56 protein-coding genes and 2 tRNA genes (2 of these 58 cut by a window edge) are annotated in these 55,396 nt (G+C 62.8%); 25 read left to right on the forward strand and 33 right to left on the reverse strand.

The genetic code is table 11. The features are described from left to right. The 4 genes from NKI69_RS03060 to NKI69_RS03075 form a co-directional block, all read right to left on the reverse strand. A protein-coding gene (locus tag NKI69_RS03060) for a PopZ family protein (protein ID WP_128304003.1) crosses the window boundary here: on the reverse strand, window positions 1-746 show its 5' portion. Its footprint begins 73 nt before the window's first position; only the first 746 of its 819 coding nucleotides appear in the window; its start codon is at window positions 744-746; the stop codon falls past the left edge of the window. Window positions 747-960: 214 nt separating this feature from the next. Then, a complete protein-coding gene (locus NKI69_RS03065) occupies window positions 961-2,352 on the reverse strand; it encodes a TolC family outer membrane protein (RefSeq protein ID WP_023812204.1) in 1,392 nt (463 codons plus the stop codon). 181 nt (window positions 2,353-2,533) lie between these two features. Continuing rightward, window positions 2,534-3,202 carry a protein-L-isoaspartate O-methyltransferase family protein gene (locus NKI69_RS03070; protein ID WP_023812205.1) on the reverse strand — a complete coding sequence of 223 codons (669 nt, stop codon included), beginning with the start codon at window positions 3,200-3,202 and terminating at the stop codon, window positions 2,534-2,536. Window positions 3,203-3,292: 90 nt separating this feature from the next. Next, window positions 3,293-3,366: transfer RNA gene (locus tag NKI69_RS03075), tRNA-Cys, on the reverse strand. A gap of 289 nt (window positions 3,367-3,655) precedes the next feature. On the opposite strand from NKI69_RS03075, the gene NKI69_RS03080 reads away from it, so the two are divergent. Continuing rightward, on the forward strand, window positions 3,656-3,790 hold the full coding sequence (locus NKI69_RS03080; protein WP_023812206.1) for a hypothetical protein: 135 nt from the start codon (window positions 3,656-3,658) through the stop codon (window positions 3,788-3,790). Between the two features lie 24 nt (window positions 3,791-3,814). On the opposite strand, the gene NKI69_RS03085 is transcribed toward NKI69_RS03080, so the two are convergent. After that, window positions 3,815-4,072, reverse strand: a complete 258-nt coding sequence (locus NKI69_RS03085) for a hypothetical protein (protein WP_023812207.1) — start codon at window positions 4,070-4,072, stop codon at window positions 3,815-3,817. Window positions 4,073-4,295: 223 nt separating this feature from the next. Here NKI69_RS03085 and NKI69_RS03090 point away from each other — a divergent pair. Continuing rightward, a tRNA-Asn gene (locus NKI69_RS03090) sits at window positions 4,296-4,370 on the forward strand. Between the two features lie 443 nt (window positions 4,371-4,813). Further along, on the forward strand, window positions 4,814-5,062 hold the full coding sequence (locus NKI69_RS03095) for a hypothetical protein (protein ID WP_023812208.1): 249 nt from the start codon (window positions 4,814-4,816) through the stop codon (window positions 5,060-5,062). Between the two features lie 381 nt (window positions 5,063-5,443). On the opposite strand, the gene NKI69_RS03100 is transcribed toward NKI69_RS03095, so the two are convergent. The 4 genes from NKI69_RS03100 to NKI69_RS03115 form a co-directional block, all read right to left on the reverse strand. Further along, window positions 5,444-5,689 carry a hypothetical protein gene (locus NKI69_RS03100; RefSeq protein WP_023812209.1) on the reverse strand — a complete coding sequence of 82 codons (246 nt, stop codon included), beginning with the start codon at window positions 5,687-5,689 and terminating at the stop codon, window positions 5,444-5,446. A gap of 212 nt (window positions 5,690-5,901) precedes the next feature. Next, on the reverse strand, window positions 5,902-6,198 hold the full coding sequence (locus tag NKI69_RS03105; RefSeq protein WP_023812210.1) for a DUF982 domain-containing protein: 297 nt from the start codon (window positions 6,196-6,198) through the stop codon (window positions 5,902-5,904). A 44-nt stretch (window positions 6,199-6,242) separates the two neighbouring features. Continuing rightward, on the reverse strand, window positions 6,243-6,698 hold the full coding sequence (locus NKI69_RS03110) for a hypothetical protein (protein ID WP_023812211.1): 456 nt from the start codon (window positions 6,696-6,698) through the stop codon (window positions 6,243-6,245). Window positions 6,699-6,767: 69 nt separating this feature from the next. Beyond that, window positions 6,768-7,256 (reverse strand): Hsp20 family protein, encoded by a 489-nt coding sequence (locus tag NKI69_RS03115; RefSeq protein WP_023812212.1) that lies wholly within the window; start codon window positions 7,254-7,256, stop codon window positions 6,768-6,770. A gap of 284 nt (window positions 7,257-7,540) precedes the next feature. Between NKI69_RS03115 and NKI69_RS03120 the strand changes: the two genes are divergently transcribed. From NKI69_RS03120 to NKI69_RS03130, 3 genes are all read left to right on the forward strand, one after another. After that, window positions 7,541-7,972, forward strand: a complete 432-nt coding sequence (locus NKI69_RS03120) for a cupin domain-containing protein (protein ID WP_023812214.1) — start codon at window positions 7,541-7,543, stop codon at window positions 7,970-7,972. A gap of 98 nt (window positions 7,973-8,070) precedes the next feature. After that, a complete protein-coding gene (locus NKI69_RS03125) occupies window positions 8,071-8,829 on the forward strand; it encodes a copper homeostasis protein CutC (protein WP_023812215.1) in 759 nt (252 codons plus the stop codon). After that, window positions 8,826-9,323 (forward strand): GNAT family N-acetyltransferase, encoded by a 498-nt coding sequence (locus tag NKI69_RS03130; protein WP_023812216.1) that lies wholly within the window; start codon window positions 8,826-8,828, stop codon window positions 9,321-9,323. Before NKI69_RS03125 ends, NKI69_RS03130 begins: the two co-directional genes overlap by 4 nt. A 28-nt stretch (window positions 9,324-9,351) precedes the next feature. On the opposite strand, the gene NKI69_RS33515 is transcribed toward NKI69_RS03130, so the two are convergent. From NKI69_RS33515 to NKI69_RS03155, 6 genes are all read right to left on the reverse strand, one after another. After that, complete coding sequence (locus NKI69_RS33515) at window positions 9,352-9,468, reverse strand: MFS transporter small subunit (RefSeq protein ID WP_023812217.1); 117 nt, start codon at window positions 9,466-9,468, stop codon at window positions 9,352-9,354. A 109-nt stretch (window positions 9,469-9,577) separates the two neighbouring features. After that, complete coding sequence (locus NKI69_RS03135; protein WP_023812218.1) at window positions 9,578-10,957, reverse strand: L-lactate MFS transporter; 1,380 nt, start codon at window positions 10,955-10,957, stop codon at window positions 9,578-9,580. A gap of 247 nt (window positions 10,958-11,204) precedes the next feature. After that, the gene (locus NKI69_RS03140) at window positions 11,205-12,227 is read right to left on the reverse strand and encodes an acyltransferase family protein (protein WP_023812219.1); all 1,023 of its coding nucleotides are present in this window, start codon (window positions 12,225-12,227) and stop codon (window positions 11,205-11,207) included. Between the two features lie 273 nt (window positions 12,228-12,500). Further along, window positions 12,501-13,298: an FAD binding domain-containing protein gene (locus tag NKI69_RS03145; RefSeq protein ID WP_023812220.1), complete on the reverse strand. Its 798-nt coding sequence runs from the start codon at window positions 13,296-13,298 to the stop codon at window positions 12,501-12,503. 90 nt (window positions 13,299-13,388) lie between these two features. Next, entirely contained in the window at window positions 13,389-15,737 is a 2,349-nt protein-coding gene (locus NKI69_RS03150) for a xanthine dehydrogenase family protein molybdopterin-binding subunit (protein ID WP_023812221.1), read from the reverse strand. Window positions 15,738-15,862: 125 nt separating this feature from the next. Beyond that, window positions 15,863-16,360 (reverse strand): (2Fe-2S)-binding protein, encoded by a 498-nt coding sequence (locus tag NKI69_RS03155; protein WP_023812222.1) that lies wholly within the window; start codon window positions 16,358-16,360, stop codon window positions 15,863-15,865. A gap of 264 nt (window positions 16,361-16,624) precedes the next feature. Here NKI69_RS03155 and NKI69_RS03160 point away from each other — a divergent pair, with 264 nt between their 5' ends. The 3 genes from NKI69_RS03160 to NKI69_RS03170 all read left to right on the forward strand — a co-directional run bounded on the left by NKI69_RS03160 (window position 16,625) and on the right by NKI69_RS03170 (window position 20,150). Further along, a complete protein-coding gene (locus NKI69_RS03160) occupies window positions 16,625-17,809 on the forward strand; it encodes an FIST signal transduction protein (RefSeq protein ID WP_050592709.1) in 1,185 nt (394 codons plus the stop codon). 14 nt (window positions 17,810-17,823) lie between these two features. Then, entirely contained in the window at window positions 17,824-19,164 is a 1,341-nt protein-coding gene (locus NKI69_RS03165; RefSeq protein ID WP_023812224.1) for a hybrid sensor histidine kinase/response regulator, read from the forward strand. Between the two features lie 431 nt (window positions 19,165-19,595). Further along, entirely contained in the window at window positions 19,596-20,150 is a 555-nt protein-coding gene (locus NKI69_RS03170) for a tetratricopeptide repeat protein (protein WP_352720028.1), read from the forward strand. A 120-nt stretch (window positions 20,151-20,270) separates the two neighbouring features. Here NKI69_RS03170 and NKI69_RS03175 read toward each other — a convergent pair whose 3' ends face one another. Continuing rightward, window positions 20,271-20,954, reverse strand: coding sequence for a response regulator (locus tag NKI69_RS03175; RefSeq protein ID WP_023812226.1), 684 nt, complete (start codon window positions 20,952-20,954; stop codon window positions 20,271-20,273). Between the two features lie 174 nt (window positions 20,955-21,128). Here NKI69_RS03175 and NKI69_RS03180 point away from each other — a divergent pair, with 174 nt between their 5' ends. From NKI69_RS03180 to NKI69_RS03190, 3 genes are read left to right on the forward strand one after another with little or no spacing between them, the layout of a single operon-like run. After that, the gene (locus NKI69_RS03180; protein WP_023812228.1) at window positions 21,129-21,824 is read left to right on the forward strand and encodes a fumarylacetoacetate hydrolase family protein; all 696 of its coding nucleotides are present in this window, start codon (window positions 21,129-21,131) and stop codon (window positions 21,822-21,824) included. Between the two features lie 4 nt (window positions 21,825-21,828). Then, entirely contained in the window at window positions 21,829-22,479 is a 651-nt protein-coding gene (maiA, locus tag NKI69_RS03185) for a maleylacetoacetate isomerase (RefSeq protein ID WP_352720031.1), read from the forward strand. Then, a complete protein-coding gene (locus NKI69_RS03190; RefSeq protein WP_023812230.1) occupies window positions 22,469-22,942 on the forward strand; it encodes a DUF4262 domain-containing protein in 474 nt (157 codons plus the stop codon). The genes maiA and NKI69_RS03190 overlap by 11 nt, the downstream gene beginning before the upstream one ends. Window positions 22,943-22,944: 2 nt before the next feature. Here the strand turns inward: NKI69_RS03190 and NKI69_RS03195 are convergent, their stop codons facing one another. Next, a complete protein-coding gene (locus NKI69_RS03195) occupies window positions 22,945-24,183 on the reverse strand; it encodes an MFS transporter (RefSeq protein ID WP_352720033.1) in 1,239 nt (412 codons plus the stop codon). A 99-nt stretch (window positions 24,184-24,282) separates the two neighbouring features. Between NKI69_RS03195 and NKI69_RS03200 the strand changes: the two genes are divergently transcribed. Beyond that, complete coding sequence (locus NKI69_RS03200; protein ID WP_023812232.1) at window positions 24,283-24,744, forward strand: winged helix-turn-helix transcriptional regulator; 462 nt, start codon at window positions 24,283-24,285, stop codon at window positions 24,742-24,744. 98 nt (window positions 24,745-24,842) lie between these two features. Beyond that, a complete protein-coding gene (locus NKI69_RS03205; RefSeq protein ID WP_023812233.1) occupies window positions 24,843-25,883 on the forward strand; it encodes a zinc-dependent alcohol dehydrogenase family protein in 1,041 nt (346 codons plus the stop codon). 18 nt (window positions 25,884-25,901) lie between these two features. Here the strand turns inward: NKI69_RS03205 and NKI69_RS03210 are convergent, their stop codons facing one another. Continuing rightward, window positions 25,902-26,792 (reverse strand): DMT family transporter, encoded by an 891-nt coding sequence (locus NKI69_RS03210; protein ID WP_352720037.1) that lies wholly within the window; start codon window positions 26,790-26,792, stop codon window positions 25,902-25,904. Window positions 26,793-26,896: 104 nt separating this feature from the next. Here NKI69_RS03210 and NKI69_RS03215 point away from each other — a divergent pair, with 104 nt between their 5' ends. Both NKI69_RS03215 and cml read left to right on the forward strand, forming a co-directional pair. Continuing rightward, complete coding sequence (locus NKI69_RS03215; protein WP_023812235.1) at window positions 26,897-28,300, forward strand: aminotransferase-like domain-containing protein; 1,404 nt, start codon at window positions 26,897-26,899, stop codon at window positions 28,298-28,300. 232 nt (window positions 28,301-28,532) lie between these two features. Continuing rightward, window positions 28,533-29,729: a CmlA/FloR family chloramphenicol efflux MFS transporter gene (gene cml, locus NKI69_RS03220; protein ID WP_023812236.1), complete on the forward strand. Its 1,197-nt coding sequence runs from the start codon at window positions 28,533-28,535 to the stop codon at window positions 29,727-29,729. Between the two features lie 49 nt (window positions 29,730-29,778). Here the strand turns inward: cml and NKI69_RS03225 are convergent, their stop codons facing one another. After that, a complete protein-coding gene (locus NKI69_RS03225; protein ID WP_352720039.1) occupies window positions 29,779-30,672 on the reverse strand; it encodes a LysR family transcriptional regulator in 894 nt (297 codons plus the stop codon). Between the two features lie 127 nt (window positions 30,673-30,799). Between NKI69_RS03225 and NKI69_RS03230 the strand changes: the two genes are divergently transcribed. Then, window positions 30,800-32,272 carry an MFS transporter gene (locus NKI69_RS03230; RefSeq protein WP_023812238.1) on the forward strand — a complete coding sequence of 491 codons (1,473 nt, stop codon included), beginning with the start codon at window positions 30,800-30,802 and terminating at the stop codon, window positions 32,270-32,272. 25 nt (window positions 32,273-32,297) lie between these two features. Here the strand turns inward: NKI69_RS03230 and NKI69_RS03235 are convergent, their stop codons facing one another. The 3 genes from NKI69_RS03235 to NKI69_RS03245 form a co-directional block, all read right to left on the reverse strand. Further along, a complete protein-coding gene (locus NKI69_RS03235; protein WP_023812239.1) occupies window positions 32,298-32,795 on the reverse strand; it encodes a MaoC family dehydratase in 498 nt (165 codons plus the stop codon). Window positions 32,796-32,987: 192 nt separating this feature from the next. Then, window positions 32,988-33,416, reverse strand: coding sequence for a phasin family protein (locus NKI69_RS03240; RefSeq protein ID WP_128303992.1), 429 nt, complete (start codon window positions 33,414-33,416; stop codon window positions 32,988-32,990). A 110-nt stretch (window positions 33,417-33,526) separates the two neighbouring features. Further along, window positions 33,527-34,807: a DUF445 domain-containing protein gene (locus NKI69_RS03245; protein WP_352720042.1), complete on the reverse strand. Its 1,281-nt coding sequence runs from the start codon at window positions 34,805-34,807 to the stop codon at window positions 33,527-33,529. 276 nt (window positions 34,808-35,083) lie between these two features. On the opposite strand from NKI69_RS03245, the gene rirA reads away from it, so the two are divergent. Next, on the forward strand, window positions 35,084-35,545 hold the full coding sequence (rirA, locus tag NKI69_RS03250) for an iron-responsive transcriptional regulator RirA (RefSeq protein ID WP_023812242.1): 462 nt from the start codon (window positions 35,084-35,086) through the stop codon (window positions 35,543-35,545). 34 nt (window positions 35,546-35,579) lie between these two features. Here the strand turns inward: rirA and NKI69_RS03255 are convergent, their stop codons facing one another. Genes NKI69_RS03255 through hemP form a run of 5 tightly spaced genes read right to left on the reverse strand, consistent with a single transcriptional unit; the run spans window position 35,580 to window position 39,694 of the window. Beyond that, window positions 35,580-36,368 (reverse strand): heme ABC transporter ATP-binding protein, encoded by a 789-nt coding sequence (locus NKI69_RS03255; protein ID WP_023812243.1) that lies wholly within the window; start codon window positions 36,366-36,368, stop codon window positions 35,580-35,582. Window positions 36,369-36,374: 6 nt separating this feature from the next. After that, the gene (locus tag NKI69_RS03260; protein ID WP_023812244.1) at window positions 36,375-37,472 is read right to left on the reverse strand and encodes a FecCD family ABC transporter permease; all 1,098 of its coding nucleotides are present in this window, start codon (window positions 37,470-37,472) and stop codon (window positions 36,375-36,377) included. Between the two features lie 11 nt (window positions 37,473-37,483). Next, window positions 37,484-38,392, reverse strand: coding sequence for a heme/hemin ABC transporter substrate-binding protein (locus NKI69_RS03265; protein WP_023812245.1), 909 nt, complete (start codon window positions 38,390-38,392; stop codon window positions 37,484-37,486). 10 nt (window positions 38,393-38,402) lie between these two features. After that, window positions 38,403-39,464, reverse strand: coding sequence for a hemin-degrading factor (locus tag NKI69_RS03270; protein ID WP_023812246.1), 1,062 nt, complete (start codon window positions 39,462-39,464; stop codon window positions 38,403-38,405). Window positions 39,465-39,487: 23 nt separating this feature from the next. Then, window positions 39,488-39,694: a hemin uptake protein HemP gene (gene hemP, locus NKI69_RS03275; RefSeq protein WP_023757683.1), complete on the reverse strand. Its 207-nt coding sequence runs from the start codon at window positions 39,692-39,694 to the stop codon at window positions 39,488-39,490. A 198-nt stretch (window positions 39,695-39,892) separates the two neighbouring features. Between hemP and NKI69_RS03280 the strand changes: the two genes are divergently transcribed. From NKI69_RS03280 to hmuQ, 4 genes are all read left to right on the forward strand, one after another. Then, a complete protein-coding gene (locus tag NKI69_RS03280) occupies window positions 39,893-42,103 on the forward strand; it encodes a TonB-dependent hemoglobin/transferrin/lactoferrin family receptor (RefSeq protein WP_352609578.1) in 2,211 nt (736 codons plus the stop codon). Between the two features lie 5 nt (window positions 42,104-42,108). Continuing rightward, window positions 42,109-42,552, forward strand: a complete 444-nt coding sequence (locus tag NKI69_RS03285; protein WP_023812248.1) for a hypothetical protein — start codon at window positions 42,109-42,111, stop codon at window positions 42,550-42,552. Window positions 42,553-42,643: 91 nt separating this feature from the next. Next, a complete protein-coding gene (locus NKI69_RS03290) occupies window positions 42,644-43,657 on the forward strand; it encodes a TonB family protein (protein WP_348625595.1) in 1,014 nt (337 codons plus the stop codon). A 60-nt stretch (window positions 43,658-43,717) separates the two neighbouring features. After that, on the forward strand, window positions 43,718-44,032 hold the full coding sequence (gene hmuQ / locus NKI69_RS03295; protein WP_023812250.1) for a heme-degrading protein HmuQ: 315 nt from the start codon (window positions 43,718-43,720) through the stop codon (window positions 44,030-44,032). 13 nt (window positions 44,033-44,045) lie between these two features. Here the strand turns inward: hmuQ and putA are convergent, their stop codons facing one another. Next, entirely contained in the window at window positions 44,046-47,657 is a 3,612-nt protein-coding gene (putA, locus tag NKI69_RS03300) for a bifunctional proline dehydrogenase/L-glutamate gamma-semialdehyde dehydrogenase PutA (RefSeq protein ID WP_023812251.1), read from the reverse strand. A 162-nt stretch (window positions 47,658-47,819) separates the two neighbouring features. Between putA and NKI69_RS03305 the strand changes: the two genes are divergently transcribed. After that, the gene (locus NKI69_RS03305) at window positions 47,820-48,272 is read left to right on the forward strand and encodes an Lrp/AsnC family transcriptional regulator (protein ID WP_023812252.1); all 453 of its coding nucleotides are present in this window, start codon (window positions 47,820-47,822) and stop codon (window positions 48,270-48,272) included. Window positions 48,273-48,366: 94 nt separating this feature from the next. Here the strand turns inward: NKI69_RS03305 and NKI69_RS03310 are convergent, their stop codons facing one another. After that, window positions 48,367-49,566 carry a cytochrome-c peroxidase gene (locus NKI69_RS03310; RefSeq protein ID WP_352720046.1) on the reverse strand — a complete coding sequence of 400 codons (1,200 nt, stop codon included), beginning with the start codon at window positions 49,564-49,566 and terminating at the stop codon, window positions 48,367-48,369. A gap of 7 nt (window positions 49,567-49,573) precedes the next feature. Next, on the reverse strand, window positions 49,574-50,023 hold the full coding sequence (locus NKI69_RS03315) for a FixH family protein (protein ID WP_023812254.1): 450 nt from the start codon (window positions 50,021-50,023) through the stop codon (window positions 49,574-49,576). A 151-nt stretch (window positions 50,024-50,174) separates the two neighbouring features. On the opposite strand from NKI69_RS03315, the gene NKI69_RS03320 reads away from it, so the two are divergent. Continuing rightward, window positions 50,175-51,095: a sugar kinase gene (locus tag NKI69_RS03320; RefSeq protein WP_352720120.1), complete on the forward strand. Its 921-nt coding sequence runs from the start codon at window positions 50,175-50,177 to the stop codon at window positions 51,093-51,095. 50 nt (window positions 51,096-51,145) lie between these two features. Here the strand turns inward: NKI69_RS03320 and NKI69_RS03325 are convergent, their stop codons facing one another. The 3 genes from NKI69_RS03325 to NKI69_RS03335 form a co-directional block, all read right to left on the reverse strand. Further along, the gene (locus NKI69_RS03325) at window positions 51,146-52,168 is read right to left on the reverse strand and encodes an aldose epimerase family protein (RefSeq protein WP_352720048.1); all 1,023 of its coding nucleotides are present in this window, start codon (window positions 52,166-52,168) and stop codon (window positions 51,146-51,148) included. Window positions 52,169-52,260: 92 nt separating this feature from the next. After that, window positions 52,261-53,718, reverse strand: coding sequence for an NAD-dependent succinate-semialdehyde dehydrogenase (locus tag NKI69_RS03330; protein WP_352720050.1), 1,458 nt, complete (start codon window positions 53,716-53,718; stop codon window positions 52,261-52,263). A 223-nt stretch (window positions 53,719-53,941) separates the two neighbouring features. Further along, window positions 53,942-54,892, reverse strand: coding sequence for an AEC family transporter (locus tag NKI69_RS03335; RefSeq protein ID WP_128303984.1), 951 nt, complete (start codon window positions 54,890-54,892; stop codon window positions 53,942-53,944). Window positions 54,893-55,035: 143 nt separating this feature from the next. Here NKI69_RS03335 and NKI69_RS03340 point away from each other — a divergent pair, with 143 nt between their 5' ends. Next, a protein-coding gene (locus NKI69_RS03340; protein WP_352720053.1) for a caspase family protein crosses the window boundary here: on the forward strand, window positions 55,036-55,396 show its beginning. 2,660 nt of this gene lie beyond the right edge of the window; the window shows 361 of its 3,021 coding nt (coding positions 1-361); it begins with the start codon at window positions 55,036-55,038; the stop codon falls past the right edge of the window.

Consider the following 55,396-nt stretch of genomic DNA (forward strand, 5'->3'; position numbering starts at 1 on the left):
TCGAGCCAATCCTGCAGCATCGGCCGCAGCATCTCTTCGGCCATTTCGTCGAATGTCTTCTTGCTGCGGCTGGCAAACGCGTCGGAAAGCTCGCCAAAGGCAGCCGCGACCTGCCGGCCGGTGTGCTCGGAAACGATCGCCGGACGCGGCGCGTCGCTGGCCGCCACCGGTCGCACCACGCTTGCATCCGGACGAGACGGCTCGACGGCTGCTTTCGCGGTCGGTTCGTCACTTGGAGTCTCCACGGACGGCTGGGCAGCGGTCTTGGGGGCTTCGCTCCGGTCCGACACCGCCCTCGCCTGCTCACCGACCGCGGCGATCTCGCGACGCCAATCGGCGATGGAAGCGTCGGCGACAGGACGCGATCCCGGCGCTTCAACCGTGATTGGCTCGGCGGCGACGCGGGCGCTGACCTCGGCAAGTGTCATCGATGGCTTTGCCGGGCCGGGATCGGGGCGCACCGGCGTTTCCATGCGTGCGGCCACCGGCTCGGCCGCCGGCAACTGTGCCTGGACTTCCGCCAGCGTGACCGGCTTCCTGCCGTCGGGGGCGGCATGCAGGTCGGCACGGAATGCTTCCACGTCGGGGGCTGCATAGGCGCTCGACGCGCGCTCCAGATCCTGGCTCAACTCATCGGCGTCGCCCGGCTGCTTGCGGCCGCCGTCGCTGTCCTCGATGATCCGCCTGATGGAAGCCAGTATCTCTTCCATGGAAGGTTCGCGCTGTGCGCTGCTTGCCGTTGCCATCGTCACATCCGCCGCCCTTGTGACCCCTGTTGGGTTTTCCGATCCGGCAGAGCCGGATCGAATCATGGCGACAGCGTAACCGACGGATCGCCGCACGAGAATCCCCAATCTGGGGACTTGTGGGATTTCAACAGATTAGCGCGATCTGAACCCGAGAGCGCAGTACGAAAGATCCTGCTCAAACGAGGAGCACGGCCAGTCCTGGCCGAACGCTTCAGCGGCCGTCCGGCGTGCGCAGGCCGTACCACTTGTCCTTGACCGCGTTGTAATGCTCTTCAGGCTTGTATTTCGCTACCTGCAAGCCAAGGCGGTCGACGGACAGACGGCCGGTCGCCTGCAGGATGGCGTAGCTCGCCACCACCACATCATGTTCGTAACCGGCCTGGTTGATCTGGGCGGTGATGACCGTCGCCTGCGCGTTGAGGACGTCGAGCGTGGTGCGCTGGCCGACATTGCGCTCTTCGATGACACCGTTCAGTGCCAGCTTCGCGGCCTCGATCACCTGCCTGTTGGCCGTCAGCTGCTGCTGCGCGGCGGTGTACTCGGTCCAGGCGGCGGTGACGGCCTGGCGCACCTGGTCGCGGCTGACGTCGACCTGGATGCGGGCCTGGCTGAGCGATTCCTTGTCCTGGCGCACGATCGCCGAGGTGCGGCCACCCGAATAGATCGGGATGGTCAGCGTTGCCCCGACACTGGCCGAATTGGTCGTGCCATCCTGCGAACCGACGCCCGGCAAAGGCGAGGTATTGCGATAGGCGCTCGAAACGCCGGCGGAAGCCGACAGCTGCGGCAACAGCGCGCCTTCGGCCGACTTCACCGAAAACGCGGCCGCGTCGACCAGATGCTGCGTGGCAAGGATGGCCGGATGCTCGTTCGAGGCCACCCCGACGGCGGCGGCGAGGCTCGACGGCAACAGCTTTGCCACCGGCGAAGCGCCCTTGAGCTTGCCCGGCTCGTCGCCGACGATCTGGCGGTAGATCGCCGCACTTGCCAGCGCCTGCGCCCGGGCGGCACTCAGCGATGCCACGGCGGCGGCCCGCGAAGCATCGGCCTGGGCGACATCGGTGCGCGTGCCTTCGCCAACTTCGAAACGCGAACGCGCCGCGCGCGCCGTTTCGGTCAGGAACTGAAGGTTCTGCTCAGTCAGCACGGCGACCTGCCGGTCGCGAATCACGTTCATATAGGCTTGGGCCGCGCTGAACAGGATACCCTCTTCGGTGTTGCGCAGGCTTTCGACGGAAGCGCGGACCTGCGCTTCGGCGGCAGCGACATTGTTCCTGGTCTGAAAGCCATCGAACAGCATCTGGTTTATCTGGACGCCAAAATTTCCGGTGGTCAGCCTCACGCTTGAATTGGTGCCATTGAGATGGCTGCTCGAATAATCAATATCCGCCGAGCCGGTGACAATCGGGCGGTAGCCCGACTTGGCGATGGCGACACCCTCGTCGGTGACACGAACGCCGGCGCGGGATGCATTCAGCGAAGAATTGTACTGATAGGCCTTTGCAAGCGCGCCGGAGATGCTTTCGGCTGAAGCCGCCAGTGGGGACAGCATGGTCGCCGAAACGAGGACGGCGGTGAAAAGTGACTTGCGTAAAGACGGCACGGTTAAACCCTCATTCGTTTTCCATGGGAACCGCGCCGCGCCTGCTTCTCTCATAGATCAGCCGGCGCCGCGTGTTCGATGTTCCCTGCTGCTCACCCCAAAGTGCCCCCAGTCTGGGATCCGCAGCGATCGTTCAAATGCAAGCGACCATGACACAGCCTCTCCTGCAAGGCCAAATCATTCAGAATTCGAAAGCACGAATGCGTTCAAACCCCGGTAGTGGCTTAATTGCCGCATTAAATGCACGTCTTCCGGTTACAACCCCCCCGGCCTTGAAAAAGAGACGGGCCACGCCGGAATTGCCCTGCCCTTCGACGGCGACAAGGCGGCCGCCTTCGGCGAGTTGGTCCAGCAGCGCCACCGGCACTTCCGCGACGCTGCCACCGACGAAGATGACGTTATAAGGCGCCTTAGCGGCATGCCCCTGCGGCAACGCGCCCTGGACGACGGTCACATTGCCGCAGCCCAGCGACGAAAGCGTCGATCTGGCGGTTTCCGCCAGCGCCGAATCACTTTCGAGCGCCACCACGGACCTGGCCAGTCGCGACAGGATGGCCGAGGCGTAGCCGGTTCCGCAACCGACATCGAGCGCCGAATCGGTCGGGTTGATCTCCGCCAGCTGGATAAGCTTGGCCAACGGCGATGCTTCCATCAGGTAGCGCGCGCCGTCCGCGCCGGCGGCAATGCGGATGTCCTCGTCGATATAGGCCAGATCGCGCTGGGCGGCGCCGACAAACATCTCTCTTGGGACGACAAGCATTGCATCGAGCAGCGGCGCGCTGGTCACATCGGTGGTGCGGACCTGGCCGTCGACCATCTTGACGCGTAGTTCGGAGAAATCAGCGCTCATGTCCCAACCAATCCGCTTGCCGCGCCAGAACCGCGGTCCATTGTGTCAGGAACTTCAGGCCCCTGCGCTGCCGCGCGGGGGCCCGGGCATTGGAGGCCTCGCCCGGAATCGAACCGGGGTGCAAGGATTTGCAGTCCTCTGCGTAACCACTCCGCCACGAGGCCTCATTGCTCCCGGCGTTCCACCCGGTTCCAATAGGTTGCGGCGAAAATGACGTCAAGCGGCCACCGTGCATTCCGAACGGTTTCCTCGCGTCAGTCCGGACGGCACCCGGCAAATCGTCGGATCGGGCCTGACCGCTCCATTAGCGGACAATTAAGCATAGCCTGCCCGGAGAAGAAACTCATCGGCGGCCGTGCGTTGGACATGGCAGGAGGAAGAGCCATGCACCGGACAGTGGCAGCAAATACAAGTGCCTCGTCCGGCCTGTCCCTGCCACAATGCGGAGAGCCTATGCATTACGCAATCGACCGTCTGTCCATCGAAGGTGCGGACAGCCTGTCGCCGCATGACAGGGCAAGGCTTGCCTCGGCCGCGGCGATTCTCAAGCAGATCCGTGAGGCGCTGGAAGAGCACGCCGCCCGCTGAACACCCGCCTTGCGCTATCGGCGGTCAATCGGGCCGGCGACGCCGTTCCCACCAGACGACAAAGCGACGCCGGTGACGGCGAACCATGGCGAATTCATAGGACAGCACCAGCAATCCGAGCGGAACCATCCAGAAGCCGAGGATCGGCAGGAAACCGAGGACGCCGCCAACGGTCAGCAGGATGCCGATCGTGATTCTGAGCCCGCGCGAGCGCGGCATTTTGAACTCGCGCCCGAAAACGGAGATTTTCCGCGCCGGCATCTGGTTGTCTTGTGCTGTCATCGTCTCGAAAGATTGACCCGTTTGATTGTTCGCAAGCATGCTTGAACCAAAGCAGCCGCCGCGCTTTCGGTTCCATATCCCCGCCAAGACGGCTAATATGAGGGCTTCCTTCGACGATTGCGAGAAACGCCTGCGCGAAAAAGCCTCGGAAAAATGTGAAAAGCTTCTTTGCAAAGCCGAAAAGGGCAGCTATAGGCTGCGCCACTCACATAAGAGCATCCGTTCCCCGGTAGCTCAGTGGTAGAGCAACCGGCTGTTAACCGGTTGGTCGCTGGTTCGAATCCGGCCCGGGGAGCCAATCTTTTCAAAGCCTTGAGACGGTCAGGTCGCCCATAGGGGCTGATCTATGGCATGTCTGCAAAATCGCGGTCAGCAGGTTGATTCTCAACTTGACCTGGCCCCGCTGTCCAGCGCCGTCGATGACGCCGCGGCATCGGGACGGTTCGCGGGAGCAGGCATAAGGCCTTGCTTCGATCTCGGCGATCTCATCTCTTGTCGCCGTTCGGGTTGGGTGCCGGTGCCTCTCGCACATCTCGCGGTGGCGGGTCGACATGCTTAAGCTCTGGCGGGACTTCTTTGTCCCGGCGTTGCACAGGTATCTTCTCCGGTGCGGGCTTCGATGGTGGCTCTTTGATCTTGCTCGGCATAATCGAGTTAACCGCCCTGCCGGTCTCTTGTTCCGTAGCGAGCAGAAAACCTGAATGCGTGGGGAACCGGGAACATCGAAGAGCGTTTTCTCGCATGCTGAAGAAGATCGCCCTCGCCGCCGTGCTGGTCCAGGTTGCCGCGTTTTCGGCTCTCATCACCCAGACGGTCCTCTTCGCGTCCACGGCCACACAGGCCGCCGACGCGAAGCCCGGCGACGCAGTCGCCGTCACCATTGAGAACGAACGGGACAAGGCGGCGCAACCTATTGTTGCCGGCCAATGTCCAACGCGGCTTGTGGCGAGCAAGGTCTTCACGAGGAACGTAATTACGGCGCAACAATAGCTCGCCATCGATGCCGGCCATCCGTCGATCCCCCCAATTTAAGTCAGGGCAATGTGCTTGAAAGCACAATGATTCCTGTTACTTGCGACGTAGGGCGAGTGCGTTTGGGTTGGGCAAGAATTAGTATGATTTCATCGAATATGGAATGCCCGCGCTGTCATGGCAGCGGCAGGGTTTTCGACTGCTCCAAGTGGTATGCGTCAAACGGGCACTGCTGCCCGCAGGGAACCCATCGGGGTGGCTGCCCTGGAAAGACGGGCGCCTGCGCGGAATGCGACGGCCTGGGGACGATGGCGGAGCCTCCGCTGAGAGCCGTGGCGTAATCTGCGAGAGCCGCGCATGCCGCTGATGACGGCGCGGAGGCGCCCGAACGAGCATATTTTACTCTGTTGGTGTTTCTACGGGTGGTGCGGCCAGAACCGTGATGTCCATCCTGGCGATCTTGGATGCCGCGCGGCCTTGCGCGCCAGCATCCATATCGCCGCCTGCGGCAACCATGATTTTGGCCAGATGTCCCACGGCGTCCGCGCTGCGGCCCGGCGAAAATCCTTCCCCGGTTTGCGGCTTCCCCACTGCCGTTTGTTTTTCCGGGACATGCGGATGTTGACTTACGATAGCGGAAACCATTGAACCTCCTGTGGCGACGCTTCGAACATTATATTAGCGTTGACTGTTGCGAGGCTGACCTAGCCAGTCGCCAAAAACCGCACCAGGGAGTTCGAACAAAAGATCGAGCCGCCCCGCTACAAGGTGAACTGGTAGGGCAGCTCACCTTGCAGCGATGTGAAAACGACGATGCAGGCCCAGCCGTCCTGGTAGCGCCGCCCCTTTTATCAAGGCTAAGCGGTAATCCCACCGCGACCTGACCTTGTGTCCATCCAAGGGAACTGAGCAAGCGGGTCCTGCAGGATCTTGACGGATCTTGCGAAGCCGGCGACGGCATCGCGCGCCACCGTCAGCGGAACCTGGCCGTCGTAAGCACGCTGGCAGGCTCGAAAGGCCGTTTCGAAAATCGGACCCCGCCTTTCCCTTGGCCACTCGTCAAAGAAGTCAAAGGCGTCGTCGAGGCACCCTATTTCTTGAATGAACTCGCCATTCTTGACCAGGACCGGTTGGTCGAACGTCCTGTCACTCATGTAATCCTCCATTCGGCACGGTGGGTTGTTGCTGGTTCGGGTCATCATGCGATTGCATGCTCCGGCTCGGCCAACATGCCGCCACCTCCACGCCCAGGCGGTACCGTTGCAATGGCCGGGATTGGCGGCGGATCATCGTCGTCATCTCGCCAGGGGTGCCGCATCCAACCGAGGCGGCTCTTCCTGCGGCGCCGGTCGAAAGACGGGCTGACGGTGCCCGGCATCTTTGAAATACGCGGTTCCCGCCCGGATTCGTCCAGGAGGTGGAGGGCGCGAAGTATGTCGCTGACTTCCACGATGGCGCCGTTGTCCAATTGCCGCAACGCGGGATTGTCAGGAACCGCATGAACGTCGGAAGCCCAGAAAGCGAGCAAAGCCCGCTTTGCGCCGATTGTCATCGTCTCCTCGTTCAGGACGTCATCTGGCGTCCGCAACTCAGCGGATTCCGCGGCAAGATTTTTCGGTTCGGGTTGGTAAAAACTGTAAGCTTCGGTTCTCATCTCCATTCTCCGCGAGCTGTGCCTCCCGGCCGAACCGGGAGGCGGACCGTAGATCTAGGTTCCAGGGAATCAGGCGACCTCGCGCTGAGGCTCCGCATCGGAATCGATCAACTGCTTCTTGCCGGGTTGCTCGAGCGAAACCGCCTTGGCTTCGGACCCTATCTCAATGCGCCGAGGCTTGAGTTCCTTGGGCACTTCGCGGATCAGGTCCACCGACAGCAAGCCATTCTCGAGGTTGGCCGCCTTGACCTTTACGTGATCGGCAAGTTTGAACACCTGCTTGAAGTTGCTCGTCGCCAAGCCGCGATGAAGGACCTCCCGATTTTCCTGGTCGGGTTTCCTTTGGCCGATGACAGACAATTCGGGGCCGTTCTGTATGAGTTCGACTTCATCGAGAGCGAAGCCGGCGATAGCCATCGTAATGCGATAGTCGTTCTCGCCAATCTTCTCGATATTGTAGGGAGGCCAGTCGGAGCGCCCGCTTTTCTCGAGCATATCGAAGAGACGGTCGAAGCCGACCGTTGTGCGGTAAAGAGGGGTATAATCAAAGCTTCTCATAGCCATATCCTCCGTGAAGCAACATGGGTTACGAGGCTGTCGCAGCGCCGCTGCGACGCCAATATGTCGAGCCGAAGCCTCGACGGAAAACGATCTGGTAATCGTGTTTTTTTCCGTCAAGAGGGGCGTAAAAAATTTTCTGGCCGGCAGGCAGATCCAGCGAGCCATGCTCTTCGGCGGGGAATTCCGCCACACCGTACGAGGTCCGCTGAAGCGGGTGCCCAAGGCGCTGCCTTGCGTGCTGGCGGTCACTGCGCGATGTTGGCGGCGGGGTGGAGCGAATCATGCGAAAAATTTTGATGTCCGGACTGCTGCTCGCGGTGGCCTTTTCCGCGAACCCGGCCCACGCGCTGGACAGCAGCGGCACGCCTGTCGTCGTGACCCCTCTTGCGTCGCGCACGACGACCGCGTCCGGCCAGCCGATCACGCTGCCGCAGAAGAACGTGCAGGTGCTGGTCTCGAGCTACGACATCGCGTCGGGCGCGACCTTGCCGGTCCACAGGCACCCCTTTCCGCGCTACGCCTATGTCCAGGCCGGCACGCTGAAGGTCACCAATGTCGAGACCGGCATCAGCAACACCTACAAGGCTGGCGATTTCATCATCGAAATGATCGGCCAGTGGCATCAGGCCACCAATATCGGTGATGTCGAGGTGAAGCTTCTGGTGATCGATCAGGTCGAGCAAGGCGCCAAGAATACGGAATTGCGCCAATAACCGCGAAGTCTGTGCCCGAAGGCGGAAGGCTGTTCGCGCTTTCGCAGCAGCCGGCCCGGTGCTAGGGCTGGCCGGGAAATCATGGACTGGATCGCCCCTTGACCAAAGCTCTCCGCCTGCCGCTGATCGAAATCTGTGTCGAAGGCATTGACGGCCTGCTCGCGGCGCAAGCCGCTGGCGCCGACCGGGTCGAATTATGCGCCAGCCTCATCGAAGGCGGCATCACGCCGAGCCTCGGCACGGTCCGCGCCGCCATCGAGCAGGCAAGCGTGCCGTTTCACGTCATGGTGCGGCCGCGCGGCGGCGATTTTCTCTACAGTGAGACCGAATACGCCTCGATGCTGGCCGATGTCTCGGCACTGCGCGAACTCGGCGTGCCCGGCGTGGTGTTTGGCTGCCTGAACGCCGATGGCACCATGGATGAGGCGCGCATGAGCGAACTGACACAAGCCGCTGGCCCCTTGAACGTCACCTGCCATCGCGCCTTCGACATGACGCGCGATCCGGCCGAGGCGCTCGAATCGCTGATCCGCAGCAAGGTCGGCCGCGTGCTGACCAGCGGCCAGCGTGACACTGCCGTCGAAGGCTTGCCGCTGTTGGCGGATCTGGTGCGGCAGGCCGGCGACCGCATCGTCATCCTCGGCTGCGGCGGCCTGGATTTGCACAACATTGCCGAAGTGCGCAGCAAAACCGGCCTGTCCGAAATGCATTTTGCCGCCCTCAAGGATGTGCCGAGTGCCATGGACTACCGCAATCCCCATGTCGGCATGGGTGGTTCCGATCTCGATCGCGAGTATCGCAACACGCTGACCGACACACCGCTGGTGGCGGCAACGATTGCGGCAGCCAAGGCATGACCTCTACCCCTGCCCCGATAGCCCGTGTATCGGCCGCAGACGAAGCGGCGATCCTGGCGCTCAACAACGAGCATGCCGCCGAACTGTCGTGGCTGGAGGCTGAGCGGCTGTCTTTCCTGCTTGGCGAAGCGTTTTACACCAGGCGCATCGGCGATCTCGAAGCCTTCATCATGACCTTCGACCAGGACGCCCGCTACGACAGCCCGAATTTCCTGTGGTTCCGCGAGCGCTATAAGCGCTTCGTCTATGTCGACCGCGTCGTCGTGGCGGCGCATGCGCGCGGCCGCGGCCATGCCCGCCGGCTCTATCAGGATCTGTTCGGCCATGTTGAGCGCGCCGGCTACAATCTGGTCACCTGCGAAGTCAACACCGCCCCGCCGAACCCTGCCTCGGATGCCTTTCACGCCGCCCTTGGCTTCACTGAGGCCGGCGACGCCGTCATCCATGGCGGCAAGAAAGCGGTCCGCTATTACATCAGACGAACCTCCGTCTGAGGCCAGGCGGATCGAACTGAAGACAGGGCTACTGGAACAAGGCTGTCGCACTCACCAGCGTCATCCAGAACCCCCAGACCAACGGGATGCCGACCAGCAGCCAGGACAGCGTCAGTTTGATCGAATTGCCGTTGTCTTGCGCCATGGTCGGTCTCCTCAGAGCATGATCCCGAAATTGGGCTCCGGTTTCGGAAAAGATCATGCTCAAACAATACGATAGAGCCCATCCCGATTCTATCGGGATGGAACTGGCTCTAAGCCACCGCTGGTTCGGTCTTCATGTGGAAGCGCGCATTGACCGGCCGCATCATCAGGTTGAGCAGGAGGCCGATGACCAGCAGGCCGGCCATGATGTACATGGTGACCGTGTAGGCGTCGGCCTTCGCCACGCCGCTGTCGATCTGGTACTGCCTGATATAATTCACCAGCACCGGGCCAAGCACGCCCGCCACCGACCACGCGGTCAGCAATCGGCCGTGGATGGCGCCGACGTAACGCACGCCGAAGACGTCGCGCAGGTAGGCGGGAATGGTGGCGAAGCCGCCGCCATACATGCTGAGGATGATCCCGTAGAACAGCACGAACAGGAAGACGCTGCCGGTCTGGCCGGTCCAAGGCACCGCCGCATAGAGGACGACGCCCAGCGCGAAGAAGATGGCATAGGTTGTCTTGCGGCCGATATAATCGCTGGTCGAGGCCCAGAAGAAGCGGCCGAGCATGTTGAAGATCGACAACAGGCCGACGAAACCGGCAGCAGCGGCCGGCGAGATGCGTCCCGGGAACATCTCCTGGCTCATGGCCGAGGCTTGCCCGAGCACGCCAATGCCTGCCGTGACGTTAAGGCACAGCACACCCCAAAGCAGCCAGAACTGCGGCGTCTTCAACGCATCGTCGAGATGGACATTGGACGTCGTCACCATCGCATCCTGTGCCGCCGGCGGCGTCCATCCGGCGGGCCGCCAGCCCTCCGGCGGCACCCTGACGATAACAGCCCCAATCAGCATGAAGACGAAATAGACGATGCCCAGCACGAGGAAGGTTTCAGCGACGCCGATATGCTCAGGCGTCGAAAACAGCTTCATCAGATAAACCGACAGCGGCGAGGCGATGAAGGCGCCGCCGCCGAAGCCCATGATCGCCATGCCGGTTGCCATGCCCGGCCGGTCCGGAAACCAGGTGATCAGCGTCTTGACCGGCGAGATGTAGCCGAGGCCGAGACCGATGCCGCCCAGCACGCCGTAGCCGAGATAGATGATCCACAACTGGTGCAGATAGACGCCGAGCGCCGAGACAATGAAGCCGCCACCGAAACAGCAGGCAGAAGCGACCATGGCTTTGCGCGGCCCGACACGATCCAGCCAGCCGCCGCCGAACGCCGCCGCAATGCCCAGGAACAGGATCGCGATCGAGAAAATCCAGCCAAGGCCGGTCAGCTTCCAGTCGTCGGGCGCCGAGTCGGTGATGCCGACCAACTTCGACATCGGCAGGTTGAAAACGCTGAACGCATAGGCCTGGCCGATGCAAAGGTGTATGCAGAGCGCCGCTGGCGGCACCATCCACCTGCTGAAGCCAGGTTCGGCGACGGTGCGTGAGCGGTCGAGCCAGCCGCCCGCCCTCTCCCCGGTCGTGTCCATTCCATCCTCCCAGATGCGTCTTCGAACCATCTTCTCAGATGTGTCCTGCGAACAAACTAGGAGGGTGAGCCGGTGAGGCAATAAGGAATGCCCGTCATAAGACCAATGTCTAATGAGACTGGCCTATATCGAAAGCAGGTCATTACTTTCCAAAAAATTATATTAGAGATAATTAATTGATTGTCTGCTTATGAAGCGCGATCCACTCCACCTGCACTCGCGATCATCTGGCCGGGCACGACGGCATTCACCAGTTGCGGTTGAGCCATTCGCGCGCCGGGCGCTCGATGAGGTAGTAGCTGCAGAGCGCGCAGGCAAAAACGCCGGCCAGCATCGGGATCGGCGCGCTGCCTTGTTCATAGACGAATTTGTAGAACGGCTGCTGCCACAGATAGAGCGAGTACGACCACAGGCCCAGCGTCGCCATCGGCCAGGAGGACAGCAATCCGGAAAAATACCGTGGGCTGAAATCGAGTGCGTTGACGGCCAGCGCCAGCAGCGGCACCGCGAAGAGATAGTGGATCGGCGTCGGCACCTGATCCAGGAACAGGACAACGGCACAGAACGTTGCCACCAGGGCCACATGCTTGCCTCTCAAAAACGCAGGCAGCCTGCCATCGGCCTTGAGCAGGCAGATCGAAGCCGACAGCAGGATCGACGCGATGTGCACGTCGGTGCGCCAATAAGTGGTTTCGTAGTCCATCCCGAAGACCCAGTACGAAACCGCGCCATTGGCCATGGCCAGCAAGGCCAGCGCCAGGAGCAGCACGACCACGCGAGAGCGACTTGAGACGATGACGCTGATCAGCGCCAGGATGATGTAGGCGTGCTCCTCGATGCAGAGCGACCAGATATGGTCGAGCGCCCCTGCCCGCGTCAGGAGAATGCCGGCATAGTTGTAGGTGAATGTCAGCGCCGTCAGCGCCGCCTTCCATTTGAAGGCGATGAACGTGCCGGCCAGCGCGATCATCGCGACGACTACGAAGACCAGAAGAGCTGGATAGATGCGGGAGAAGCGGCGTTTGAAGAATTTTTTCAGCGGGTAGCGTTCGATGAACAGGATCTCGCCCATCAGCCGGCCGCTGAGCACGAAGAAGAATTCGACGCCCAGCACGCCAAGATTGATTCCCGGAACCGGAAAGAAATGGCCGATCAGCACCAGCGCGATCGAAAGGCCGCGCCAGCCGTCGAGATAGGCCAGTCTTGTTCTGGTTGATCTGTCGGCGGCGGATCGGGACGGAACGACATGCGTCGCGGAAATGTCGGTCATGCCGATCCTCTCGCAATAGGTATGCGAAGGGTACGACGGTACATTTCGAACCCAGCTCGCATTCCCGCCCAAATCCATATTGCAGTGCAATATGGATTTGTGCAAGTGCGAGATTGCCGCCGGTGCAGTTCCAGGTGAAGTGTCGGCGGAAGAAATTGCTCAGGCAAACGATTGGTGCGGGGGGCGATTCCATCAAAATTGGACAACTACAGGTCGTCCCAAAAAGGAAAAGGGGCCGCATGACCCCTTCTCCCGTGTTCACAACTGACCGTATCAGGCGTTGGCGGCAGCCACCGCGCGCTTGGCCATCACCGCGATCAGATTGGCGCGATAGTCGGCCGAGGCATGGATGTCGGTCATCAAATTCTTCGCCGGCACTTTTACCCCTTCGAGTGCCGAGGCCGCGAAGTTCCCGGCTAATGCTGCCTCGATCTCCTTCGAACGAAAAACGCCGTCGTCGCCGGCACCGGTGACGGCGACGCTGACGCCATCCTTGCCCTTGGCCACGAACACGCCGACGATGGCGTAGCGCGATGCCGGATTGCGGAATTTTTCATAGGCCGCCTTGGCCGGCGCGGTGAAGGTGACGGCGGTGACGATTTCGCCATCCTTCAACGACGTTTCGAACAGGCCTTTGAAGAATTTGTCGGCTGATATCTGGCGCTTGTTGGTGATGATGGTGGCGCCCAGCGCCAGCAGCGCCGCCGGATAATCGGCCGCCGGATCGTTGTTGGCGATCGAGCCGCCGATCGTCCCCTTGTGGCGCACCGCCGGATCACCGATCAGCGATGCCAGATGAGAAAGCGCCGGACAGACCTTCTTCAGCTTCTCGTCATTGGCAACAGCGTGATGCGTGGTGGCGGCGCCGATGGCGACGGTCTTGCCCGACACCGTGACGCCCTGCAGCTCCGTGATCCGCGACAGGTCGACAAGGTCGGACGGCGCGGCAAGCCGCGTCTTCATCGCCGGGATCAGCGTCATGCCGCCCGAAAGCAGCTTGGCGTCGCCGGTCTTGATCAGCTTGGCGGCATCGGCGACCGAGGCGGCGCGGTGATAGTTGACTGCGTACATTTGTCTTTCTCCCCTGGGTGAAAGAGCGAACAGGAAGTAGCGAACATCGCGTTCTCCCCCTATTCGCTACTCCCTATTCGCCATTCGCGTTCAATGTTTCGTCGCGCGGATCGCGGCCCACACGGTGGACGGCGAAGCCGGCATGGCAAGATCGTTGCTGCCGATGGCATCGGTGATGGCGTTGATCACCGCCGGCGGTGAGCCGATGGCGCCGGCCTCGCCGCAGCCCTTGATCCCCAACGGATTGCCCGGGCAAGGCGTGTTCGAGGTCGAGACCTTGAACGACGGCAGATCGCCGGCGCGCGGCATGGTGTAATCCATGTAGCTCGCGGTCAGCAATTGTCCGCTGTTGTCGTAATAGGCGCCTTCGAGCAGTGCCTGGCCAATGCCTTGCGCCAGCCCGCCATGCACCTGGCCCTCGACGATCATCGGGTTGATGATGTTGCCGAAATCGTCAGCGGCGACGAACTGGACGATCTCGGTGACGCCGGTTTCCGGGTCGACCTCGACCTCGCAGATATAGCAGCCCGCCGGGAAGGTGAAATTCGACGGATCGTAGAACGCCGTCTCCTTGAGCCCGGGCTCCATGCCGCCCGGCAGGTTGTGGGCAGTGTAGGCGGCCAGCGCCATCTGGAACCACGGCACGTTCTTGTCGGTGCCGGCCACCTTCAGCGCGCCGTTCTCGATGATGATGTCGCCTTCGTCGGCCTCGAGCAGGTGCGCCGCGATCTTCTTGGCCTTGGCCTCGACCTTGTCGAGCGCCTTGACGATGGCCGACATGCCGACCGCACCCGAGCGCGAGCCATAGGTGCCCATGCCCATCTGCACCTTGTCGGTGTCGCCATGGACGATCGAGACCGAATCGAGCGGCACGCCGAAGCGCTCATTGACCAGTTGCGCGAAGGTCGTCTCATGGCCCTGGCCGTGGCTGTGAGAGCCGGTCAGCACCTCGATCGTACCGACCGCGTTGACGCGCACTTCCGCCGATTCCCAAAGGCCGACACCGGCGCCGAGCGAGCCGACGGCCGCAGACGGCGCGATGCCGCAGGCCTCGATGTAGCAGCTCATGCCGATGCCGCGCAGCAACCCCTTGTTGGCGGCGGCGGCCTTGCGCTTGGCGAAGCCGGCATAATCCGACGCCTGCATTGCCGCATCGAGCGAAGCGGCATAGTCGCCGGCGTCATAGCACATGATGACCGGCGTCTGATGCGGAAACGCTGTGACGAAGTTCTTGCGCCGCAGCTCAGCCGGCGAAACGCCGAACTGGCGGGCCGCCGTCTCCATCATGCGCTCCATGACGAAGGTCGCTTCCGGCCGCCCCGCCCCGCGATAGGCATCGACGGGCGCGGTGTTGGTGTAGATCGCCTTCACATTGGCGTGGATGGCCGGGATGTTGTACTGGCCCGACAGCAGCGTCGCATAGAGATAGGTCGGCGTCGCCGATGAAAACAGCGACATATAGGCGCCAAGATTGGCTTGGGTTTCCACCTTCAGGCCGAGGATCCTGTGGTCCTTGTCGAAGGCCATTTCAGCATGGGTGTGATGGTCGCGGCCATGCGCGTCGGTCAGAAAACTTTCGGTCCGGTCGGCCACCCATTTGACCGGCACGCCGGTCTTCTTTGACGCCCACAGGCAGACGATCTCTTCGGGATAGATGTAGATCTTCGAGCCGAAGCCGCCGCCGACATCGGGCGCGATCACGCGCAGCTTGTTTTCCGGCGCGACATTGTAGAAGGCGCTCATCACCAGCCGCGCCACATGCGGATTCTGCGAGGTCGTCCAGCAGGTATAGTGATCCTCGGCCTTGTCGTAATGGCCAAGTGCGGCGCGCGGCTCCATGGCGTTGGGCACCAGCCGGTTGTTGATGATGTCCATCTTGACGACATGGGCCGCCTTCCCGAAGGCCGCCGCGGTGTCGTCGGCATTGCCGATGTCCCAGTCGAAGATCAGATTGTTGTCGGCTTCGGGGTGGATCTGCGGCGCACCCTTGTCCATCGCCTTGGAGGCATCGACGACGGCCTTCAACTCCTTGTAGGTGATCTCGACCGCCTCGGCGGCATCACGCGCCTGCCCCTTGGTCTCGGCGACGACGATGACGACGGCGTCGCCGACATAACGGACCCGGTCGAACGCCAGTGGCGACCATGCCCCCATCTTCATCGGCGAGCCGTCCTTGGAGTGGATCATCCAGCCACAGATGAGATTGCCGATGCCGTCGGCCTTGAGTTCCTTGCCGGTCAGCACGCCGATGACCCCGGGCATGCCCTGGGCCTTCTTCACATCGATCTTCTTGATCTGCGCATGCGCGTGCGGACTGCGCACGAACGCGGCGTGCTTCATGCCGGGAACCACCATGTCGTCGACATAGCGGCCGGCGCCCGTGATGAACCGTTTGTCTTCCTTGCGCGCGACCCGAGCGCCAACACCTTCAATGCCCATCAGAAATTCCTCCGGAATTTATGGGAGTAGGGCAGTAGGGGAGTAAGGGAGTAGGGAAAAAGAGGCCTCGTTGCGTTGGCCTTTTTGCCCTACTCCCCTACTGCCCTACTCCCTTATTCCCTTGCCTAAGCAGCTTGTTTCGCCTTACCCTTCGACCCCTTCATCGTCGTCGATGCGGCGAGGATCGCCTTGACGATGTTGTGGTAGCCGGTACAGCGGCAGATGTTGCCGTCGAGCTCGGCGCGCACCGTCGCCTCGTCGAGCCCTTCGGGGTGGCGGCTGATCATGTCGGTCGCCGTCATGATCATGCCCGGCGTGCAGAAGCCGCACTGCAGCCCGTGATGTTCCTTGAAGGCGGCCTGCACCGGATGCAGGTCGGCGCCATTGGCCAGGCCCTCGATCGTCAACACGGTGGAGCCGGAGGCCTGCACCGCAAGCATCGTACAGGATTTGACCGCCTTGCCATCAACGTGGACGACGCAGGCACCGCATTGCGAGGTGTCGCAACCGACATGCGTGCCGGTAAGACCGAGATTTTCCCGTAGGAAGTGAACCAGAAGTGTTCGGTCCTCGGCAGCACCGCTGACCCGCTTTCCGTTCACCATCAACGAAACGTCCGACATGGTCCCTCCCTGGGTATCAACCTTGGTATCCACGCTGCCGACGCGGTATTCGCGCTTCGGTGGTGCATTATTCGTACACCGCACATCGGACAAAAAACAGCACGTCGCAAACGCGGAACATTGTACTTTCGGTCATGGCCGCGCCCAAACATGCGGTGCCGGTGGCCCCATTGCCAAACCGCCGATTGAAGGCAACAATGTCGGTCGACGCCCGCGCGCCAGAAGCATTTAAAAACAGCCGCGCACAAAAAAGCGTCGGAGGAAATGCGGAGAACATCGCTGGCCAATTCACAGACGCGCTATGCATGCGGCCTGTCGGCGCTCACCACGGACGAGCCCGACATGGAGGCGTTCGCCAAGGCGATCGCACTGGAAGCAGCCGCCATCGACGCAGGCTTTGCCCTGCTGTTCTTTTCCCAGAGCCTAGTCGAAGCCAGCGCCCTTTCCCAGGCGCTCATGACCCACGCACCGGCGCTCCACCACGCCGGCTGTTCGACTGCCGGCGAGATCACGCCGCAAGGTCTCGAGGATGGTCATGTGCTGGCCATGCTGCTTCCGTCCACCGCGTTCACCGCCGTTAGCGTGATGGTCGAAAATCTGTCCTCGTCGGGTATGGACAGGATCACCGGCGAGGTGGAGACCCTGCGGCGATCGCTGCGCGCGCGCCTCGGTTGCGATCGGACCAAAGGCACTTTCGCGCTCTGCTTCATCGACGGGCTCTCTTATGCCGAAGAAGCGGTGAGTTCAGCCATCCACTGGGGCCTCGATGACATACCGCTGCTTGGCGGCTCCGCCGGCGACGATCTGAAATTCGAGACGACGCGCCTGATCTCGAACGGCAAGGTCACTTCCGACAGCGCCATCATCGTGCTGATATCGACCGAAATTCCCTTCCATGTCTTCAAGACCGACAACTTCGTTCCCACCGATGAAAAACTGGTGGTGACGGCTTCCGATCCCGATCACCGCATCGTGCGCGAATTCAACGCCACCAATGCAGCGCAGGAATATGCCGCGTCCGTCGGCATCGTCGCGCAGATGCTGACGCCACTGAGCTTCGCCTCGCATCCCGTGGTGGTGAAGGTGGGCGGCCAATATTATTGCCGATCGATCCAGAAGATGCATGCCGACGGCTCGCTGTCGTTCTTCTGCGCCATAGACGATGGCGTCGTGCTGTCGATCGCCCAACCAAAGGACATGGTCGAATCGACGCGCGCCGCCCTGCGCGATGTCGAGGAGAGGCTTGGCGGCATCGACATGATCCTCGGCTTCGACTGCGTGCTGCGCCGGCTCGACGCGCGCAATCGGCAGGTGTTTCGCGAGATTTCGGAACTCTACCGGGTCAACAATGTCATCGGCTTCGGCACCTATGGCGAACAGTACCGGTCGATGCATCTGAATCAGACTTTTACCGGCATCGCCTTCGGCGAGCGCCAGGCGGCGGAATAGGACGGCGCAACAAGATGCCGCTGAGGGACATAAACGATCTTGAAAAGCTGAAGAAGATCAACGCGGCACTGGTCAGCCGCGTCGAGCGCTCTATGGACCAGCAAGGCAACGCCTTTTCGCTGTTCCAGACCGCGATTTCGCTGGAAAACCGGGTGCGCACCCGCACCGAGGAACTGCACTCGACCTTGCGCCGGCTGGAGCAGTCGAACATCGACCTCAGCGCCGCCAAGGAAAACGCCGAACTGGCGAACCTGTCGAAAACCCGTTTCCTCGCCGCTGCCAGCCACGACGTGCTGCAGCCCCTGAACGCGGCCCATCTCTCGGTTTCGGCCCTCGCCGAAGTTCAGACCAGCGACGAGGGCAAGAAACTGGTGCGGCAGGTCGAGCGCTCGCTGGAGACGATGGAGGATCTGCTTAGAACGCTGCTCGACATCTCAAAGCTCGATGCCGGCGTGGTGCAGCCCGACATAAGCGATGTCAGCCTGGAGGCGCTGTTCTCGTCGCTCCGCTCGGATTTCCTGCCGGTGGCGGAGATGAAAGGCCTGTCGCTGAAATTCCGGCCGGTCCATGCCGTCGTCCGCTCCGACCGCACGCTGCTGCGCCGTATCCTGCAGAACATTCTCTCCAACGCGCTGGGCTATACACGCTCGGGCGGCGTGCTTGTCGGCACCAGGCATCGCGGCGACACCATCCGCATCGACGTCGCCGATACGGGCTGCGGCATTCCCGACGACCAGCGCGAGGCGGTGTTCGAGGAGTTCCACCGCGGCACCTCGCCGGCCAATGCCGAACTGGACGGTGGCGGTCTCGGGCTCGGGCTTGCCATCGTGCGCCGCATGGCCAGCGCGCTCGGTCATCCCGTGACATTCTCGTCGAAGGTCGGACGCGGCACGATCTTCCACATCGATGTTCCCGTCGGCATCGGCGCGCCAGCCGATGCCATCGCCAGCGTTGCCGACATGGAACGGCCGCGCGGCTATGGCCTGTTCGGCACCAAGGTGCTGCTGGTCGAGAACGATATCGAAGTGCTGCAGGCCATGACCTTCCTGCTCGAACGCTGGCAATGCCTGGTGCGGGCCGCGACCTCGACCGACGATGCGCTCGACATGCTTGGCGACACCGACTGGGTGCCCGACATCGTCATTGCCGACCAGCATCTCGACGGCGGCGATCTCGGCACCACGACCATCGCCGAAGTCCGCGACTATCTCGGCCGCGCCGTGCCGGCGCTGATCGTCACCGCCGACAGTTCGGAAGCGGTCGCCAAAGCCGCCCGCTCCGGCGGCATCGAACTGATGCGCAAGCCGCTGAAGCCGGCACAACTGCGGGCGCTGCTGGCGCATCTGCTGGCTTAGACAATAACCAATTCGATGCTTAACTACTTGGAAAGACGGAGGCGTCACTTTTGAGATCGCCACCGTTTAAATATTGGAAATTCCGAAAAAGTTGACGATGATCTTCCGGAAGTCCGCATACATTACGTATCCGCACGCAGTAGTTTGACAATTTGGATCGAGACCTCTTGGACATTCCTTTTCATCCAGTCGCAAGGACGTGCTTGATAATTTTGGCGTCCCCATAAAAAGCGGCACGGCAGATGGGATAAGGAAGGTAACGCTCATGCGCGCTGACGCGGTGCCGTGATTATGAGGGGCATTGTCCAGGCGCGACTGTGAGATCCGGCAAATACGGTGACAGTGCACTCTTAATATGTCCTCCCGGCCCATAGTGCATACTGTCAACGCATTTGATAGCGCAAAGGTGATGATTGAAAGAGGAGCTACCTATGTCCGATGACGACACGCATTTAGTTCAGGCCAAGGAAGCCCTCCACAAGGGTGAAGTGGAGAAAGCAATATCAATTCTCTTAGACGCAATGAACTATGAGAGCAAGAAAGCGGCGGCGGCGTATTCTCTGGGGATAGTTTATGACAGTAATACCGATTGTCACGATGATGATATGGCGTTAAGTTACTATTCGATTGCAGAAAGTGGCGGAATCGAAATGGCAACTTATAGAATTGCTGGGTTAAAACAAAGAATTGGCGACAATATTGAATCTTTAGAGCTGTTTAAAAAAATCTCCACCCGGAACCCGTCCGCCGCCTATTGGTGCTATCGCTTGATACAGAAAAATGAACCGACTGATCCGGATGCTGAAATATTTCTAAAAAGCGCTGCATCTCAAGGCCACATTCTTGCGAAGAGGGATATATTAATGGAGAAATTGAAAGGAAGGCGAGGCGCTGCTCAAATGGTTATCGGCGCGTTTGGTATGATAAGACTATTTAGAGAAACGATGGCTGCATATGCGGCGAGGGATGAGCTACTGTACCAATAGATGTAGAGGCCGAAATTGTTGCGGTTTTCGAATTACGGTGACAGTGCACTTTTACCACGTTCGCCCAGCCAGTGTTGAGCGTGGTGGTGACAACCCTACTTGGATGAGGGACGGCGAGCCTCAAAACCCAGCCTGATCCCGAAACAGCTCCGCATTGTCCAGCTTCGAAACCTCGATCACCGCCTGCGTGCGGCTGTAGACATTGAGCTTGCGCAATATCTCCGAGACATGCGCTTTCACGGTGGTCTCTCCCACCTGCAGCTCGTAGGCGATCTGCTTGTTGAGCAGGCCCTGGCGCAGCATCTGCAGCACGCGCAATTGCTGCGGCGTCAGCGTCGACAGGCGCTGAACCATGTCGGCGCGGTCGACGCTTTCGGCGTCGGGTGTGCGGCCTTCATAAGTTTCCGGCACATAGATCGCGCCTTCCATCACCGAGCGTATGGCGGCGGCGAGGTCGCTCTTGCGCGCCGATTTCGGGATGAAGCCGGCGACACCATAGGACAGCGCCTCGGAAATGATCTTCGGCTCCTCATAGCCCGAGACGATGACCACCGGCAGGCGCGGATAGCGGGTCCGGAGCTGCAGCAGGCCTTCAAAGCCATGCACGTCGGGCATGTTGAGGTCGAGCAGCGCGAGATCGAACGGCTTGGCGCCGGCCAGAAGGTCCAGCGCCTCGGTGATCGAGCGCGCCTCCACCGTATCGACTTCCGGGTAGGCCATCTGCACGGCACTGTGCAGCGCCTCGCGAAACAGCGGATGGTCGTCGATGATCAGGAACCGGGCGCGATCGTGGGTTGCGGTCATGGGGTTCATTTCAGTTCGTGAGCGATTAGAATAACCTCGTCACCATGGCCAGATTATTGCCAAATAGTATATCGCCATATCCGGCGGAAAGTGCCGCCGGCACTTTCTCGACCAAATTGCCTTGTCCAGGCCCCCAAGTCGGTCGAATGTTCCGGCAACCAAGCAGAGACCCACATGACAGAATTCGTCCTTCCCTTGCCCGCAACCGCATCGGTGGCCATTGCGGGCTCGTCCGATCGTTTCGCGGTGCGCCGTATCTACTGCGTCGGCCGCAACTACGCCGCACACGCCCGCGAATTCGGCAATGACGAGCGTGATCCGCCCTTCTTCTTTACCAAGCCGGCCGACGCGGTGGTCGATTCCGGCACCGCTATCCCCTACCCGCCGCTGACGGCCGATCTACACCACGAGATCGAACTGGTGGCTGCGATCGGCAAAGCCGGCTTCCGCATTGCCCGCGACAAGGCGCTGGACCACGTCTGGGGTTATGGTGTCGGCATAGACCTCACCCGCCGCGACCTACAGGACGAAGCCAAGAAGGCCGCCCGTCCGTGGGACTGGTCGAAGGCCTTCGACCGCTCCGCGCCTTGCGGCCCGCTGATCCCCGCGGCGAAATCCGGCCACCCACAGAAGGGCCGCATCTGGCTCGCCGTCAACGGCAAGGTCAGGCAGGATGCCGACCTCGCTGAACTGATCTGGCCAATATCGGATATCGTGTCGATCTGCAGCGAGGCGATGGAGCTCGAGCCCGGCGACCTGATCTTCACCGGTACGCCGGCAGGCGTCGGCGCGGTTGGCCCCGGCGACACGATGACCGGCGGCGTCGACGGCATCGGCACCATCGAAGTGACCATCGGCCAGCCGAAGTGAGCGCATGAGCGAACTCGTCCTGCATAATTACTACCGTTCCTCCACCTCCTACCGGGTGCGGATCGCGCTGGAGATGAAGGGGCTGAGCTACGACTATGTCCCGCATCATCTGCGCCATGGCGAACATCTGGAACCAGCCTATCTCGCGGTCAATCCGCAAGGCCTGGTGCCGGCGCTGGTGCTCGGCGACGGCACGCTGCTGACGCAATCGCTGGCGATCATCGAGTTCCTCGACGAGACCAAACCGGAACCACCGCTGCTGCCGAAGGACCCGGCCGGCCGGGCACGCGTGAGAATGCTGGCGCAGATGATCGCCTGCGACATCCACCCGGTGAACAATCTGCGCGTGCTGACCTCGCTGCGCACGCTGTTCGGCGCCGGCGACGAAGACATCGCCAACTGGTTCCGCCATTGGGTGAACGAGGGCTTTCAGCCGCTTGAAAAGATCATGGCGTCGGCGGCGGAGACGGGTACATTCTGCCATGGCGACGCGCCGGGCCTGGCCGACATCTGCCTCGCCGCGCAGATTGCCAGCAACGCCCGCTTCGGCGTCGACTTGACCCCCTACCCGACGATCGCGCGCATCAATGCCGCCTGCATGGCGCTGCCGGCCTTCCAGAAAGCCGCGCCCCGGAACCAGATCGATGCCGAGTAGAAAAGCCACCGACCCAGGTGAAGCCAAGGCGCTGGCCGACATAGAGGCTTATGGCTGCCACATCTTGCATGTGCTGGAGGAAGGCGACGATCCGCCTTTCACCTATTCGGTTGGAATAGAGCACAACTTCAAGGCGCCGGAACTCATCGTCATCGGCCTGAAGCCGGAAATCTCCCAGTTCATCATCAACGAGTATTGCAGCCGCGTCCGCTCCGGCGAGGTTTTCCAACCAGGGCAGCGATCGTCCGGTTTTATCGAAGGTTTCGACTGTCAATTCGGCGCCGTTCATATCGAACACTATCGCGAGCATTTCGGCTGGGACCTCTGGTTCTACGACGGCCTGGATTTCGGTGTTCTCCAGCTGATCTATCCCACTGTGGACGGCATCTGGCCGTGGCAGGCCGAGGCGAGCGACTGGTTCCGAGCCTGGCAGCCGCTTCTCGACACCGCGCCGTGGCCATAGGCTTATCTGCCGACGCGCAGCGTCAACGCCCAGAACAGCAGCGCCAACAGGCCGATGCCGGCGCCAAGCACACAGACGCCATTCCAGCCCATTGCACCATAAGCCATGGTCGAGGCGATGGAGCCCAGGGCGCTGCCGACCGAGTAGAAGATCATGTAGCCGCCAACCAGTCGGCTGCGCGCATCCGGCCGCCGGGCGAAGATCAGGCTCTGGTTGGTGACGTGGACGGCCTGGATCGCCAGATCCAGCATGACTATGCCGGCGACGAGCAACCACAGAGACATGCCCATGAAGGCGATCGGCAGCCAGGCCGCCATCATCAGCAGCAGGCTGAGGCCGGTGACCAACTGGCCGCATCCACGATCGACGAGGCCGCCGGTCCAGCGCGCACCGAGCGCGCCGGCGACGCCCGCAAGGCCGAAAAGCCCGATCTCGGTATGCGAAAGTGAAAATGGCGCGACGCTCAACGGCAGTACCAGCGGCGCCCACAGCACGTTGAAGTTGGCGAAGATCAGCATGGCCAGCACCGCCCGCACGCGCAGCAGCGGCTCCTGCGCGAACAGCAGCAGCACCGAAGCGAGCAGGCGTGGATAGGATGTGCGTGGCCGCTCCGCCTCGTGGCGCGGCAGGATCAGGTAGAGAACCATCGCCATGACGAGCGTCAACATGGCCGAGACAAGATAAACCCAGCGCCAGCCGGCGAAATCGGCGACCCCCGAAGCGAAGCGGGCAAGCAGGATGCCCAGGATGACGCCGCTGGTGACGGTGCCGACCGCCCGCCCCCGCTCCGATGCTACAGCGAGGTCGGCAGCGAAGGCGACCAGCACCTGCACCACCACCGCCAGCAGCCCGACGACCGCGAGGCTCGCCAGCAGCATCGCCGCGTTGGGCGCGATCCCGACCGCCACCAGCGCCACGGCAGACAGAATCGCCTGCCCGGCAATCAGCTTGCGGCGATCGAACAGGTCGCCCAGCGGCACGATGAAGAACAGGCCGAGCCCATAGCCGATCTGCGTGACCGTCACCACGATGCCGACCGAGGCCGGCGCGATAGCAAAATCATGCGCTATGGCGTCGAGCAGCGGATGAGCGAAATAGATATTGGCGACGCTCAGGCCGCAGGCGATGGCGAAGATCAGCGCGGTCAATCGTGACAATCCCGTAGGCGGCGGCGCCACCCGATGCGGCCCATCGGATTGCTCGAGGCTTGTTGCACCGCTGTTCGCCACCTGCATGTTCATGTCTCTCTCCACAAAAGGTTTCAACTTGAAACCTCTTGCTGGATAGGCGGAACAGTTTTATGTTGCAACCGAAATTAGAGCATTGGACCAACGACTGCCATGGTGAAACGAACGAGCCACCACGAAGCGGATTGCTTCATAGCGCGACCACTGGACGCGATTGGCGACTGGTGGTCGCTGCTCATCGTGCGTGACGCCTTCGACGGCTTGCGGCGCTTCGGCGAATTCCAGAAGAGCCTCGGCGTCGCCAAGAACATCCTGTCGTCGCGGCTGCGCAATCTTGTCGCGCATGGCATCCTCGAAACGGTCCCGGCGCCCGACGGCAGCGCGCATCATGAATATGTGCTGACGCAAAAGGGACGCGGCCTGTTCTATGTCCTGGTTGCCCTGCGGCAATGGGGCGAGACCTACTTCGCCGGACCGGGCGAACCCTATACCTTCATGGTCGACAATCTCACCAGCCGGCCGATCAAGCGACTGGAAGTACATGCCGAGGACGGGCGGCAGCTTGCCCCCGGCGAAACCCGGCTTGCCGACTTTCGCAACCGCGGAACCGGTTAAGAGCTGCTGCCTGCCAACAGGCCTGGCGGAATCGATTTCTGCTCGACCAGACAGGGAATCGGCTATCGTTTCCTGCAGCACAGAGGGTGGAGTGACCGATGAAAGCCGTCGTCTTCGAGAAATTCGGCGAAGCGCCGAGGATCCAGACCGTTCCTGATCCGAAGCCGGCCGCTGATGGCGTCGTCATCAAGGTCGAGGCGACCGGTCTGTGCCGCAGCGACTGGCATGGCTGGATGGGTCATGACGACGGCATCACGCTGCCGCATGTGCCGGGCCACGAGCTGGCCGGCGTCGTTGTTGCCGCCGGCAAGCAGGTCACCCGCTGGAAAGCCGGCGAGCGCGTCACCGTGCCGTTCGCCGTCGGCTGCGGCCGCTGCTTCGAGTGCAATTCGGGCAATCACCAGGTCTGCGAACACCAGACACAGCCTGGCTTCACCGGCTGGGGCTCGTTCGCCGAATATGTCGCCATCGAACACGCCGATACCAATCTCGTGCGCTTGCCCGACGAGATGGAATTCGCCACCGCCGCCAGCCTCGGCTGCCGCTTCGTCACCTCGTTTCGAGCCATCGTCGACCAGGGCCGGGTGAAACCGGGCGAATGGGTCGCGGTGCATGGCTGCGGCGGCGTCGGCCTGTCGGCGATCATGATCGCCAGTTCAATGGGCGCCAATGTCATCGCCATCGATCTCACCGACGAGAAACTGGATTTCGCCAAAAAGATCGGCGCCGTCGCCACCATCAATGCATCCACGACACCGAACGTGGTCAAGGCGGTCAAGCAGATCACCAATGGCGGCGCGCACATGTCGATGGACGCGCTCGGCCACCCCACCACCTCGTTCAATTCGATATCCAATCTGCGCCGGCGCGGCCGCCATGTGCAGGTCGGCCTGATGCTGGGCGAGCATGCCCGGCCGCAGGTGCCGATGGACAAGGTGATCGCCTTTGAACTCGAAATCCTCGGCAGCCACGGCATGCAGGCCTACCGCTACCAGGCGATGATGGACATGATCCGCAACGGCAAGCTGAAGCCCGAACTGCTGGTCGGCAAGAGGATCAGCCTCGACGAGGCGCCCGCGGCCCTGATGGCGATGGGCGGCTTCGAGGGCATTGGTATTGGGGTGGTCACGAAGTTTTAGGCGAGGACGGTACCGTCGTCAGGCGATCGCGCGTCGTGGCAATTCCTGCTTCGCGAATCGCTTGGCGCCGACGACGCAAAGCACGACGCCAAGCGTGACGACCACCATCAGCGGGCTGACCTGCTCGTGCAGCAGCGTCGCTGCCAGTGCCAGTCCGAAAAATGGCTGCAGCAGCTGCAACTGCCCGACCGCGGCGATGCCGCCTTGCACCAGCCCGCGATACCAGAACACGAAGCCGATCAGCATGCTGAACAGCGAGACATAGGCAAGCCCTATCCACGCACTGACGCCGACGCCGTCGAACGACGGCGGCATGGTCATCAGCGTCAGCACCAGCATGATCGGCAGCGACAGCACCAGCGCCCAGCAGATCACTTGCCAGCCGCCAAGCTTGCGTGACAGCGCGGCACCCTCGGCATAGCCCAGACCGCAGGCGATGATGGCGGCCAGCATCAAACCATCACCCACCGGCGAGGCCGTCACGCCCTGCGTCAGGGCAAAACCCGCGACCAGCGCGCTGCCGATGCATGAAAACAGCCAGAACGCCGGGCGCGGCCGATCGCCGCCGCGCAGCACGCCGAAAATCGCAGTGGCCAGCGGCAGCAGGCCGACGAAGATGATGGAATGGGCCGTGGTGACGTGCTTGAGCGCCAGTGCGGTCAGCAAGGGAAAGCCGACCACCACGCCAAGCGCGACGATCACCAGCGACAGCAGGTCGCCGCGCTCCGGACGCTTTTGCCGAAACAGGAGCAGCAGTGCCAGGCCAAGCAGTCCGGCAATCGCCGCTCGGGCCGAAGTCAGGAATGTCGGATCGAAATCCCTGACCGCCACGCGCGTTGCCGGCAGCGAGCCGCTGAAGATCAACACGCCGATGAATCCATTCATCCAGCCGCTCGCGGTCTTGTCCATCGTATGCTCCGTTTGTCGGCTCCGTATCGCGCGGAGCCGGTAGTATCGCCAGAGACAATGCGGTACAATTACACACAACTGTCATGCTTAGAAGAGCAGTACGGATGGACAAACAGACAACAGGAAGCGAGAGCAGCGGAACGCTGGTCGAAGGCGTCATGGCGACGATCCGCCAGCGGATCGCGGCGCGCAGCCTGACGCCGGGAGCGCAATTGCCGTCGATCCGCACCTTTGCCAAATCCATGCGAGTGTCCAAATCCACCGTGGTCGAAGCCTATGAGCGGCTCGCCGCCGAAGGTGCGATCCGCTCGCGGCCGGGCTCCGGATTCTATGCCGCCGGATCGCTGGCGCCGCTGTCGCTGGCCGAGATTGGTCCCCGCCTCGACCGCGCGGTCGACCCCCTCTGGATCTCACGCCAGTCCCTGGAGGCCGGCGACGACATGCTGAAACCCGGCTGCGGCTGGCTGCCGGCCTCGTGGATGCCGCAGGCAGGTCTGCGCCGGGCACTGCGCACGGTAGCGCGTGCCGACGATATCGCACTGGTCGATTACGGCACGCCGCTCGGCCTGCCACCGCTGCGGCAATTGCTGGCGCGGCGTATGGCCGGGCACGGCATCGAGGCCTCTCCCGGGCAGATCATGCTAACGGAATCAGGCACGCAGGCCATCGACCTGTTGTGCCGGTTCCTGATCGAGCCCGGCGACACCGTGCTGGTCGACGACCCCTGCTACTTCAACTTCCACGCTCTGTTGCGCGCCCACCGGGCCAAGGTCGTCAGTGTCCCCTACACGCCGTCGGGGCCGGATATCGATCTGTTCGCGCAAGCGTTGGCCGAGCACCGGCCGCGCCTCTACATCACCAATTCCGCCATCCACAACCCGACCGGCGCGGTGCTGTCGCCAGTCACCGCCCATCGGCTGCTCAAGCTCGCCGACCAATCGGATCTGACCATCGTCGAAGACGACATCTTCGCCGATTTCGAACATGCGCCCGCCCCGAGGCTGGCGGCGTTCGATGGTCTCAACCGCGTTGTCCACATCGGCAGCTTCTCCAAAACGCTTTCGGCGTCGGTTCGCTGCGGCTTCATCGCTGCACCGCGCGACTGGATCGAGCCCCTGACCGACCTCAAGATCGCCACTACCTTCGGCGGCGGCCGGCTCGCGGCCGAACTGGTGCTGACGCTGCTCAAGGACGGCAGCTACCGCAAGCATATGGATTTGCTGCGCGCGAAGCTTGCCCGCGCCATGGGCGAGACCAGCGTTCGTCTGAAGGCGATCGGTATCTCACCCTGGATCGACCAGCCGGCCGGCCTGTTCCTGTGGTGCAGCCTGCCGGATGGCGTCGATGCGGCTGAAGTGGCCCGCCGCGCTTTGGCCGACAACATCGTGCTGGCGCCCGGCAACGCGTTCAGCCTGTCTGGAACGGCCAGCCGCTTCCTGCGCTTCAACGTCGCCCAATGCACGGACGAGCGGATTTTCACGGTGATCGAAGCTGCGATGGCGCGTTGATGCCCATCAAGCTGATCCTGTTGCCTGGGCAACCTTCGGCTGCTAGGGAACCGCGAGCGCACTCGAGAGAATGTCCGCGCAATCATTCCGGGATAGTGGTTATGGGAACCAGCAAGTCAGCAGACAAGTAGGCCGCAACAGCAGTTCGTTGTTGCGGCGGCCCGTCATTTCCCATTTTCAGTGAGAACGGCAGATCGCCGCCAAATGTAGCCATTTGAGCGGATGTTCAATCATGCCTTGTCCAAAAAACCCGACATGGACCACTTCCCTGCCAGCAGCCATGGTGCTGATGGCGCCCTTCGACATCCTGGCCTCGCTGGCCATGGATATCTACCTCCCGATCGTCCCGGCGATGCCGGGAATCCTCAAGACATCGCCTGATGTCATCCAGCTGACGCTGAGCCTCTACATGATCTGTCTTGGGCTCGGCCAAATCGTCTTCGGCCCGATTTCCGACAGGATCGGCAGGCGTCCGGTGCTGATCGGCGGCGCGCTTTTATTTGCAGGCGCTTCCGGCCTGCTCGCCTGCACCTCGCTGGCCATGGTGTTCGTCGCCTTGCGGGTCGTGCAGGCCATCGGTGCATCCGCCATTCTCGTTGCGACCTTTGCAACGGTTCGCGACGTTTATGCGCAGAGGCCTGAAAGTGCCGTCATCTACGGCCTGTTCAGTTCGATGCTGGCCTTCGTGCCGGCGTTGGGGCCGGTTGCCGGTGCATTGATCGCCGACAATCTCGGCTGGCGCGCGATCTTCCTGACGCTCGGCGGTCTGGCGGTAGCCGCCACCCTCAACGCATGGCCGAGATGGCATGAAACACGGCCCACCAATGGCAACGACAGGCGAATGGCGTTTCGTCCCATTCTCTCCAGCTTAGCCTTCTGGACCTATACGCTCGGCTTCAGCGCCGCCATGGGCGCCTTCTTCGTGTTCTTTTCGACAGCGCCACGGGTGCTCATGGATCGCGCCGGCTTTTCACAACTCGGTTTCAGCCTTGCCTTTGCCACCGCGGCACTGGTCATGATCGTGACCACCCGCTTCGCCAAAAGGTTCATTGCACACTGGGACATCGCGGGCAGCGTCGCGCGCGGCATGGCGATGTTGCTGCTCGGCGCGGCACTGCTGGCATTCGGACAGGTATTCGCGGCACCGTCCTTCGTCACATTCGTCGGCCCGATGTGGGTCATCGCCGTGGGCATCGTCTTCACTGTTTCGGTCACCGCGAACGGCGCACTCGAGGCCTTCGGCGATGTCGCGGGAACCGCCGTCGCGCTCTACTTCTGCATCCAGAGCCTTGTCGTCGGCATCCTCGGCACGCTGTTCATCATCCTGCTTGATGGAGACACGGCGTGGCCGCTGGTGGGCTACTGTTCGGTCATGGCGACGCTCACACTAAGCGCGCTGAGATATTTGCGGAAACGCCAAACCGAATAAACGGGACAGATGAGAAGCCTGGGCGATTGGCGCAGGCTTCTCATCGTTGTCAGCGAGACGTCGCGCAGATCTCCCGCACGCAGTCGCGCAGCCAGCGTTGCGCCGGATCGGCATCCAGGCGCGGGTGCCACAGCATGGAGATGGTGACCCCAGCCGTGGCAACAGGCAGGGCAAAACTGTGCATGCCGACGCGTGCGCCCTCGGTGTGCCGCTCCGGAACGCTGGCGATCAGGTCTGATGTGCGGGCCATGGCAAGGGCTGCCGAGAACCCGGACACCATGCACACGATTGTCCGCTGCAGCCCGAGCCGGTTCAAAGCCTCGTCGATCGGCCCTTTCTCGCGGCCACGCCGTGAAACGCTGATGTGCCGGCCTGCGGCATAGCGCTCTGGCGTCACCGTGCCCTCGCTCAACGGATGGCCCATTCGCACGGCGCCGATGAAGCGGTCGCGAAGCAATGCCTGGATGCGCACCTCCGGTCCGGTCTCGCCAGCGACGCCTATGTCCAGGTCGATCGCCACATCGCGCAGCGACATGACGTCTCCATCGGACTTCGGTGCAAAGCGGAGCCGCACGCCGGGCGCATCGGCCTGGATACGGGCAACGAGACGAGGGGCGAACTCTTCGACGAAGCTCTCATTGGTGCGCAGCGTGAAGACCCTGTCCAGGCTCGGGAGATCGAGCAAGGTGGCAGGACGCAGCAGCGCCTCCGCATCCTGGACGACACGACCAGCCTGTTGTCGCAGTTCTTCCGCACGCGGCGTCGCCACCAAGCCGCGACCGGAGCGAACCAGCAGCGGATCGCCCGTCGCCTGGCGCAGCCGCGCCAGCGTCCGACTCATCGCCGAGGGGCTGAGGCGCAGGCGGTTGGCGGCGCGCGCCACGCTGCCTTCGGTCAGCAGGACGTCGAGAGCGAACAGCAGATTGAGATCGGGCGATGTCATCGGCGGATCATGGCATGATATGGCGCCAAACGCACGAGTAAGATGCAAACGCTGCGCCTTCCGCCACATCTGCCAAGGGACTAGATCTCCAGCAGTTCCGGTTATGGACTGATGGAAGGGGATCGCCGTGGCAATTGCCGAGCAAAATCTGGACGGGCGCGCATCGGCGCCGCCACGGATGCAATCCGCCCGCTGGGCGCTGGCAAGCCTGTCGCTCGCCACGCTGCTGTCGTCGTTGGGAACCAGCATTGCCAGCGTCGGGCTACCGTCGCTGATGCAGGATTTCGACGCGACGTTCCAGTCCGTGCAATGGGTGGTTCTGGCCTATCTGCTCGCCATCACCACACTGATCGTCAGCGCCGGACGGCTGGCCGACATGTTCGGGCGCAGGCCGTTGCTGCTTGGCGGCATCGCGCTGTTCACATCGGCATCGGTGCTCTGCGGCCTGGCGCCGACACTCTGGCTGCTGATTGCCGCACGCGCCGTGCAGGGACTTGGCGCGGCGCTGATGATGGCGCTGACGCTGGCCTTTGTCGCCGAAACCGTGACCAAAGACAGAATTGGCAGCGCCATGGGCCTGCTCGGCGCCATGTCCGCGATCGGCACGACACTTGGCCCTTCGCTCGGCGGCCTTTTGATCGCCGGCTTCGGCTGGCGAGCGATCTTCCTCGTCAATGTCCCGCTGGGTGTGCTCACCTTCGCTCTCGCCTGGCGTGCCCTGCCGGCACACAGCAAGACAGCGCAGCAGGTCGACCGAGGCACGTTCGATGTCGTGGGCACCGCCTTGCTGGCCTTGACGCTGGCCGCCTATGCACTGGCCATGACGTTTGGCCGAGGCAATTTCGGCGCACTCAACATCAGCCTGCTGATAGCTGCCGGCATCGGCGTGTTTCTCTTCGCCGCCGCGCAGGCGAGAGTGAAAAACCCCTTGATCCAGCTTGCCAGCTTCCGCGACCTCCAACTGAGCGCCAGTCTCGCCATGAGCCTCGTCGTCGCCACGGTGATGATGGCGACCCTGGTGGTGGCCCCGTTCTACCTGTCGCGAGGACTTGGGCTCGATGCCGCAATGGTCGGCCTCGCGCTGTCGACCGGGCCGCTCGTCTCGACCTTGTCGGCGCTGGTGGCCGGACGCCTGGCCGACCGCTTCGGCGCCCACAGGATGATGGTCGCAGGCCTGCTCAGCCTCGCGACAGGCACGTTCCTGCTGTCGCTCGCCGTGACCAGACTCGGCATTGCCGGCTATGTCGTTGCGATCACCGTCACCTGCATCGGCTATGCCCTGTTCCAGACATCCAACAATGCAGCCGTCATGACCGGTGTCGGCGCCGGCCAGCGCGGCGTCGTTTCCGGCCTGCTCAACCTTTCGCGCAATCTCGGGCTGATCACCGGCGCATCGGTGATGGGCGCCATATTCGCCGTCGCATCGGCCAAAGGGCAGGAAGGCATTGGACTTCTGAGTTCCGAGGCCGCAGCACGGGGAATGCAGGTCACATTTCAGACGGCCACGGTGCTGGCGCTGGCTGCACTGTTCCTCGCACTGCTCTCGGCCCGCGCCGAGTTCAAGCGGCAGAGGCTGGTGGAAGTATCACAAGACCTCTGATTTTGCGCTCCAGGTGAACAGCCTCTCACGCCCCTGCCCGCTTGCGGCGTTCATAAAGCATGACCAGCGTTTCGGCCATCAAAGCAGGCTTTTCCTCGCCTTCGATCTCGACCGTGTTGGCGGCCTTCATCAGATACTGGCCGGGGCCCCTGTCCTCCATGGACAGCAGCGTGATGCGCAGTCTGATGCGGGCACCGACCTTGACCGGTGCCAGGAAGCGTACCTTGTCGAAGCCATAATTGAAGGCGGCCTGCGTATTCTCGGGCACGATGCCCATGCCGAGCGCCAGTGCGCCGATGATCGACAGCGTCAGATAGCCATGCGCGATCGTCGTGCGGAACGGGCTTTGCCGCCGCGCCCTTTCAGGGTCGACATGAATCCATTGATGGTCGCCGGTGCATTCAGCGAACTGGTCGATGCGGTTCTGGTCGACCGTCGTCCACTCCGACACGCCGAGTTCCAGCCCGGCCATCGTCCTCAACTGCTCGTAGGTAGGCGGCGTTTTAGGCCGTATTTCGTTCATTCCTGGTTTCCCGATCGCTTCCAGAGCCTCCGGACCACGAACTGACGGCCTCTGTCAATTCGCTCTGCGCGAATCCGTTCCGTCGATTTCGGCCGCAATCGTGCCACGCCGCCGGCGCAGTCGCAGGTCAAATCGGGCTTTCCGGGCTTCAGGGCGCTGTCGGCAGCAATGAGCCGGCCCCGGCCACATCCGCTACTTCTTCTCGTAGCCGGCGCGGATTTCCTCCATCGCCTCCTTGATGCGGGTGCGCAGGATGTCGACCGATTCGGCACCGGATTTCTTGACCAGTTCAGCCACTTCGCCCGCATTCTTCAACGCGGCCTCGAAGGACTTCCTGGCAAACTCCCTCCGTTTGGCCATCAGTTCCTGCGGATTGCCCGGCGCCCTGTAGCTTTGCGCGATATCGGTGACCTCGCGCAGCGTATCCTGCAGCATCTCGCGCTGCCGGGACAACAGCGAGGTGGCGCCGGCGGCACCGGCTCGTGCCGATTTCTCCAGCGCTTCGATGTTCTTGCGATGATGGGCGAGGATCGCCTCGACATCGACATTGGGCACCTTCAGGTCGCGGCCGAACCTGCCGAACATGTCCATGAAAGAATCGGATTCCGGTTGTTTTGCCATGCTCGTTTGCTCCCCTTTGCCGCATGATGCGGGCACCCTCGGCGGGAGAATAGCACTCGCATGCCGCGAGTCCATGAACGCGGAGGAATGAGCGCCAATCGGGCCGCGCATCAATTCACGAGGAACAGCCGCTCGGCCACATAGAGCACGACACCGGCGAGGCCGCCGATGATCATGCCGTTGAAGCGGAGGCCGATGTTCATCTCGATCAGCCGCGTCAGCTGGGCAAGGTCCCAGCGCTTGACCTGGTCGGCGATGAATGTCGACACGCCGGCCTTCTGGCTCTCCACGAACGACGCCAGCGCCACCACGAACCCCTGGTTCATGTCGGCCCGGATCTGCGCATCGCCGGCAAGATGGCGGCCGACCTCGACGAACATGTTGGCAAGATGCGCGCGGACAACCGAATTCGGCGCCTTGGCGTCCTGCTCGATGAACTGGCTGAGGCTTGCCCACATGTCGCCGGCCAATCCCCTGACTTCCGGCCGGGCCAGGAAATCGCGCTTCAGCTTCTCGGCACGTTTGGCGTATTGCTTCGATGTCCTCAGCTTTTCGATGAAGCCTTGAGCGAAATGGTCGAATTCGGCGCGCATCGGGTGATCGGGATCGGCCCTCACCTCGTCGAGCAGCGAACCGGCCGAGGCGACGATCTTCTTCAGGAGATAGGCGTCGGCGCGGAACAGGTTGAACAGCGACGGCAGTTCCTCGCGGATCTTCTCGCGCATCGTCGCCAGCGCCTGTTCGTCATTGAGGAACCTGCCGATCACCTTGGTGAACTCGTCGAACAGTTTCTGGTGGCGGCGGTCGTCGGTAAGCGCTGACAACAGCTCGGCGGCCAGCGGCGCCAGCGGCACCTTTTCAATCTGTTCGAGCATGCGGCTGGTGACGAAGCCGCGCAGGCCGGATTGCTCTATCGCCGCCAGCGTCTGCGGCACCAGCCGCACGACGAAGCGCGACAGGCCGGCGGCGCGCTCCGCATCGGCCAGCCAGTCGGCGACGAGTGCCGAGAAATCGACCTCGGCGAGCTTTTCACGCACCGGTTCAGGCGCCAGGAAGTTGACCTCGATGAAGCGGCCGAGATTGTCGGCGATGCGGTTCTGGTTCTCGGGTATGATGGCGGTGTGCGGGATCGGCAGCCCCAGAGGTCGCCTGAACAGCGCCACCACCGCGTACCAGTCGGCCAGCCCGCCGATGGTCGCCGCCTCGGCAAAGGCAGCGACGAAGCCGAGCCACGGGTGGATGTGCTCGAACGATTTGGCGAGCGCAAACACCGCCACGCAAAGCGCCAGCGCGGCGGCCGCGAGGAATTTCGTCCGCCGCAACGCGGAAAGCTTGGCATCCGCTTCGGCATCGAAACGGACCGGCGCCAGGGGCGAAGCCGATTGTGACATGGGTGAGCCGCTCCTCGTCGATCTCAGCCTATTTAGTGTTCCGAGCGCCGAAATACCCGCGACAGCGGGTTTCGTCCGGCATCTTCTCCGGCTGCGCACACAAAGTTGAGGAGAAAATTCATCTATCGCACGAAGCTAGTCTGGAATTATTCCAAGGTATAGGCCATATTCCGCCCGAGCCAATGTGGCGAATCCGGAAATTCGGGTCAAAGCCGCATCAGCAAGAATTTCCAGATCTGGCGTGGTTGCACCGCACCAGTGCCTTGTGAGGACAAAATGCGGCTTACGCGCCAGACCAATTATGCCATGCGCATCTTGATGTATTGCGCGGCCAATGATGACCGATTGAGCCGCATCCCGGAGATCGCGGCCGCGTATTCGGTGTCGGAGCTTTTCCTGTTCAAGATCCTGCAGCCCCTGGTCGAGCACGGCCTTGTCCAGACCGTGCGGGGCAGGAATGGCGGCGTCAAGCTTGGCCGTGCCGCCGAAGCCATCAGCCTGTTCGATGTCGTGCGCGTGACAGAAGAGAGCTTCGCCATGGCCGAATGCTTCGAGAACGATGCCGCCGAATGCCCGCTGGTCGACAGCTGCGCGCTGAACTCGGCGCTGCGCGAGGCGCTGAACGCGTTCTTCGCCGTGCTCGCCCGCTACACGATCGCCGATCTGGTAGCGGCGCGGCCGAATGTGCGCAACCTGCTCGGCATCGACATGTTGGAGCGCCGCGCCCCGGCTGCCTAGCCCAGCCAGGGGCGCGGGCTAGGTTTGCAATAAATTAAGCTGCTGACTGAGGCAGCACGAACGGCATATTGCCGGCCGGCAGCACGCCGACCCTGAGCCGGCAGTCGAACACTTTTTCGATCAGGTCATCGCTCAGCACATCCCGCGGCGACCCGGTGGCGGCGAGCCGGCCGCGATGCATGACGAAGATCCGGTCGGCATACATGGCCGTCAGATTGAGGTCGTGCAGGATGGCGACCACGCCGCCGCCCCTTCTGGCGAAGTCGCGGGCAATGTTCATGATGATCAGCTGGTGCTTGATGTCGAGACTGGAAACCGGCTCGTCGAGGAACAGAAAGCGCGGCTTGCCGTCGAGCACCGGCGCCCAGACCTGGCACAGCACGCGTGCGAGCTGAACGCGCTGTTGCTCGCCGCCCGAAAGCTCCTGGTAGAAACGGCCGGCAAAGCCGTCGAGATCGACACGCGCCAGCGCCCGTTCCGGCAGCCGCGCATCCTCGCCCGGCAGGACGCCTGAGCGGCCGCCGACAAGGCCAAGCTTGACCACTTCCCGCACGGTGAACGGGAACGACAGCGTCGTCGCCTGCGGCAGCACAGCGCGATGGACGGCCACCTCGACCGGCTTCATCGTCGAGAGATCTCGGCCGTTGAGGGCAACGCGCCCGGTATAGGCGAGTTCGCCGGAGAGTGCTTTGAGGAAGGTCGTCTTGCCCGAACCATTGGGGCCGACGATGGCGGCGATCTCGCCGGGCCGCGCGTGGAAATCGACACCACTGACGATAGGCTTGCCGGCGATATCAACCGAAACATCCTTGGCCTCGATCATCAAGCCTCACAAATCAACCACGCCGCGCTTGCGCAGCAGGATCCAAAGGAAAAACGGCGCGCCCGCTATCGCGGTGACGATGCCTATCGGCAGTTCGGCCGGCGCAACGATGGTGCGTGCGACCGCATCGGCCAGAAGCAGCAGCGAGGCGCCGAGCAGCGCCGACGCCGGCAGCAGATAGCGATTGTCCGGACCAATCAGCAGGCGCAGCAGATGCGGCACCACGATGCCGACGAAGCCGATGCCGCCGCTGACGGCGACGGATGCGCCGACCGCGGCAGAGACGCCGACGATAGCCGTGTATTTCAACCGCTGCACCGGAATGCCGAGATGACCGGCGGTCGCCTCGCCAAGCGCCAGCGCGTTGAGGCCGCGTGCCAGGAACGGCATCGCCGCCAGCGCCAGCACGATGATCGGCCCTACCGACGCGATCTTCGCCCAGGTCGCGCCACCGAGCGATCCGAGTTGCCAGAAGGTCAGGTCGCGCAACTGGCGATCGTCGGCCATGAAGATGAGGATGCCGGTCAGCGCCATGGCGAGCGCCGCCAGCGCGATGCCGGCAAGCAGCATTGTGGCAACCGAGGTTTGCCCCCGCCGCGTCGCGACCTGATAAAGCACCAGCGTGGTGGCGAGCCCGCCACAGAAGGCCGCCAGCGGCAATGCGAGCGTGCCGAGCAAGACGGTCACCGGAGCCAATATCGTGGCGCCGAGCACGATGACGGCAACCGCGCCGAGGCTGGAGCCGCCCGAGACGCCGATCAGGCCGGGGTCGGCCAGCGGATTGCGGAACAGTCCCTGCATGACCGCGCCGGAGACCGCGAGCGCCGCGCCGACCAGCATGCCGAGAATGATGCGCGGCAGGCGGATGTCGTAGACAATCAGGCTGTCGCGGGCGCTCACCGCGGCGTCATCAGGCACTGTGCCGAACAGCCAGTCGCCAATGACGTTGACGGCCGAAGCGTCCGAAGCCCCCGATGTCAGCGACAGAAAAATGGCAGCCGCGAGCCCCAGGCACAGCAGAAGGATGACGATGCGGGCGCGGCCCGACCGGTCGCCTTCGGATACGCTTGCCATCACCGGGCCGGCGATCGATTGATCGACCATGATCCGCCCGTTCAGTCCGTGACCTGCCCGCCATAAAGCGAGACAGCGAGGTCGTGGATGGCATCGGCCGTGCGTGGCCCGAAGCCGAGCAGATAGGCACCGTCGATGCGGATCAGCTTGCGCGCCGTTCCGGCCGGCGTCGAGGCGATCGACGGATTGCCGAACAGTTCGTCGTCCGACACCGGAGGCCCGGCATTGCTCATCATCAGGATCACGTCCGGTCTGGCGGTTATGATCGCCTCGTCGGACATTTGCTTGTAGCCGGAAAAGCCCTCGACCGCGTTGACGCCGCCAGCCAGCTTGACCATACCGTCGGCCGCGGTCTCGCTGCCGGCCGCCAGGATCTTGCCGCCCTGTATCGACAGCACGAACAGGATGCGCTTGCGCTCCTTGATCGACGCCGTCTGCTTCTCAGCTGCCGTGAGCTTGGCATCGAGCTCCCCGGCGAGCACCTCGGCCTTGGCATCGACGCCGAGCGCCTTGCCGACGATACGGACCTTTTCGAGGATGCCTTCGTGGCTATAGTGCTCGGGCACTTCGATGAACGGGACGCTCGTCTTCTTCAAGACATCGACGGCTTGCTTGGGACCGCTGCCATGCAGCGCCAGGATGCCGGTCGGGTTAACCGACAGCACCCCCTCCGGCGACAGCCCGCGCATGTAGCCGACATCGGGCAGCTCAAGCGCCGCCTTTGGGTACCGGCTGGTGGAATCGCGAGCCACCAGATGCTTTTCCTCGCCGAGCGCATAGACGATCTCGGTGATCGAGCCGCCAACGGCCACGATTTTCGAAGGATCGGCAAACACGGCCGTGCCTTCCATGGCGCTGGCGGATTGCAGTGCGATAACAGCCATGGAGAGACCGATCACCGGCCCGAAAATAGATCCGCGCACGGTCGACAATCTTGGGAAAAAACGCATCGCATTTTCCTCAGGCTGCGGTCGGGCTTGGGATGCGCGGCAGGTTTTCCGCCAGGAAGCGCCAGTCGTCCCGCTCGCTTTCGCCTTCATGACGCTTGCCGAAGAACTGGATGAACATCTTGCCGTCGGCGTCATAGACCTCAAGCGAGGTGACATGACCGTCCTTGGTCGGCTTGCGCACCGCCCAGACCTCCTGGATGTGGTCGGTCCGCAAATGCAGGTGGAAGGTTTCGTCCAGCACGTTGATCCATGGCCCCATCGGCTTGATCGACTTGATCGGACCGGAATGGATCTGGATGCATCCGCGGTTTCCCACAAAGCACATGATCGGCATCTCGCCCTCCGCGGCGTGATGGAACATGGCACGGACGCCATCATTGTCGAGTTGCCAGGCATAGTCTTGCCCGACCAGGCGGACCGCCTGCCGGCGGCTCAGCTTCAGCGTCTTCAGCATGCCGAAGAACTGGTGCACGTCGGTCAGCCGGCTCCAGCGGTCGCGCAGATCGTCGAGATTGGCGCTCGCTTCGTCGCCATGGATCTCGTCATCGGGGAGTGGTCCTGAAATGTCGACCGTCGGCTCCTGATTGGACGATTCGAGCGCGGCAACCAGTTTCTGATAGGCATAGAGGCTGGAGGCCGGACGCAAATGCACCTTGTGCACGGCCTCGCCCGCCGCATCGAAAAACTGCAGGCTGCGGCGGATTTCGTCGCCGTCTCGCTTCTCGACGGCAAAGCCGTGTGCCCAGACCTTCGGGAAGATGCGCAGGTCGATGTTTTCGCCAAGCACCATGGCATTGTGGTTGCCGGTGACGACTTTGTCATAGACGCCGATCTTCTCGTGCACCGCGCTTTCATTGCGGGTCAGCGCCATGACCTCGCCGACGGCTTCGAGACCGGTCAAAAGATCGTTGACGCGTGGCTCGACACGGACGACGCCGTCGCCGCAGTGGGCTGCGACCAGCTCGGCCTCCGAAATGCCGAGCTGGGCGGCGAGATCACGCTCGCGCGTCTTCGGATTGTCTGTCCGTGCCCGCCGGATTTCATGCGGGGCGGGTTTTACGCGCTGGTCCATGTCTTGGTCCCTGTGGCCTTGCCTTACTTGTTGAGAATGAGCTTGCCCTGGCGGGTGATCTTCAGCCGATAGAGCGCGCCATGATGCTCGATGCCGATCTCGTGCTCGCCCTGGAACAGGGTGTTGCTGGACAGGGTTCGCACCGCCAGCGGAACCCGGTCGAAACGGGCGGAGGCATCGTCGGAACGGCGGACGCGATAGCGAAAATCGTTGGGATTGTGGGTGTTCATCTGGATGGATCCCTTTCCTGTGCCGGGCGTCTGGCTAGGCGTTGCGTAATCCGATTCATTTCTTGACTTGAATAATCATGTTTACTAGTCAGTGCAATACCGGATTAAATGAGTCAACATTTAAGACCCCGGACATGATCAAAAATGCCAGCCAGCCCCGGGCCAGCCAGCATGAAACCTGGACTTTGGAGTTGGGGCATGGGGTTTGTGACTTGGGAATGGCGCGGCCGGTCGGCGGCGAACGGCGCAGCGGCTTTGCTGGCAAGCGTGGCGGCGATCGCCTTGTCGGCGCAGCTGGCCAACGCTCAGCAGGCGGCGCAGCCGGCGGACCAGCAGACAGATCAAACGAAGAAGGCCGACGAAGAAAAGGCGGCACAAGCGGGCGCAACGCTGCTCGACAAGATCCTCGTCATCAGCCGCACCGGCGAAACGGCGATCGAATCGCTGGCATCGACCAGCCATGTCGGCCAGGAACAGCTCGACCGCCGCATGGCGACGACGCCGAACGAGATGCTGCTCGGCGTGCCCGGTGTCGCCGCGCAGGCCGACGCCAGGCGTGTCAGCACCAGCATCAACATCCGCGGCTTGCAGGATTTCGGCCGCGTCGCGGTCATTGTCGACGGCGCGCGCCAGAATTTCCAGCGCTCAGACCACGGCACGCAGTCGACCTTCTACATCGACCCCGAACTCGTCAAATCCGTCGACGTGATCCGCGGTCCTGTCGCCAACACCTACGGCTCGGGCGCCATCGGCGGCGTTGTCTTCTTCGATACCAAGGACGCCGGGGATTTCCTCAAGCCGGAAGAAACATGGGCCGGCTCCGTCACGGGACGCTATGAGAGCAACGGCAAGGGCTGGACAACAAGCGCATCCGGTGCCTACCGCCTCAACGAGAACTGGGATGTGCTCGGCAACATCGTCTACCGCAACTATGACGACTACAAGGATGGCGGTGGCGACACGGTCAAGGGCACCGGCTTCGATGTGCTGAGCGGTCTGCTCAAGACCACCATCCGCCCGACCGACAACAGCGAACTGAAGCTCGGTTGGGTCGGCTCGAGCGACGGCTGGAACGAGATCAGCGGCGGCGTGCCGGTCAATGACGTCGACCTGAAGTCGAACACCTTCACCGCCCGCTACAACATTACGGATGAGGACAAGAGCTGGCTCGATCTCCATATCAACACCTCCTACAACAAGACCAATCTCGATCTGACCAGCCTCGTGCCTCTCAACCGGTTTGATCCGAGCACCGGCCTTCCAGTTGTTTTGCCGGCTGGCTCGACATCGACATTCGACATCGGCACGACCAGCATCGACATTTGGAACACGTCCAGATTCGAGACCGCGGGAATCGCGCACGAACTGACCTATGGCGGCGACTGGGCCGGCGATAACGTCGAGACCGGCGGCACGGCCGGTGGCGACAGCTTCTATACGCCTTCCGGTAAGCGGAACGTCTCCGGCGCCTATGTCCAGGACAAGCTCACCTGGGAGTGGCTCGAAGTCATCGCCGGGCTGCGTTACGACAATTACAGCCTCAAGGATGACACACACGAAACGTCGGGGGACCGGTTGTCGCCGCGCATCACCGTCGGCGTCTCGCCTTTCGACAGCGCCAGCCTTGCCGGCCTGCAATTCTACGGCACCTATGCGGAAGGATACCGGTCACCCTCCCTGTCGGAAACACTGATCAGCGGTCGCCATCCGGCGGGTGTCACCTTCCCGTTCCTGCCCAATCCCAATCTGCGGCCGGAAACCGGAAAGACCGTCGAATTCGGCGTCAACTACAAGCAGAATGATATCCTCGAAGCCGACGATGCGCTGCGCATCAAGGCAGCCTATTTCAACAACGATGTCGAAGACTACATCGATGGCGTTACCCTGTCGCGGTTTGACCCGACAGCCGGCTGCCCGAGCGGACCCGGTATCCCGATATGCTTCCAGTACCAGAATTTTGCCAAGGCGAAGATCGACGGCTTCGAACTTGAGGGCGTCTATGATGCCGGATGGGGCTATGCCGGGCTTTCGGCCTCAATCACCAATGGTCATACCATTTCCTACAGGGACGTTCGGGCCGATCTGCTGACCATCCCCTCATCCCAGGTCACCGCGCAGCTCGGCTTGCGCTTCCTCGAGGACAAGCTAACCGTGGGCGGCGAAGTGCAATACAATGGCAAGCCCAAGGGCAACCCGATCGCCGAGGACTACACGCTGGTCAATGCTTTTGCCAGCTACCAGGCGACGGACAATTTGAAGATTGATTTCCGCGCCGACAATCTGTTCGATGTCAAATACGCCAACCCGCTCAACCTGACCACGGCCGGCCAGCCGCCGCAGCCGGTCTTCGCGGCCTACGAGCCCGGCGTCACCCTGAAGCTGGCGGCGACGATGCGATTTGGAGGCTGATGACCATGACGAGCTTGATGACATCCCTTCGTCTGCTGACCTCGATGCTGGCGATGTCGCTTGCGATGGTTCCGGCGTGGGCACAAGAGTCCGCGCCGGTCCCCGCACTCACCCTAGAACTCAATGGTGCGCAACCTTCCGACAAGGGTTGCCGCCTGACGTTCGTGGTCAACAACAATCTCGGCGCCGACCTGTCCAAGGCTGCGTTCGAGATCGCCTTGTTCAACGAGGCAGGCGTCGTCGACCGGCTGACCGTGCTCGATTTCAAGGAATTGCCGGCGGGCAAGACCAAGGTGACGCGTTTCGATCTGGCCGGCACCGAGTGCTCGAAAGTCAGCCGCGTGCTGATCAACAGCGCGACCGAATGCACCGGTACCGGCGTCGAACCGAACGCCTGCATGCGCAAGCTGAAGACGGACACCAAGACCGGGATCGCTTTCGGAGTCTAAGGTGGGACTGCATCCCGCATTCCTGCAAAACAATGCGGCGTGGCCAGTTGCCGGCCACTGCCGACTGCCGCTGCGAGCGAACGATCTTGATTTGACAATTCTGCTCTTGTCGCTGCAGGTCTCGCGGCGAGACATGCAGGATATCAGTCCCCTCCCCGAAGCCAGCGCCGAGCTGGCGATAGAGCCAACCGAGCCGCTCGCGCTACCGCGGCCATCGGCCTGGAACCGCAAGTGGACGGCGGCGATCGTCGTCTCCTGCCTGCTCCATGCCGCGGTGGCAGCGGCCTTTCTGATCTCCCCTACGGGGACTTCCAGTTTCCAAGATGCCGAGCAGCCGGAAGGCAGTGAACAGTCGGGCACCAACGTGGTCGGCAGCGCGCTGGACAAGGACCCGACGGCAATAAACGTTGCACTGGTGCCGAACCCGCAACCCGCCAAACCACAGCCGGCAACGCCGCCCAAGCCAACGCCGCCAACAGAGCCTTCGCAACCCGCGAAGGACGCAGCAAAGCCGCTCAAGCCTTTGCCGGAACCTGCCAAACAGCAGACGGTGACGCCCGACATATTGGTGGCCGGCGCCCCTCGCCCCGATGACCAGAGCGTGGCTCCCAAGGCCGAAACGCCGGCGCAGCCGATCGTGCAGGCCGAGAGCGCCGAAGTGCCTGTCGCCGTTCCAGAGCAGCCACCGATCCCCAGCGCCAGGCCAACGTCGGCAGCTGCCCCTTCAAAGACGGCGGATGAGAAGCGCGGCACGGCGAATGGCGAGGACCGGTCGGCGCAAGCAGCCAGCAAGGGCAAAAGGCAAAAAGAGGCAGGCACGGCCGCGGAAGACAATTACCGCGGCGATGTTTTTAGAAAACTCGGCAGCGTCAATCGCACCCTCCCGCCTTCCCTACAGCTGGCGGCACGCAACAATGCGGTTGTCACATTCGTCATAGGCAGGAAGGGCAACATAAACGAGTTGCGCATCCTGGAGACCTCAGGGTCGGCGGCTTTCGATCAGGCGGCGCTTGGCATTGTCCGCAAGGCAGCCCCCTTCCCTCCAATTCCACCACAGGCAGCAAGCGCAAATTTGGAGTTCGAGACCGAAATCGGCCCATTTTGAATGTGCGCAGAACAAACGCTGCAGCCGCCAATCATCAACATCCGCACGAAAGGAACCGCCATGTACATCGCCATGAACCGCTTCAAGGTGCAGACCGGCTCGGAGAACGATTTCGAAGCCGTGTGGAAGAACCGCGATTCCAGCCTCGCTGAGATGAAGGGTTTTCGGGAATTCCACCTGCTGCGTGGCCCGGTCAACGAGACCGAAGGCTACACGCTGTTTGCGTCGCACACGGTGTGGGCGAGCCACGAGGATTTCATCGCCTGGACCAAGTCGGAGAATTTCCGCGCCGCCCATCGAAATGTCGGCACGACGAAGGTCCACTATCTCGGTCACCCCCAGTTCGAAGGTTTTTCGGTCGTCGAAGGCGCTTAAATACTGGCCGGGCTCAAGCTCCGGCCAGCAGGCTCGCATTGCCGCCGGCGGCGGTGGTGTCGACGCAGACAGCCCGTTCATGTGCATAGGCCGCCGGGTTCAGTACCTCGCTGACCAGCGGCACGATCGGGCCGGAGCGGTCGGCGATGACCTTGCGCACGATGCGTGCAGCCTCCGGCGTGCCCGAAAAGGCGACGACATCGACGCGCAGTGAGCGTGCTTCGACCGGATCCGGCCGACCATCGATGGCGGCCAGCGGCAAGCCCTTGCCGGTCAATGGGGAAAGGGCAGCCGGTGCGCCGGGCGCCACGGCCAGCACCGCATTGCCGGCGGCGAGCGCCTGGATCGTCTGCGCCAGCAGCGTATCGCCATCGGGACCGAGGCACAGCACCCGTCCGCGTGGCGAGAGCGAGAGCGTGTTGGCCTCGCCGGTCGGCCCGGGCAGGTCGATCTGGCCGAAATCGATGCCGGCGGCCGCACCTATGGCCGCAGCACCCTTGCCGCGCAGATGCTTCCTCAGAATGGCGATCCGGTCCGGACGCGTCGACCAGCCGCCAAGTGTGGGATCAGGCAGATTGTCGGCAAGCTCGGTCGCCGTGACCTTATGGCCATCCTGCAAATGGGTGCCAGCCTCCGGCCCTTTGCGGAACCGGCGGAGGTAGTGCGGGCCGCCGGCCTTCGGCCCGGTGCCTGAAAGCCCCTCGCCACCAAACGGCTGCGAGCCGACCACGGCGCCGATCTGGTTGCGGTTGACGTAGATGTTGCCGGCATGGATGCCGTCGACGAAATGCTGCACGCGGCCCTCGATACGGGTGTGCAGGCCGAAGGTCAGGCCATAGCCCTTGCGGTTGATGGCGGCGATGACCGCGTCGATTTCGTCGGCGTCGAACGTAGCGACATGCAGCACCGGCCCGAACACCTCGCGCTCCATGTCCTCGATGCCCTTGACGCGGAAAACATGCGGCGCAACGAAGCGACCTTCCTTCGGCGCTTCGAGCTTGGCAATCAGCCGGCCCTGCAAGCCCATTTTCGTGCAGTACTCGCGGATAGAGCTTTGCGCCTCGTCGTCGATGACAGGGCCGACATCGGTCGAAATCCGCCAGGGATCGCCGATGCTGAGCGCCTCCATGGCGCCCTTCAGCATCTCCAGCATTTTCTTCTCCACGTCCTTCTGCACATAGAGCACGCGCAGTGCCGAGCAACGCTGGCCGGCACTCTGGAATGCCGAGGCGAGGATGTCGCGCACCGCCTGTTCGGGCAGCGCGGTGGAATCAACGATCATGGCGTTGAGGCCGCCCGTCTCGGCGATCAGCATGGCGTTGGGCGCGGCCGTCTTGGCCAGTTGCTTCTCGATCAGCTTGGCGACCTCGGTCGAGCCGGTAAAGCAGACGCCGGCGATGCGCGGATCTGATGTAAGCGGCCCGCCGACCGACGGGCCGTCGCCAGGGAGCAACTGGATGACGTCTTCCGGCACACCGGCCTCGCGCAGCAGCTCGACAGCCCGGAAGGCGATCAGCGGCGTCTGCTCGGCCGGCTTGGCGATGACCGAATTGCCGGTGACAAGTGCGGCCGCGATCTGGCCGGTGAAGATGGCGAGCGGGAAATTCCACGGCGAAATGCACACGATGGCGCCGCGCGCTTGCGTGCCCGCCTCCGCATTGGCCGCCTCGGTGGCGTAGTAGCGCAGGAAGTCGACCGCCTCGCGCACTTCGGCGACGCCGTCGGCCAGCGATTTGCCGGCCTCGCGGGTGGCGAGTGCAAAGAACTCGACGGCTTTGGATTCATAGAGAACGGCGGCACGGTTGAGGATGGCAGCGCGCTCGGCGACGGAACGTTTTGCCCATGCCGGCTGCGCTTCCACCGCAAAGCGCACGGCGGTCGCGACTTGCTTGGCGGCGGCTTCGCTGACCGTACCGACCACTTCGGAAGGCTTTGCTGGGTTGACTATGGGACGCTGCTTGCCGTAGCCGGCGGCACGGGTGATCGGCTTGGCATGCCAACGATCCGGCCCAGCGAAGGCCACCCTGGCCTTGTCGATCGCCGCCAGCGTCACCGTGTCGGTGATGTCGAATCCTTTCGAATTGCGACGCCCGGCCCCAAAAATCTCGGAAGGCCGGGCAATCGCCGGATTGGTGGCCGGACCCTGGCTCTCGACCGTTTCGAGCGGATCGCGCGCAATGTCCTCCGGCTCGACGTCCTCGTCGGTCAGTTGGTGCACGAAGGAGGAATTGGCGCCGTTCTCCAGCAACCGGCGGACCAGATAGGCCAGCAGATCGGAATGCGCACCGACCGGCGCGTAGATGCGGCAGCGTGTGCCTTCGGACCGTCGCACCGTCTCGTGCAGCGCCTCGCCCATGCCGTGCAGGCGCTGGAACTCGAAGGAATCGCGATTATCCGCCATCGCCAAGATGGCGGCGACGGTGTGGGCATTGTGGGTGGCGAATTGCGGATAGATGCGGTCGGTCATCGATAGCAGCTTTTTCGCGCAAGCCATGTAGGAAACGTCGGTGTTGGTCTTGCGGGTGAAGACGGGATAGCCTGACAGTCCGAGCGTCTGCGCCCGCTTAATCTCGGTGTCCCAATAGGCACCCTTGACCAGCCGCACCATGATGTTGCGGTCGTATTTCCTGGCCAGCGCATAGAGCCAATCGATGGCGAAGGCCGCGCGTGGCCCATACGCTTGCACCACCACGCCGAAGCCGTTCCAGCCGGCGAGCTCCGGCTCGGCCAGCACCCGCTCGATGACGTCGAGCGACAGATCGAGGCGATCGGCCTCCTCGGCATCGATGTTGAGGCCCATACGCGAATGGCGCGCGGCAAGCGCCAGCGACAAGAGCCGCTCGGCCATCACAGGCAGCATCTCTTCCTTCTGCGCCACCTCGTAGCGAGGATGCAGCGCCGAAAGCTTGACCGAAATGCCGTGGTTCTGCCTGATGTCAGGACCGTTGGAGCCGGAATCGAGCGACGAAATCGCGTCGGCATAGGCCTTGTGATAGCGCAAGGCGTCGGCCTCGGTGCGGGCCGCCTCGCCCAGCATGTCGAAGGAATAGAGGTAGCCCTTCTGCGTCATCGGCCGGCCGCGCTTGACGGCTTCCGTGATGGTGCGGCCGAGCACGAACTGCTCGCCCATCTCGCGCATGGCGGCGGCCACCGCCTTGCGGATGACCGGCTCGCCCAACCGCCGCACCATCGAGCGCAGCGTGCCTTCGATGCCGCCCTCGCCCTCATCGAGGACGCGGCCGGTCAGCATCAGCGCCCAAGTCGAGGCGTTGACGAAGATGGAGCTCGAACCGCCCGAATGCGCCGACCAGTCGTGCGGCGCGATCTTGTCGGCGATGAGGTCGTCCATCGTTTCGGTATCGGGCACGCGCAACAGTGCCTCGGCCAGGCACATCAGCGCGACGCCTTCCTTGGTGGAGAGACCATAGGCCGAGAGGAAGACTTCCATCAGCCGGGGATCGGACGAACCGCGCACCGCCCGCACCAGATCGGCGGCGCGGGCCGAGATCGCCTTGCGGTCTTTCCCGGAGAGCGCCGTCGCGTCGGCAAGCCGCTTCACGGCCTCGTCTTCATCGGGCAGGTAGTTGGCGCGGATCTGCTGGCGGATGGCATCGAGCGCTGGCATGGCGGTCCCATGGATCGAGCAAAGGGATCGGGCCGGCGGTCACCGGACCGAATGGTGGAAGCTAGCACAGATGCGAATTTTCAATCGGTCCGAAGAAATCGACATTGCAGGTCATTCGATCTATCGTAGCAGCTCAAAACCGACATATGGACTGCATTTTCGATGACAGAAGACCAATTGGACCGCATCGACAGGAATATCCTGGCGGCGCTGGCAAGCGATGGCCGGCTTTCGATGTCAGAACTGGCGGCAAACGTCGGCCTGTCGAAAACGCCGGTGCAGGCGCGGGTGAAGCGGCTGGAGAAGGACGGCTACATCAGGGGCTACCAGGCGATCATCGACCGCGAGCGCATGGGCGAAGGCCATGTTGCATTCGTCCAGGTGAAATTGTCCGACACCAGGTCCGCCGCGCTCGATGCCTTCAACCGATCCGTGCAGGCCGTGCCGGAAATCGAGCAGTGCCACATGATGGCGTCGAGCTTCGACTATCTGCTGAAAGTCCGCACCAGGGACATCGCCGCCTACCGCCGCGTCCTCGGCGAACGCATCTCGGCCCTGCCCCACGTCGCCCAGACCTCGACCTTCGTGGCGATGGAGACAGTCAAGGATCGATGACCATGATCCCGAAAAGTGGAAGCCGGTTTTCGGACAAGATCATGGTCAAACGTAGAGCCCCATCCCGATACATCGGGATGGATCGGGCTCTAACTCACTCCGAAAGCGTCTTCAGGAAAGCCACCAGCGCCGCACGTTCACGATCCGACAGCCCCAGCGGATGAACTTCGGACGTACCCTCCACGCTGGGTGCAGCCTTGGCGTAGTGCGCCACGACCTCGTCGAGCGACGAAAACTGCCCGGCATGCATGTAGGGCGACCGCGTTGCCGCACCGCGCAGCGACGGCGTCTTGTAGGCGCGGATCAGTTGCGGGCCATCCTTGACCATGAAGCGCAACTCGCCGCAGGCGCTGGCGTCGCCATCGCGATAGGCGCCGAAACAGTTGAACGGGTCGGCTTCGACTTGGCGCACCGCATCGATGCGGCCGCGGTCCGGCGGCAGGCCCGCAATGGGTGGCACGCCGGTGTTGTGAAAGCTGTTGTCGGTGAAGCGCGGGCCGTTGTGACAGGTCACGCAATTGGCCTTGCCGATGAACAGTTTCAGCCCAAGGATTTCTTGCTTGGAAAAGACCGCATGGCCTTTCGGCTCAGCGCCGGTGACGAGATCCAGCGCAAAACGGTCGAAACGCGTCGGCGCCGGCTCGATCGAGCGTTCGAAGGCGGCGATCGCCTTGCCGATATTGGCAAAGACGCCGTCGATTGCGCTGCGCTGCGCGCCGCTCATCGCATTCCAGGCCGCCTTCTCGGCATCGTTTCCAAGCGGGCTGGCATTCGACGGCATGCCCGAAAGATCGGGCAGCGGCCCGAAGATGCGCTCATAGCGCTCGCCGAAGCGCGCCTTGATGTAATGCGCGTAGGCGGTGCGGTTTCCCGCCTGCTCCAGCGGGTTTTCGAGCGGCGTCAGCGCTTGCGCCCACAGGCTGTCGCGGCGGCCGTCCCAGAAGAACCAGGGATCGCGCGCGACGCCGGCCAGCGGCATGGTCCGCCGGCTGGTACGGCCGACGCCGACGGCTTGCGGCAGGTCGTCCTGGAACTGGCGGTCGATCTTGTGGCATGTCGAACAGGATATCGACCCGTCACCGCTCATGCCCTGGTCGAAGAACAGCGTCGAGCCGAGTGCGGCAGCCGCCGGCACGTCGGCAAAACGATCGGTGGTGTCGGGCTTGAGCGCCGGCAGCGACGACAGCGCCAGCGAGGCGATGGTCGTCTTCTCGGCGTCGGAAAAATCCGGCTTCGTGCAGCCGGTAAGGACAACGGCCACCATTAGCGCCAGAAAACGCGAACGCCGCCTCATGTCCTGCTCACAGCACCACGTTGAAGAGCACCGTATCGGAGCCTGCGGTGGCCGAGATGGCGAAATGCAGCTGCCACCAGCCGCTCATGGTGAATTTCACCCCTTCGATCCGGTAACGCCCGTCGCCGAGATAGTCGGTCGCTTGCGGGCTGGTCGGCAGGCCGTGACTGTGCAGCGGCATGCCGCCGGAGATCGCGATCGCCGCCCCTTCCACCGGAGCTCCAGCCTTTGTCTTCAGCGTCAGCAGCCAGGATTGCAGTTGGCCTAGCCGCACAACGCCTCGCTCCGGCGCGAAGCTTGCCACGAACAGCCCGTTGGCGGTGTTCTTCGTCCGAGAGACATCCGGGCCGGCGGGCCGCGCCGACCGCGGCGCCGTCAGGTAAACGACCGCGAGAATGCCGACCAGCAAGGCAGCCAGACCAAGACCTGCCAGAAGATAACGCCATATCGATGCCAAACCGGTTCCTCTTCTGCAGACAACGCTCTGCCGAACGGATCGCATCCCGCCAGCCTGTGGGAAAACGCTGTGGCGGAAAAAACCCTGCTTGCCAAGCATGGCGCTGCCGGTGGCAAAAAGCTACAGCACCGAGATCACTGGAGGATTGCAGATGGCGGGAAACGGCGTCGCCTCGATCGGCGAATGCATGCTCGAACTGTCGGGCCAGACGGGACCGAACTGGCGCATAGGCTTTGCCGGCGACACGTTCAACACGCTGTGGGCGCTGCATGCACTGAGCGCTGAGCGGCCGGCAACCTATGTCTCGGCCTTCGGCGACGATCCATTCTCGCAAGGCCAGATCGATTTCTTCGCTGAAAACGGCATCGGCATCGGCTCCAGCCCGCTCATAGCGGGCGCGCGGCCCGGCCTCTATGCCATCACGCTGACGGGAGCCGAACGTTCCTTCACCTATTGGCGTGGCGACGCCGCCGCGCGGCAGCTTGTCTCGGACCCGGCCGCATTATCGAAAAACCTGGAAAATCAGGCACTTGTCTATTTTTCCGGAATCACTTTGGCAATTCTGGACGAAGCCGCGCGCGCTGAGTTGCTGGCGGCCGTCGGCAAGGCGCGGGCGGCTGGTTCACTTGTCGCCTTCGACCCCAACTACCGGCCACGGCTCTGGCGCAATCGCGAGGACGCACAGGCAGCGATCATCGAAGCCCTTGCCGTCACCGACATCGCATTGCCGACCTTCCCCGACGAGCAGATGCTGTTCGGCGATCCAACACCGCAAGCCACAGCGAAGCGGCTCGGGCAACTCGTCGGCGAGGTCGTCGTCAAGAACGGCGAAGCACCGGCACTGATTGCCCAAGCAGGAACGCTGCGCGAAGTCCCGGCAATCCATGTCGCCGCTCCCGCCGATACGACGGGCGCCGGCGATTCCTTCAACGGCGGCTATCTTGCGGCTCGACTTGCCGGCCACGACCCGCTTGAAGCAGCACGCCGTGCGCATCGCGTCGCCGCCGCCGTGGTGCAGGTGCGCGGCGCGCTGGCGCCGTTCGAGACGCTGCGCGCGGCCTTCGCCGGCTAAAGTCTGTTGCGATTCAGGTCAGGCGGGCTTCACCTGAACATTGGCAGGCCTCAGGGCAGACGGAATCTGTATTCCGTCACGTGGTGGTAGATCGCGCCCGGCCACAGCGTCGCCTGCGGGAAATAAGGCCGGTTCGGCGCGTCCGGCCAAATCTGCGGCTCCAGGCAGAAGCCGCAAAAAGCCTTGTAGTCGCGGCCTTCCAACCCGGTGCGCGGCGTCACGTACTGGCCGGTATAGAGCTGGACGCCCGGCTCAGTGGTCCAGACCTCCATCTCGACACCGGAACTGGCGCCTTGCGCCCATGCCGCCTGCTTGAGCGGCCCGCGTGCCGAAGCGAGGCAGAAATTCTGGTCGTAGGGCAGCTGTTCGCCCTCGGTCTCCATGCGAAGCGGCCGCGCCTGGCGGAAATCGAACGGCGTGCCGTCAACCGGCTTGACCACGCCGGTCGGGATCATGTCGCCATCGACCGGCAGATAGGCGCCGGCATTCAACATCATCCTGTGGTCGAGAATGTCTCCGGCGCCGCCATCGTCCAGGTTGAAGTAGGAATGCTGGGTGAGATTGCACAGCGTCGGCTCCTCACAGGTGGCTGTCAGCTCGACGCTGAGCGTGCCGGGGATCTTCAACCGGTAGGTGCAGGTGACATCAAGCGCGCCGGGAAAACCCATCGCGCCCTCGGGATCGTGCAGGGTCAGCGTGACGAAATCCCTGCCATGCAGCGAAACCGTCCACGGCCGGTGGGAATAGCCCTGCGAGCCGCCATGCAGCGTGTGCCTGTCGAGGAAATTTTGCTCGGTCTGATAGCGATTGCCGGCGATGGTGAAACGGCCGTCGCGGATGCGGTTGGCATAGCGGCCGACGACCGCGCCGAAGAAGGCCGTGTCCGTCTCATAGCCTTCCAGTCGGTCATAGCCGAGCACCAGCGGTGCATCGTGCCCGGTGAGGCGCAGATCCTGGATGATCGCACCCAGACCGATGATGTTGGCTGTGATGCCGCCGCCCCTGATCGTGAAGCGACGCACCTGCTCGCCAGGCTGCGTCGTGCCGAAAACCTCGCCGTCCTTCATCGCCATGCCCGTAAATGCCAGTTGATCCAGAAGACTTCGGCTGGTTTTCCCATGAGAGATGGGCAGGCTATCGGCCTGCTCATCTCAAGGATAGCCTATCAGAGGCCGAGGCCGCCGATGCAGACATATTTGGTATCGAGGTAATCTTCGATGCCCTGATGTCCGCCTTCCTTGCCGAGGCCGGATTCCTTGACGCCGCCGAACGGTGCCTCCGGCGTGGTGATGAGGCCTTCGTTGACGCCGACCATGCCGTATTTCAGCCCTTCCATGACGCGAAAGGCGCGGCCGAGATCGCCTGTGTAGAAGTAGCAGGCGAGGCCGAATTCGGTGTCGTTGGCGAGCGCTATCGCTTCCTCTTCGGTCTCGAACTTGAACACCGGCGCCACCGGGCCAAAGATCTCTTCCTTCATGAAGCGCATCTTGGGCGTCGCATTGGCAATGACCGTCGGCTGGAAGAACGAACCGCCGAGCGCATGGCGCTTGCCGCCGGCAACGATCTTGCCGCCCTTGGATGTGGCGTCGGCGATCAGTTCTTCGACCTTCTCGACCGCCTTCTCGTCGATCAGCGGCCCCTGCTGCACGCCGTCCTCGAGGCCGGAGCCGACCTTCAGCCCGTTGCTGGCGGCAGCGAGCTTCTCGACGAACTTGTCATAGACACCAGCCTGGACAAGGAAGCGGTTGGTGCAGACGCAGGTCTGGCCGGAATTGCGATACTTGGCGGTGATCGCACCAGCGACCGCACGCTCGAGGTCGGCGTCATCGAAGACAATGAACGGCGCGTTGCCACCGAGCTCCATCGACACTTTCTTGACGGTGACCGACGACTTCTGGATGAGAAGCTTGCCGACTTCGGTCGATCCGGTGAAGGTGATCTTCGACACCAGCGGATTGGCGCAGATCTCGTCGCCGATCTCGCTTGCCGAACCGGTCAGGATGTTGACGACGCCCTTGGGGAAGCCGACCTCCGCTGCGAGCGCACCCCAGGCGAGGCCCGAATATGGCGTCTGCGAGGCCGGCTTGACCACTGCGGTGCAGCCGGCGGCGAGCGCCGGGCCGAGCTTGCGGGCCAGCATCGAGGACGGGAAATTCCACGGCGTGATGGCGGCGATGACGCCGACCGGTTCCTTGGTCACCAGGATACGGCGATCCGCCCACGGCGACGGCACCACGTCGCCATAGGTGCGGCGGCCTTCCTCGGCGAACCACAATATATAGGCCGCGGCGGAGCCGATCTCGCCCTTCGATTCGAACAGCGACTTGCCCTGTTCGATGGTCAGCAGTTCGGCCAGCACGTCCTGATTGTCCATCATCGCGTCATGCAGCTTGCGCAGCAGCTTCGAGCGCTCGAGCGCGGTCGTCTTGCGCCAGGTCTTGAAAGCTTCCGCGGCGGCTTCGATGGCGCGGCGGGTCTCGGCTTTGCCCGACTTCGGCACGGTGCCGATCTTGAGACCGGTGGCCGGGTTGTTGACGTCGACCGTCTGGCCGCTGTCGGCCTGCACCCATTCGCCGTTGATGAGATTGGCCTGCCGCATGAAATGGCTGGTTTTCTGAAGCATGGTCTATCCTCCGTTCGGCGCGCTGACGGGCCGGTCTGTGAAATCTTCGGTGAGCGTGCGCCATGGACTGAAGCCGGCACGCCGGAGCCACTGCTCTTTACCGAGGGCAAGGCCCGCAAGCAATCGCAAGATGGCATATAGGGGTTGGACCAGCCAGAGGCGAGAGCAGGCCGGACATATGCCGTGCCGATCGCTGGCCGCACTATCTGACTATCGACATATCCTATCCGAAAACGTGGAGCACCACCGTCAGCCAGAAGGCGGTTGTAACAACCGCGCTCGCCGTGGCGATTGTCATCTGGTTCGACGCCAGCGCCTGGCCGGTGTTGAACTGCACGGCGATGAGATAGGAATTGATGCCGGATGGTAGCGCCGCCACCACCACCGCCACTTTGGCCGTCAATGGCGGCAGGCCAAGCAGCCAGACCAGACCGAGAACCAGAGCCGGCATCAGGAACAATTTCAGCACCGAAAGCGCCAGAGCCGGCCGGACATTGCCGGAGATACCGAAGCGGCGCAGGCTGAGGCCCATGGCGAACAGCGCCACTGGCCCGGCAGTGTCAGCCAGCGCATCGACCAGCCGCGTGGCAAGGTTCGGCAGCGGCGCGCCGGTTAGGCGCCATGCCAGCCCGGCCAGGATGCCGATGATCAGGGGATTGGTGAACAGTCTTCTCAGAAAGCTCTGGATGATGCGCAGCGGGTGTACGGGCTCGCTGCCACCGCGGCCAAATATCTCGAACATGATGATCGACGCCATCATCATGGTCGGCAGATGCACGGAAACGAGCAGCGACAGCACTTCGAATCCGCTGGACCCGAATACGCCGAGAACGAAGGGAATGCCCAGCAACACCACATTCGAGAAGGACGACGACACTCCACCGACGATACCTGTGCGTGCGTCCCGCCCGAAGATTCGCGTCGTCACCAGATGGCCGGCAGCCCATGTCATTGCAACCGCGGTGAAGTAAGCGCCCCACAGCGACCATGGCGCCACGCCATGGAAATCGGAATTCACCATCGTCCGAAACAGCAGCAGCGGCATCGCCACGTTGATGGCGAATTCGGAGATGCCGTCCCCGCTGGCCGGCTTTAGATAGCCGGTGAGCCCGGTGAGATAGCCGAGCGCGACGAGGCTGAAGACGAAAAGAACGGTTTCGGTGAGCGGCGACATTTTTCAGGGATAGGCGAGCCACGGCCGCGGCGCAATCGCGCCCGAATTTGATCATGCCCTAATTTGATCATGGCCAAATTTGATCATGGTCCATTGGCAGCGTTATAGAGGGCTTGGATCATCAGGGCGGATGCGAACGACAAATGACCTTTGTCGAAACCTCGAAGCTTAATCTTTTGCGGCGGGCATGGCTGACGGCTTTCATCGCCGCACTGCTTTGCCTTGCCGCGACCGCGCTTGCAGTTGCCGAGACAAAAAGCCTTAAGGGCGTGGCGCTGATCATCGGCCAGTCGAATTACCTGCACATCGCCGCCCTGCCCAACCCCGCCAACGACGCCCGCGACATGGCCAAGATGCTGACCGACCTTGGCTTCGACGCCCGCAGCGTCACCGACCGCGACGCCACCAAGCTGAAGCGCGACCTGGAGCGGTTCACCGAAGATGCCGACGGCGCCGATGTCGCCTTCATCTACTACTCCGGTCATGGCATCGAGGCCGGCGGCG

Source organism: Mesorhizobium sp. M0491 (assembly GCF_040321265.1).
GTDB lineage: Bacteria > Pseudomonadota > Alphaproteobacteria > Rhizobiales > Rhizobiaceae > Mesorhizobium.

Bases quoted from the DNA above. Each gene is read 5' to 3' on its own strand.
- NKI69_RS03070 (WP_023812205.1), bottom strand. From the start codon at position 3,202: ATGAGCGCTGATTTCTCCGAACTACGCGTCAAGATGGTCGACGGCCAG.
- NKI69_RS03080 (WP_023812206.1), top strand. From the start codon at position 3,656: ATGCATTACGCAATCGACCGTCTGTCCATCGAAGGTGCGGACAGCCTG.
- NKI69_RS03085 (WP_023812207.1), bottom strand. From the start codon at position 4,072: ATGACAGCACAAGACAACCAGATGCCGGCGCGGAAAATCTCCGTTTTC.
- NKI69_RS03095 (WP_023812208.1), top strand. From the start codon at position 4,814: ATGCTGAAGAAGATCGCCCTCGCCGCCGTGCTGGTCCAGGTTGCCGCG.
- NKI69_RS03100 (WP_023812209.1), bottom strand. From the start codon at position 5,689: ATGGTTTCCGCTATCGTAAGTCAACATCCGCATGTCCCGGAAAAACAA.
- NKI69_RS03105 (WP_023812210.1), bottom strand. From the start codon at position 6,198: ATGAGTGACAGGACGTTCGACCAACCGGTCCTGGTCAAGAATGGCGAG.
- NKI69_RS03110 (WP_023812211.1), bottom strand. From the start codon at position 6,698: ATGAGAACCGAAGCTTACAGTTTTTACCAACCCGAACCGAAAAATCTT.
- NKI69_RS03115 (WP_023812212.1), bottom strand. From the start codon at position 7,256: ATGAGAAGCTTTGATTATACCCCTCTTTACCGCACAACGGTCGGCTTC.
- NKI69_RS03120 (WP_023812214.1), top strand. From the start codon at position 7,541: ATGCGAAAAATTTTGATGTCCGGACTGCTGCTCGCGGTGGCCTTTTCC.
- NKI69_RS03130 (WP_023812216.1), top strand. From the start codon at position 8,826: ATGACCTCTACCCCTGCCCCGATAGCCCGTGTATCGGCCGCAGACGAA.
- NKI69_RS33515 (WP_023812217.1), bottom strand. From the start codon at position 9,468: ATGGCGCAAGACAACGGCAATTCGATCAAACTGACGCTGTCCTGGCTG.
- NKI69_RS03135 (WP_023812218.1), bottom strand. From the start codon at position 10,957: ATGGACACGACCGGGGAGAGGGCGGGCGGCTGGCTCGACCGCTCACGC.
- NKI69_RS03140 (WP_023812219.1), bottom strand. From the start codon at position 12,227: ATGACCGACATTTCCGCGACGCATGTCGTTCCGTCCCGATCCGCCGCC.
- NKI69_RS03145 (WP_023812220.1), bottom strand. From the start codon at position 13,298: ATGTACGCAGTCAACTATCACCGCGCCGCCTCGGTCGCCGATGCCGCC.
- NKI69_RS03150 (WP_023812221.1), bottom strand. From the start codon at position 15,737: ATGGGCATTGAAGGTGTTGGCGCTCGGGTCGCGCGCAAGGAAGACAAA.
- NKI69_RS03155 (WP_023812222.1), bottom strand. From the start codon at position 16,360: ATGTCGGACGTTTCGTTGATGGTGAACGGAAAGCGGGTCAGCGGTGCT.
- NKI69_RS03160 (WP_050592709.1), top strand. From the start codon at position 16,625: ATGCGGAGAACATCGCTGGCCAATTCACAGACGCGCTATGCATGCGGC.
- NKI69_RS03165 (WP_023812224.1), top strand. From the start codon at position 17,824: ATGCCGCTGAGGGACATAAACGATCTTGAAAAGCTGAAGAAGATCAAC.
- NKI69_RS03170 (WP_352720028.1), top strand. From the start codon at position 19,596: ATGTCCGATGACGACACGCATTTAGTTCAGGCCAAGGAAGCCCTCCAC.
- NKI69_RS03175 (WP_023812226.1), bottom strand. From the start codon at position 20,954: ATGACCGCAACCCACGATCGCGCCCGGTTCCTGATCATCGACGACCAT.
- NKI69_RS03180 (WP_023812228.1), top strand. From the start codon at position 21,129: ATGACAGAATTCGTCCTTCCCTTGCCCGCAACCGCATCGGTGGCCATT.
- maiA (WP_352720031.1), top strand. From the start codon at position 21,829: ATGAGCGAACTCGTCCTGCATAATTACTACCGTTCCTCCACCTCCTAC.
- NKI69_RS03190 (WP_023812230.1), top strand. From the start codon at position 22,469: ATGCCGAGTAGAAAAGCCACCGACCCAGGTGAAGCCAAGGCGCTGGCC.
- NKI69_RS03195 (WP_352720033.1), bottom strand. From the start codon at position 24,183: ATGAACATGCAGGTGGCGAACAGCGGTGCAACAAGCCTCGAGCAATCC.
- NKI69_RS03200 (WP_023812232.1), top strand. From the start codon at position 24,283: ATGGTGAAACGAACGAGCCACCACGAAGCGGATTGCTTCATAGCGCGA.
- NKI69_RS03205 (WP_023812233.1), top strand. From the start codon at position 24,843: ATGAAAGCCGTCGTCTTCGAGAAATTCGGCGAAGCGCCGAGGATCCAG.
- NKI69_RS03210 (WP_352720037.1), bottom strand. From the start codon at position 26,792: ATGGACAAGACCGCGAGCGGCTGGATGAATGGATTCATCGGCGTGTTG.
- NKI69_RS03215 (WP_023812235.1), top strand. From the start codon at position 26,897: ATGGACAAACAGACAACAGGAAGCGAGAGCAGCGGAACGCTGGTCGAA.
- cml (WP_023812236.1), top strand. From the start codon at position 28,533: ATGCCTTGTCCAAAAAACCCGACATGGACCACTTCCCTGCCAGCAGCC.
- NKI69_RS03225 (WP_352720039.1), bottom strand. From the start codon at position 30,672: ATGACATCGCCCGATCTCAATCTGCTGTTCGCTCTCGACGTCCTGCTG.
- NKI69_RS03235 (WP_023812239.1), bottom strand. From the start codon at position 32,795: ATGAACGAAATACGGCCTAAAACGCCGCCTACCTACGAGCAGTTGAGG.
- NKI69_RS03240 (WP_128303992.1), bottom strand. From the start codon at position 33,416: ATGGCAAAACAACCGGAATCCGATTCTTTCATGGACATGTTCGGCAGG.
- NKI69_RS03245 (WP_352720042.1), bottom strand. From the start codon at position 34,807: ATGTCACAATCGGCTTCGCCCCTGGCGCCGGTCCGTTTCGATGCCGAA.
- rirA (WP_023812242.1), top strand. From the start codon at position 35,084: ATGCGGCTTACGCGCCAGACCAATTATGCCATGCGCATCTTGATGTAT.
- NKI69_RS03255 (WP_023812243.1), bottom strand. From the start codon at position 36,368: ATGATCGAGGCCAAGGATGTTTCGGTTGATATCGCCGGCAAGCCTATC.
- NKI69_RS03260 (WP_023812244.1), bottom strand. From the start codon at position 37,472: ATGGTCGATCAATCGATCGCCGGCCCGGTGATGGCAAGCGTATCCGAA.
- NKI69_RS03265 (WP_023812245.1), bottom strand. From the start codon at position 38,392: ATGCGTTTTTTCCCAAGATTGTCGACCGTGCGCGGATCTATTTTCGGG.
- NKI69_RS03270 (WP_023812246.1), bottom strand. From the start codon at position 39,464: ATGGACCAGCGCGTAAAACCCGCCCCGCATGAAATCCGGCGGGCACGG.
- hemP (WP_023757683.1), bottom strand. From the start codon at position 39,694: ATGAACACCCACAATCCCAACGATTTTCGCTATCGCGTCCGCCGTTCC.
- NKI69_RS03280 (WP_352609578.1), top strand. From the start codon at position 39,893: ATGGGGTTTGTGACTTGGGAATGGCGCGGCCGGTCGGCGGCGAACGGC.
- NKI69_RS03285 (WP_023812248.1), top strand. From the start codon at position 42,109: ATGACGAGCTTGATGACATCCCTTCGTCTGCTGACCTCGATGCTGGCG.
- hmuQ (WP_023812250.1), top strand. From the start codon at position 43,718: ATGTACATCGCCATGAACCGCTTCAAGGTGCAGACCGGCTCGGAGAAC.
- putA (WP_023812251.1), bottom strand. From the start codon at position 47,657: ATGCCAGCGCTCGATGCCATCCGCCAGCAGATCCGCGCCAACTACCTG.
- NKI69_RS03305 (WP_023812252.1), top strand. From the start codon at position 47,820: ATGACAGAAGACCAATTGGACCGCATCGACAGGAATATCCTGGCGGCG.
- NKI69_RS03310 (WP_352720046.1), bottom strand. From the start codon at position 49,566: ATGAGGCGGCGTTCGCGTTTTCTGGCGCTAATGGTGGCCGTTGTCCTT.
- NKI69_RS03320 (WP_352720120.1), top strand. From the start codon at position 50,175: ATGGCGGGAAACGGCGTCGCCTCGATCGGCGAATGCATGCTCGAACTG.
- NKI69_RS03325 (WP_352720048.1), bottom strand. From the start codon at position 52,168: ATGGCGATGAAGGACGGCGAGGTTTTCGGCACGACGCAGCCTGGCGAG.
- NKI69_RS03330 (WP_352720050.1), bottom strand. From the start codon at position 53,718: ATGCTTCAGAAAACCAGCCATTTCATGCGGCAGGCCAATCTCATCAAC.
- NKI69_RS03335 (WP_128303984.1), bottom strand. From the start codon at position 54,892: ATGTCGCCGCTCACCGAAACCGTTCTTTTCGTCTTCAGCCTCGTCGCG.